The organism is Gordonia oryzae (genome assembly GCF_003797185.1).
GTDB lineage: Bacteria > Actinomycetota > Actinomycetes > Mycobacteriales > Mycobacteriaceae > Gordonia > Gordonia oryzae.
Genome location: NZ_RKMH01000006.1, coordinates 115344 through 172553, shown reverse-complemented (window position 1 = coordinate 172553; position 57210 = coordinate 115344). Strand labels below are relative to the sequence as shown.

52 protein-coding genes and 2 tRNA genes (2 of these 54 running past the window's edge) are annotated in these 57210 nt (G+C 67.2%); 36 read left to right on the top strand and 18 right to left on the bottom strand.

Annotation, left to right across the window (positions count from 1 at the left end; all coding sequences use genetic code 11):
- Positions 1 to 1276, bottom strand: partial view of an outer membrane protein assembly factor BamB family protein gene (locus EF294_RS09550; RefSeq protein WP_123928738.1) — the 5' portion only. It extends 59 nt beyond the left edge of the window; the window shows 1276 of its 1335 coding nt (coding positions 1–1276); it begins with the start codon at positions 1274 to 1276; the stop codon falls past the left edge of the window.
- 115 nt (positions 1277 to 1391) lie between these two features.
- On the opposite strand from EF294_RS09550, the gene EF294_RS09545 reads away from it, so the two are divergent.
- Positions 1392 to 2162 (top strand): acyltransferase, encoded by a 771-nt coding sequence (locus EF294_RS09545; protein ID WP_123928735.1) that lies wholly within the window; start codon positions 1392 to 1394, stop codon positions 2160 to 2162.
- 3 nt (positions 2163 to 2165) lie between these two features.
- On the opposite strand, the gene EF294_RS09540 is transcribed toward EF294_RS09545, so the two are convergent.
- The 3 genes from EF294_RS09540 to EF294_RS09530 are packed head-to-tail and all read right to left on the bottom strand — an operon-like array spanning position 2166 to position 5851.
- Positions 2166 to 3482: a glycosyltransferase family 4 protein gene (locus EF294_RS09540; protein WP_123928731.1), complete on the bottom strand. Its 1317-nt coding sequence runs from the start codon at positions 3480 to 3482 to the stop codon at positions 2166 to 2168.
- Positions 3482 to 5044, bottom strand: coding sequence for a 1,4-alpha-glucan branching protein domain-containing protein (locus tag EF294_RS09535; RefSeq protein WP_123928727.1), 1563 nt, complete (start codon positions 5042 to 5044; stop codon positions 3482 to 3484). Before EF294_RS09535 ends, EF294_RS09540 begins: the two co-directional genes overlap by 1 nt.
- Before the next feature lie 3 nt (positions 5045 to 5047).
- The gene (locus EF294_RS09530; protein ID WP_246007772.1) at positions 5048 to 5851 is read right to left on the bottom strand and encodes a class I SAM-dependent methyltransferase; all 804 of its coding nucleotides are present in this window, start codon (positions 5849 to 5851) and stop codon (positions 5048 to 5050) included.
- Between the two features lie 140 nt (positions 5852 to 5991).
- Between EF294_RS09530 and EF294_RS09525 the strand changes: the two genes are divergently transcribed.
- The 7 genes from EF294_RS09525 (at position 5992) to EF294_RS09495 (ending at position 13576) form a co-directional block, all read left to right on the top strand.
- Positions 5992 to 6777: an electron transfer flavoprotein subunit beta/FixA family protein gene (locus EF294_RS09525; protein ID WP_123928721.1), complete on the top strand. Its 786-nt coding sequence runs from the start codon at positions 5992 to 5994 to the stop codon at positions 6775 to 6777.
- A gap of 100 nt (positions 6778 to 6877) precedes the next feature.
- Positions 6878 to 7834: an electron transfer flavoprotein subunit alpha/FixB family protein gene (locus tag EF294_RS09520; protein ID WP_123928718.1), complete on the top strand. Its 957-nt coding sequence runs from the start codon at positions 6878 to 6880 to the stop codon at positions 7832 to 7834.
- 100 nt (positions 7835 to 7934) lie between these two features.
- A complete protein-coding gene (locus EF294_RS09515; protein ID WP_123928715.1) occupies positions 7935 to 8852 on the top strand; it encodes a GNAT family N-acetyltransferase in 918 nt (305 codons plus the stop codon).
- Positions 8849 to 9922: a lysophospholipid acyltransferase family protein gene (locus EF294_RS09510; protein WP_123928712.1), complete on the top strand. Its 1074-nt coding sequence runs from the start codon at positions 8849 to 8851 to the stop codon at positions 9920 to 9922. The genes EF294_RS09515 and EF294_RS09510 overlap by 4 nt, the downstream gene beginning before the upstream one ends.
- A gap of 285 nt (positions 9923 to 10207) precedes the next feature.
- A complete protein-coding gene (locus EF294_RS09505; protein ID WP_123928709.1) occupies positions 10208 to 11413 on the top strand; it encodes a cysteine desulfurase family protein in 1206 nt (401 codons plus the stop codon).
- Positions 11413 to 12552 carry a tRNA 2-thiouridine(34) synthase MnmA gene (mnmA, locus tag EF294_RS09500; RefSeq protein WP_185091015.1) on the top strand — a complete coding sequence of 380 codons (1140 nt, stop codon included), beginning with the start codon at positions 11413 to 11415 and terminating at the stop codon, positions 12550 to 12552. The genes EF294_RS09505 and mnmA overlap by 1 nt, the downstream gene beginning before the upstream one ends.
- A gap of 4 nt (positions 12553 to 12556) precedes the next feature.
- Entirely contained in the window at positions 12557 to 13576 is a 1020-nt protein-coding gene (locus tag EF294_RS09495; RefSeq protein WP_123928703.1) for a uroporphyrinogen decarboxylase/cobalamine-independent methonine synthase family protein, read from the top strand.
- A 591-nt stretch (positions 13577 to 14167) separates the two neighbouring features.
- Here the strand turns inward: EF294_RS09495 and EF294_RS09485 are convergent.
- Positions 14168 to 14560, bottom strand: coding sequence for an MmcQ/YjbR family DNA-binding protein (locus tag EF294_RS09485; RefSeq protein WP_123928699.1), 393 nt, complete (start codon positions 14558 to 14560; stop codon positions 14168 to 14170).
- Between the two features lie 257 nt (positions 14561 to 14817).
- Between EF294_RS09485 and ligA the strand changes: the two genes are divergently transcribed.
- The gene (gene ligA / locus EF294_RS09480) at positions 14818 to 16899 is read left to right on the top strand and encodes an NAD-dependent DNA ligase LigA (protein ID WP_123928696.1); all 2082 of its coding nucleotides are present in this window, start codon (positions 14818 to 14820) and stop codon (positions 16897 to 16899) included.
- Between the two features lie 352 nt (positions 16900 to 17251).
- Here the strand turns inward: ligA and EF294_RS09475 are convergent, their stop codons facing one another.
- Positions 17252 to 17920 carry an ACT domain-containing protein gene (locus EF294_RS09475; RefSeq protein ID WP_123928694.1) on the bottom strand — a complete coding sequence of 223 codons (669 nt, stop codon included), beginning with the start codon at positions 17918 to 17920 and terminating at the stop codon, positions 17252 to 17254.
- A gap of 339 nt (positions 17921 to 18259) precedes the next feature.
- Between EF294_RS09475 and EF294_RS22020 the strand changes: the two genes are divergently transcribed.
- The 3 genes from EF294_RS22020 to gatA all read left to right on the top strand — a co-directional run bounded on the left by EF294_RS22020 (position 18260) and on the right by gatA (position 20516).
- Positions 18260 to 18559, top strand: a complete 300-nt coding sequence (locus tag EF294_RS22020) for a putative antibiotic biosynthesis monooxygenase (RefSeq protein WP_246007771.1) — start codon at positions 18260 to 18262, stop codon at positions 18557 to 18559.
- Positions 18560 to 18666: 107 nt separating this feature from the next.
- Positions 18667 to 19026, top strand: coding sequence for an Asp-tRNA(Asn)/Glu-tRNA(Gln) amidotransferase subunit GatC (gatC, locus tag EF294_RS09465; protein WP_123928691.1), 360 nt, complete (start codon positions 18667 to 18669; stop codon positions 19024 to 19026).
- Positions 19027 to 19043: 17 nt separating this feature from the next.
- The gene (gatA, locus tag EF294_RS09460; protein ID WP_185091021.1) at positions 19044 to 20516 is read left to right on the top strand and encodes an Asp-tRNA(Asn)/Glu-tRNA(Gln) amidotransferase subunit GatA; all 1473 of its coding nucleotides are present in this window, start codon (positions 19044 to 19046) and stop codon (positions 20514 to 20516) included.
- A 12-nt stretch (positions 20517 to 20528) separates the two neighbouring features.
- On the opposite strand, the gene EF294_RS09455 is transcribed toward gatA, so the two are convergent.
- Both EF294_RS09455 and EF294_RS09450 read right to left on the bottom strand, forming a co-directional pair.
- The gene (locus EF294_RS09455; protein WP_123928685.1) at positions 20529 to 21731 is read right to left on the bottom strand and encodes an alpha/beta-hydrolase family protein; all 1203 of its coding nucleotides are present in this window, start codon (positions 21729 to 21731) and stop codon (positions 20529 to 20531) included.
- Positions 21728 to 22354, bottom strand: coding sequence for a phospholipase (locus EF294_RS09450; RefSeq protein WP_246007770.1), 627 nt, complete (start codon positions 22352 to 22354; stop codon positions 21728 to 21730). Before EF294_RS09450 ends, EF294_RS09455 begins: the two co-directional genes overlap by 4 nt.
- Before the next feature lie 177 nt (positions 22355 to 22531).
- Here EF294_RS09450 and EF294_RS09445 point away from each other — a divergent pair, with 177 nt between their 5' ends.
- The 3 genes from EF294_RS09445 (at position 22532) to EF294_RS09435 (ending at position 25699) form a co-directional block, all read left to right on the top strand.
- Positions 22532 to 23839 carry a sensor histidine kinase gene (locus EF294_RS09445; RefSeq protein WP_123928682.1) on the top strand — a complete coding sequence of 436 codons (1308 nt, stop codon included), beginning with the start codon at positions 22532 to 22534 and terminating at the stop codon, positions 23837 to 23839.
- Positions 23840 to 23849: 10 nt separating this feature from the next.
- Positions 23850 to 24533 (top strand): LuxR C-terminal-related transcriptional regulator, encoded by a 684-nt coding sequence (locus EF294_RS09440; RefSeq protein ID WP_123928679.1) that lies wholly within the window; start codon positions 23850 to 23852, stop codon positions 24531 to 24533.
- Between the two features lie 131 nt (positions 24534 to 24664).
- Positions 24665 to 25699 (top strand): 6-phosphofructokinase, encoded by a 1035-nt coding sequence (locus EF294_RS09435; RefSeq protein WP_123928676.1) that lies wholly within the window; start codon positions 24665 to 24667, stop codon positions 25697 to 25699.
- Positions 25700 to 25712: 13 nt separating this feature from the next.
- Here EF294_RS09435 and EF294_RS09430 read toward each other — a convergent pair whose 3' ends face one another.
- Positions 25713 to 25940 carry a PspC domain-containing protein gene (locus tag EF294_RS09430; protein ID WP_123928673.1) on the bottom strand — a complete coding sequence of 76 codons (228 nt, stop codon included), beginning with the start codon at positions 25938 to 25940 and terminating at the stop codon, positions 25713 to 25715.
- A 128-nt stretch (positions 25941 to 26068) separates the two neighbouring features.
- Here EF294_RS09430 and gatB point away from each other — a divergent pair, with 128 nt between their 5' ends.
- Entirely contained in the window at positions 26069 to 27571 is a 1503-nt protein-coding gene (gene gatB, locus EF294_RS09425; RefSeq protein WP_123928671.1) for an Asp-tRNA(Asn)/Glu-tRNA(Gln) amidotransferase subunit GatB, read from the top strand.
- Between the two features lie 84 nt (positions 27572 to 27655).
- Here the strand turns inward: gatB and EF294_RS09420 are convergent, their stop codons facing one another.
- Positions 27656 to 28768, bottom strand: a complete 1113-nt coding sequence (locus EF294_RS09420) for a PQQ-dependent sugar dehydrogenase (RefSeq protein ID WP_123928668.1) — start codon at positions 28766 to 28768, stop codon at positions 27656 to 27658.
- 168 nt (positions 28769 to 28936) lie between these two features.
- Here EF294_RS09420 and EF294_RS09415 point away from each other — a divergent pair, with 168 nt between their 5' ends.
- Positions 28937 to 30328 carry a DoxX family protein gene (locus EF294_RS09415; RefSeq protein WP_123928665.1) on the top strand — a complete coding sequence of 464 codons (1392 nt, stop codon included), beginning with the start codon at positions 28937 to 28939 and terminating at the stop codon, positions 30326 to 30328.
- 89 nt (positions 30329 to 30417) lie between these two features.
- Here the strand turns inward: EF294_RS09415 and ilvD are convergent, their stop codons facing one another.
- Positions 30418 to 32262: a dihydroxy-acid dehydratase gene (ilvD, locus tag EF294_RS09410; protein WP_123928662.1), complete on the bottom strand. Its 1845-nt coding sequence runs from the start codon at positions 32260 to 32262 to the stop codon at positions 30418 to 30420.
- A gap of 240 nt (positions 32263 to 32502) precedes the next feature.
- Positions 32503 to 32907 (bottom strand): PH domain-containing protein, encoded by a 405-nt coding sequence (locus EF294_RS09405; protein ID WP_246007769.1) that lies wholly within the window; start codon positions 32905 to 32907, stop codon positions 32503 to 32505.
- A 472-nt stretch (positions 32908 to 33379) separates the two neighbouring features.
- Between EF294_RS09405 and EF294_RS09400 the strand changes: the two genes are divergently transcribed.
- From EF294_RS09400 to EF294_RS09370, 7 genes are all read left to right on the top strand, one after another.
- A complete protein-coding gene (locus EF294_RS09400) occupies positions 33380 to 35311 on the top strand; it encodes an acetolactate synthase large subunit (protein WP_123928656.1) in 1932 nt (643 codons plus the stop codon).
- Positions 35308 to 35808: an acetolactate synthase small subunit gene (gene ilvN / locus EF294_RS09395; RefSeq protein ID WP_123928653.1), complete on the top strand. Its 501-nt coding sequence runs from the start codon at positions 35308 to 35310 to the stop codon at positions 35806 to 35808. The genes EF294_RS09400 and ilvN overlap by 4 nt, the downstream gene beginning before the upstream one ends.
- Positions 35809 to 35886: 78 nt before the next feature.
- Positions 35887 to 36900 carry a ketol-acid reductoisomerase gene (gene ilvC / locus EF294_RS09390; RefSeq protein ID WP_123928650.1) on the top strand — a complete coding sequence of 338 codons (1014 nt, stop codon included), beginning with the start codon at positions 35887 to 35889 and terminating at the stop codon, positions 36898 to 36900.
- Between the two features lie 213 nt (positions 36901 to 37113).
- Positions 37114 to 37341 (top strand): hypothetical protein, encoded by a 228-nt coding sequence (locus tag EF294_RS09385; RefSeq protein ID WP_246007768.1) that lies wholly within the window; start codon positions 37114 to 37116, stop codon positions 37339 to 37341.
- Complete coding sequence (locus EF294_RS09380; RefSeq protein WP_123928647.1) at positions 37341 to 38627, top strand: hypothetical protein; 1287 nt, start codon at positions 37341 to 37343, stop codon at positions 38625 to 38627. The genes EF294_RS09385 and EF294_RS09380 overlap by 1 nt, the downstream gene beginning before the upstream one ends.
- On the top strand, positions 38624 to 39463 hold the full coding sequence (locus EF294_RS09375) for a hypothetical protein (protein ID WP_123928644.1): 840 nt from the start codon (positions 38624 to 38626) through the stop codon (positions 39461 to 39463). The genes EF294_RS09380 and EF294_RS09375 overlap by 4 nt, the downstream gene beginning before the upstream one ends.
- Positions 39456 to 39854 (top strand): hypothetical protein, encoded by a 399-nt coding sequence (locus EF294_RS09370; protein ID WP_123928641.1) that lies wholly within the window; start codon positions 39456 to 39458, stop codon positions 39852 to 39854. The genes EF294_RS09375 and EF294_RS09370 overlap by 8 nt, the downstream gene beginning before the upstream one ends.
- Positions 39855 to 39949: 95 nt before the next feature.
- Here the strand turns inward: EF294_RS09370 and EF294_RS09365 are convergent, their stop codons facing one another.
- Positions 39950 to 40615: a chymotrypsin family serine protease gene (locus EF294_RS09365; RefSeq protein WP_123928638.1), complete on the bottom strand. Its 666-nt coding sequence runs from the start codon at positions 40613 to 40615 to the stop codon at positions 39950 to 39952.
- Positions 40616 to 40910: 295 nt separating this feature from the next.
- Between EF294_RS09365 and serA the strand changes: the two genes are divergently transcribed.
- The 4 genes from serA (at position 40911) to EF294_RS09345 (ending at position 45032) form a co-directional block, all read left to right on the top strand.
- Positions 40911 to 42506 carry a phosphoglycerate dehydrogenase gene (serA, locus tag EF294_RS09360; protein ID WP_123928636.1) on the top strand — a complete coding sequence of 532 codons (1596 nt, stop codon included), beginning with the start codon at positions 40911 to 40913 and terminating at the stop codon, positions 42504 to 42506.
- Positions 42503 to 43513 carry a 3-isopropylmalate dehydrogenase gene (locus EF294_RS09355; protein ID WP_123928633.1) on the top strand — a complete coding sequence of 337 codons (1011 nt, stop codon included), beginning with the start codon at positions 42503 to 42505 and terminating at the stop codon, positions 43511 to 43513. Before serA ends, EF294_RS09355 begins: the two co-directional genes overlap by 4 nt.
- A 179-nt stretch (positions 43514 to 43692) precedes the next feature.
- Complete coding sequence (locus EF294_RS09350) at positions 43693 to 44043, top strand: GntR family transcriptional regulator (RefSeq protein WP_123928630.1); 351 nt, start codon at positions 43693 to 43695, stop codon at positions 44041 to 44043.
- Entirely contained in the window at positions 44040 to 45032 is a 993-nt protein-coding gene (locus EF294_RS09345) for a hypothetical protein (protein WP_123928627.1), read from the top strand. Before EF294_RS09350 ends, EF294_RS09345 begins: the two co-directional genes overlap by 4 nt.
- A 7-nt stretch (positions 45033 to 45039) precedes the next feature.
- Here the strand turns inward: EF294_RS09345 and EF294_RS09340 are convergent, their stop codons facing one another.
- Positions 45040 to 46260 carry an MFS transporter gene (locus EF294_RS09340; RefSeq protein WP_123928624.1) on the bottom strand — a complete coding sequence of 407 codons (1221 nt, stop codon included), beginning with the start codon at positions 46258 to 46260 and terminating at the stop codon, positions 45040 to 45042.
- Between the two features lie 141 nt (positions 46261 to 46401).
- Here EF294_RS09340 and EF294_RS09335 point away from each other — a divergent pair, with 141 nt between their 5' ends.
- From EF294_RS09335 to EF294_RS09315, 5 genes are all read left to right on the top strand, one after another.
- The gene (locus tag EF294_RS09335; protein WP_123928621.1) at positions 46402 to 47175 is read left to right on the top strand and encodes a fumarylacetoacetate hydrolase family protein; all 774 of its coding nucleotides are present in this window, start codon (positions 46402 to 46404) and stop codon (positions 47173 to 47175) included.
- The gene (locus tag EF294_RS09330) at positions 47172 to 47996 is read left to right on the top strand and encodes an alpha/beta fold hydrolase (protein WP_123928619.1); all 825 of its coding nucleotides are present in this window, start codon (positions 47172 to 47174) and stop codon (positions 47994 to 47996) included. Before EF294_RS09335 ends, EF294_RS09330 begins: the two co-directional genes overlap by 4 nt.
- 34 nt (positions 47997 to 48030) lie before the next feature.
- The gene (gene gltX, locus EF294_RS09325; protein ID WP_123928616.1) at positions 48031 to 49539 is read left to right on the top strand and encodes a glutamate--tRNA ligase; all 1509 of its coding nucleotides are present in this window, start codon (positions 48031 to 48033) and stop codon (positions 49537 to 49539) included.
- Positions 49540 to 49623: 84 nt separating this feature from the next.
- Positions 49624 to 49695 (top strand) — tRNA-Gln (locus EF294_RS09320).
- 17 nt (positions 49696 to 49712) lie between these two features.
- Positions 49713 to 49785: transfer RNA gene (locus EF294_RS09315), tRNA-Glu, on the top strand.
- An 89-nt stretch (positions 49786 to 49874) separates the two neighbouring features.
- On the opposite strand, the gene EF294_RS09310 is transcribed toward EF294_RS09315, so the two are convergent.
- Both EF294_RS09310 and EF294_RS09305 read right to left on the bottom strand, forming a co-directional pair.
- Positions 49875 to 50372 carry a pyridoxamine 5'-phosphate oxidase family protein gene (locus EF294_RS09310; protein ID WP_123928613.1) on the bottom strand — a complete coding sequence of 166 codons (498 nt, stop codon included), beginning with the start codon at positions 50370 to 50372 and terminating at the stop codon, positions 49875 to 49877.
- A 90-nt stretch (positions 50373 to 50462) separates the two neighbouring features.
- Positions 50463 to 51194 carry an IclR family transcriptional regulator gene (locus tag EF294_RS09305; protein WP_123928610.1) on the bottom strand — a complete coding sequence of 244 codons (732 nt, stop codon included), beginning with the start codon at positions 51192 to 51194 and terminating at the stop codon, positions 50463 to 50465.
- A gap of 107 nt (positions 51195 to 51301) precedes the next feature.
- On the opposite strand from EF294_RS09305, the gene leuC reads away from it, so the two are divergent.
- The 3 genes from leuC (at position 51302) to EF294_RS09290 (ending at position 54234) form a co-directional block, all read left to right on the top strand.
- Positions 51302 to 52771 (top strand): 3-isopropylmalate dehydratase large subunit, encoded by a 1470-nt coding sequence (leuC, locus tag EF294_RS09300; protein WP_123928608.1) that lies wholly within the window; start codon positions 51302 to 51304, stop codon positions 52769 to 52771.
- Positions 52772 to 52851: 80 nt separating this feature from the next.
- Positions 52852 to 53445 (top strand): 3-isopropylmalate dehydratase small subunit, encoded by a 594-nt coding sequence (gene leuD / locus EF294_RS09295; RefSeq protein WP_123928605.1) that lies wholly within the window; start codon positions 52852 to 52854, stop codon positions 53443 to 53445.
- Between the two features lie 189 nt (positions 53446 to 53634).
- A complete protein-coding gene (locus tag EF294_RS09290) occupies positions 53635 to 54234 on the top strand; it encodes an HU family DNA-binding protein (RefSeq protein WP_123928601.1) in 600 nt (199 codons plus the stop codon).
- Between the two features lie 213 nt (positions 54235 to 54447).
- Here EF294_RS09290 and EF294_RS09285 read toward each other — a convergent pair whose 3' ends face one another.
- On the bottom strand, positions 54448 to 55386 hold the full coding sequence (locus tag EF294_RS09285; RefSeq protein WP_123928598.1) for an NUDIX hydrolase: 939 nt from the start codon (positions 55384 to 55386) through the stop codon (positions 54448 to 54450).
- Between the two features lie 344 nt (positions 55387 to 55730).
- A protein-coding gene (locus EF294_RS09280) for an RNA degradosome polyphosphate kinase (protein WP_123928595.1) crosses the window boundary here: on the bottom strand, positions 55731 to 57210 show its 3' portion. It continues 704 nt past the right edge of the window; the window shows 1480 of its 2184 coding nt (coding positions 705–2184); its start codon lies beyond the right edge, outside the window; the stop codon is at positions 55731 to 55733.

The following is a 57210-nucleotide window of genomic DNA, read 5'->3' as shown; positions in this document are numbered from 1 at the left end:
CGGTGGCGATCTGACCCGACGACGACACCGCGATCCCGGTAGCGAACCCACCCGAATCCGGTAGCGGCAACGACCGTTTCGTCTTGCCGTCGGTGGTTGACACCTCGGTCAGCGACAACGTTTGAGCCCCCGCATCACGAACCACGGTCCAGGCGCTACCCGCACTTGTCAGGGCCGAAAGGCTGACGGCGGCCAGATCATCACGCTGCCACACCTTCTCGGCGCGGTTGCCCTCGTCGCGCAGGAGGGTCAGCGGTGCGCCGATGACGCCGGTCGGAATGATCAGTCCATCCGGTGAAACCGTCATGGTGGCAAAACCGTAGCCCCCGTTGTCGTAGGTCCAGCGTGTCCGGCCGGTCGCCGCGTCGAGCGCCACGATCTGGCCGAGCCTGGTGAAGGCGTAGACGGTCGTGCCGTCCGCCGAGACCGTCGTCGGCCCGATGACTCCTCCGGGTACCTGTGCCTTCCACATTTCGGTGACCGTGCGCTTGCCGTCGGTGGCGGCATAGGAGAAGCCGCGGATCTCGCTCGCGATCACGCCGGTCGGCCAGACGTTGAGGAAGAAGCGTTGATGGGCGACGTCGACCGCGGGTGGTGCAGGGACCGGACAGCGCGGACCGTTGGTGACGCAGTCACCGAAGCCGTACAGCGGATCCCCCGGGTCGGCCTCCGGGCGCAGGCGCACCTCCGGGGCCACCGGGTTCGAGGTCTGGGTGTCGAGCAGCAGGATCTGTCCTTGGGTGGTAACCACCAGGACCACCCCGCTGTCGGCGAACTTCGCCGAGAGTGGCACCCCGATCACCGGCATCCGCCAGCGGATCGCTCCACCGGCATTGAAGGCGAGGAACGTGGTCTCCTCGCCGATATAGGGCTGATCGTATTGATCGGTGAGCATCGCGTTGGACGCGACGCCGTCGCGCATGTTCTTGCAGAAGTTCTTGCGGCCGTCACGCTGATCGAGCACCAACAGATCGCACCCCGAGGAGTTCGACGTGACACCCACGTTGCCGGTCGCCGAGATGGTCACCGGTGCGGTGACTGTGCCGCCGGTGGGACGGGTCCAGCTCAGCGCTAGATCGTCGGGGACCGTGGGGTAGACGAAGTTCGAATTGGCGGCGTTGCCGCCGAAACTGGACCACCCCGCGCCGTAGACGGAGCGGATGTCGATGTGTCCGTCCGAACAGGAAGACAGTGCCATCGCGGTCACCAGACCGAGTACCACGGCGACGAGCGCCGGAAACCGGCCTCGGGCACGTGAGCGTCGGGCAACCGCCATCGGAGCTCCTCTTCGCCTGGCCGTCGGAACCTCGCACCGGCGGCGCCAACGGTAGAGCCTATCGTGTGGCCCGCCGACGATGGCCACACTGGGGAGTCGATTAGGGTGGCCATCCATGACGACGATGTGGAATGCCAGCTACCGGTCGAGGTGGCGGGCCGGACGACGTCGGGATCCGGCGCAGGTGCGTTTCGTCAGCCTGGACTCCCTGCGGTGGGTGCTGCGTAATCGGGCATATACCCCGTGGTATCTCGTGCGATACGTGCGGCTGGCGCGATTCCGGCTCGCCAACCCTCACATCGTGTTGCGCGGCATGGTGTTCCTGGGCCGCAACGTGGAAATCCACGCGACCCCCGAGCTGAGCCGGATGGAGATCGGTCGGTGGGTGCACATCGGCGACGGCAACTCCATCCGCGCGCACGAGGGCAGCCTGCGCATCGGCGACAAGACGGTGTTCGGATGCAACAACGTCGTCAACTCCTATCTGGACCTGGAGATAGGTGGTTCGACGCTGATCGCCGACTGGTGCTACATCTGCGATTTCGACCACCGGACAGACGACATCACCTTGCCCATCAAGGATCAGGGAATCGTCAAGGGGCCGGTGCGCATCGGGCCCGACACCTGGATCGCGGCCAAGGTGTCGGTGCTGCGCAACACGATCGTGGGACGCGGGTGCGTGCTCGGTTCGCATACGGTGGTGCGTGGGGAGATCCCCGACTACTCGATCGCGGTCGGTGCGCCCGCCCGGGTCGTCAAGAATCGCAAGGATGCCTGGGATGCCAACGTCGCCCAGCGTGCCGAACTCGAACGCGCACTTGCCGACATCGAGCGCAAGAAGGCCCAGGCCGACATCGAGCGCACGCAGTCACAGTCGGAGAAGTAGGGTTCACTCCGGCTGAGCCGGGTCCCGTTCGGGTAGCGGGCGTCGGTTGATGATCGGTCGCCCTGACGGTTGGCGGACCCGACGTTTGGCCGAAGCGTAGACCGACGCGGTGCGCGCCGCGACCTCCGTCCACGCGAAATCCTCCGACAACCGTGCCCGCGCGCGGCGGGCGCGCTGCGCCGACGAGCCGGGATCGGTCAGGGTGGCCCGCACCGCCGCGGCCAGTCCGGCCACATCGGCGGGCTCGAACGACAGGCCGGTCACCCCGTCGCAGACCGCCTCACCGAGGCCGCCCGCGGTGGAGGTCACCAGGGGAATCCCGGTCGCCGCGGCCTCGAGTGCCACGATCCCGAACGGCTCGTAGCGGCTCGGCAGTACGATCGCGGCGCAGCGATGCATCAACTCCACCAGGCCCCGATGATCGACCGCGCCGAGGAAGGTCACCGCGCGCCCGACCCGATGTCGGCGGGCCTGCTCGGTCAGCCACTCCAGCTGCGTTCCGGTGCCGGCGATGGTCAGCGTTGTGCCCGGGTGGGTACGACGGATACGAGGGAGCGCGGCGATGAGGTCCTGTACGCCCTTCTCGTATTCGAGCCGGCCGGCGAACAACAACTCGGCGGGACCGGTCGGCGTCGAGTGCGGCGCGAACGGCCACGCGCGGATGTCGATGCCGTTATGGATCACCGTGATATCGGCGAGGCAGGGACCCGAGACAGGGCGCTCGGTACCGGAGGGGTTGGGCACCGACGGGCCGAACAGGCGGGTCACCTCGTCGCGCATCGACTCCGAGCAGGTGATCAGGGCGTCGGAGTCGGTCGCCAGCCACCATTCCACCGAGTGGACCTGGCGGTTGATCTGGCCGCTGACCCAGCCGCTGTGGCGTCCGGCCTCGGTTGCGTGGATCGTGGAGATCAGTGGCACGTCGAAGATCTCGGCGAGCGCGATGGCCGGGTGCGCCACGATCCAGTCGTGCGCGTGGACGACCTCCGGAGTCCAGCTCGTCGCTCGTGACCCCCGCTCGCCGGCGAGGATCGTCAGCCCCGCTCGGATGAATCCGTGGCCCATCGCCAGTGTCCAGGCCATCATGTCGGTACCGAAGGAGAACTCCGGCGGGTCCTCGGCCACCGCGATCACCCGCACCCCGTCGACGATGCGATCGGTCGTCGGATGCGACACCGCATCGGTACCCGAGGGATGGCGGGTGAGGACGACGACGTCGTGGCCGAGGACGGCCAACTCGGTGGCCAGATGGTGCACGTGACGACCCAACCCGCCGACGACGACCGGTGGGTACTCCCACGAGATGAGTAGGACCCGCATCACCGGCACCGCCCGGTTGCGGCGCCGGTGATCTCGAGCAGTCGTCGGGCGTCGAGGTCGGCGAACAGATTGTCGGCGTGAGACCAGTTGTGTCGCAACCTCTCCGCCGCGTCGGCGCGGCCACGGAGGGCGGCGTCGACGATTTCGCGGGTCGCGTGGGCGTGGGTATGGGCCCGGCCGATCGCATAGTCGGCCGCGGTGTCCTTGGACACCATGAACGGCCAGTCCGACGAGACCGTCAGCAGCGTTTCACGAACGATCTGATCGGCGACGTGGTTGCGGCCCACCCGCGGGTCGACGAGTTTGTCGATCGCCTCGAGCGCGGTCCGGCTCACCTCGGCGTTGAGCTGCACGAGATGTGACACCTGCGGCCCCTCCCAGACGCGCCAGTCCTTGCCCGATCCCCACGACGAGGCCGGAAGATCTACGGGCGCACCGACATAGCCGTGCGAGGCGGCACCGGCGAGGGTGCCCACCTGCACGCCCGCCTCGGGTAGCCCGCGCAGGACGCGTTCGAGCCAGACCGGTCCCTCGTGCCACCAATGACCGAACAACTCGGTGTCGAAGGCCGCGACCACCAGGGCCGGTCGTCCGATGCGCTGCGATTCGGAGATCAAGCGCTGGCGGACGTGGCCGATGAAGTCGTCGACGTGGCGATCGATCACCGCATCGGCGCGCTGCGGGTCGTAGGGCTTCTTGTCCTGGGCGGCCACGGTTTTCCCGGTCACCCGCGACGGCTTGAGTCCGGTCGCGTGATCGTAGGTGTGGAAATCGCGATACGCGGCGTGCCCCGGGTACCCCGACTTCGGGGACCACACCCGGTAGCTGACGGTCAGGTCACGGCCGAAGGCCAGGACGTCGCCGGTGCCGACGGGTCGTCCGAGTGCGGTGTCCCCGTGCAGCGTCGGGCCGTCGACGATGAAGTGGCCGACGCCCGCGGCGGCGTACTCGGTTTCCATTCCCGGGGCGAAGGCGCACTCGGGAGCCCAGATCCCGTGCGGTCTTGTACCCCAGCGTAATTGGGCATCGACGAGACCTTCGCTCAAGGAGAATTGCCGCAGCCGGGCGTCGAGCAACGGTGCGAACGGATGGGCGAGCGGACCGCCGAGGATCTCGGCGACGCCGCTGTCGGCCACCTGGCGGATCGTCGCCGCGCCACCGTGGCGCCAGTGGCGCTCGAATTCGCCCAATGCCTGTGTCGCGCTGCGGTGTTCACGTAGACCCAGGGCACGGCGGTCGGTGTCGGCGTCGACGGCCGCCTCCATCGCCCGTAACCGCCAGTCGGCCAACCACTCATACATCGACGCCGTGCAGTGCGGGTCGTCGAGCTGTGCGGCGAGCACCGGGGTGATCCCGAGCGAAACCGTGTCAGAGAAACCGTCGGCGGCCAATCGTCGCAGCATCGCGAACACCGGGAGGTACGAGGCGGCCCACGACTGATACAGCCATTCCTCGCCGACGGGCCATCTGCCGTGGTTGGCCAACCACGGCAGATGCGAGTGCAGGACCAGGGTGAACTGGCCCGGGACGGGGGCCGGCGGGGTCCGGTGTGGGGTGGGCATGCGCTAGGGCCGCATCGCGATCGCGAGCAGATCCAGACTGGCGTCGATCCCGGCGTCGTCTGCGTCACGGATGTCGAAGTCCTCCGCGCCGATCCTGGCGACGTCAGCGATCAGGTCCTCGGGCCAGGGTTGGCCGGCGAGGGCACGTTCGATCTGTGCGTCGATGAGCGAACCGCCCCACTTGCGATCGAGACCCGCGAGCCGTTCGCCGTGATGGACGCCGAGCATCGAGGTGAGGGTGAAACCGGCGTCGGCGAGTAATCCGCTCAATTCGGCGGCGTTGAGTTCGCGGGTGTGGAACGGGTTGAGGGGGGTGTCGCGGCCCGGGGAGAAGGTGATCCGGTTGGGAGTGGAGATGAGCAGTTCGCCGCCTGGTCGCAGGACACGCGCGCATTCGGTGAGGAAGGCCGGCTGATCCCACAGGTGTTCGATCACCTGGAAGTTGACCACCACGTCCACCGACCCGTCGGGCAGGGGTAGGTCGATCAGATTTCCCTGCCGGACCTCCACCTGCCGATACCGACGACGCGTGTGGGCGACGGCCGACTCGTCGTAGTCCACGCAGGTGACCCGCGCGCCGGCGTCTGCGAGCATTGCCGCACCGTACCCCTCTCCGGAGCCGGCCTCGAGGACCCGGCGCCCGGCACACCTACCGACGATGTGGGCATAGGCGACCTCGTGACGACGGAACCAGTAGTTCTCCGCGGGAATACCGGGGACCGTGCGCTCCCCGGTGAGGGCTAGCTGTTCGTCCGATGTCAGGGTCCGCGGCGTGCCGGGTGGCACATCCCGGTGTACGTCGGTCATCCGCACGACAATAGTCCCCCGTCCATTTTGTGAGCTAGTCGATGTTCTGCCCGATAATAGGACGGGCTAAAGTGGGGAAGACCGATGGCCTTACCCGCCGGTAAGTTGCCAAACCCGACGCAGGAGGTCGACGAAGACCCATGACAAATATTGTCGTTCTTATCAAGCAGGTCCCTGACACCTGGTCCGAGCGCAAGCTCTCTGACGGCGATTACACCCTCGATCGTGAGGCCGCCGATGCGGTACTCGATGAGATCAATGAGCGTGCGGTCGAAGAAGCGCTGCAGATCAAGGAAGCCAACGGCGGCGAGGTGACGGTGCTGACGGCCGGTCCGGAGCGGGCGACCGAGGCGATCCGCAAGGCGCTGTCGATGGGTGCTGACAAAGCCATACACATCAAAGACGACGCCTTGCACGGCTCGGATGCGGTGCAGACCGCCTACGTGCTCGCCCGTGCGTTGGGCACCGTTGAGGGTGTCGAACTCGTCATCGCCGGCAACGAGGCCACCGATGGTCGCGTAGGCGCGATCCCGGCCATGATCGCCGAGTACCTCGAGCTCCCGCACCTGACGCATCTGCGCAAGCTCACGCTGGAGGGCGAGACCCTGACCGGCGAGCGCGAGACCGACGACGGCATTTATCACATCACCGCTGATCTGCCGGCGATCGTCAGCGTCAACGAGAAGATCAACGAGCCGCGTTTCCCCTCCTTCAAGGGCATTATGGCCGCAAAGAAGAAAGAGGTCCAGGTCGTCGGACTGGCCGAGATCGACGTCGAGGCCGACGAGGTAGGTCGGGCCAACGCGGGCTCAGAGGTCACCAACTCCACCCCGAAGCCGCCGAAGACCGCGGGTGAGCGGGTCGCCGACGAGGGCGACGGTGGCGTGAAGGTGGCCGAGTACCTGGTCGCGCAGAAGATCATCTAGCACCGGCCGCAGACCACCACCCGTGCCCGCGAACTTGCTCACCGGCCTGAACCGGTAGCGAATTTCGCAGGGTCCCACATACATCCAGGAGTAAACGAAAATGGCAGAAGTTCTCGTTCTGGTCGAGCAGGACGCCGAGGGCGCCCTGAAGAAGGTGACCAGCGAACTCATCACCGCCGCCCGCGCATTGGGTGCTCCGTCGGCCGTCGTGGTCGGCGCGCCCGGCAAGGCCGACGGTATCATCGACGGCCTCAAAGAAGCCGGTGCGGAGAAGGTCTACGTCGCCGAGTCCGAGGACGCCGCGACCTACCTGATCAGCCCGCAGGTCGACGTGCTCGCCTCGATCGCCGAGTCGGCGTCGCCGGCCGGCATCCTCGTGGCGGCCACCGCCGACGGCAAGGAAATCGCCGGACGCCTGGCCGTGCGGTTGGGATCGGGCGTGCTCGCCGACGTCATCGACGTCAAGGAGGGCGGTATCGGTATTCACTCGATCTTCGGTGGCGCGTTCACCGTCGAGGCCCAGGCCAAGGGCGATGTGCCGGTGTTCTCGGTCCGTCCGGGTGGTGTCGAGGCGGCTCCGCAGGCCGGTGCCGGCGAGCGCGTCGACGTCGAGGTTCCCGCGCAGGCGGAGAACGCTGTGAAGATCACCAAGGTCGAGGCCAACGTCGGTGGCGATCGTCCGGAACTGACCGAGGCCTCGATCGTGGTCTCCGGTGGCCGCGGTGTCGGCAGTGCCGACAAGTTCTCGGTGGTCGAGGAACTCGCCGACTCGCTCGGTGCTGCTGTGGGTGCCTCGCGTGCCGCCGTCGACTCCGGCTACTACCCGGGTCAGTTCCAGGTCGGTCAGACCGGTAAGACAGTCTCGCCTCAGCTCTACGTTGCCCTGGGTATCTCCGGTGCCATCCAGCATCGTGCGGGCATGCAGACCTCGAAGACCATCGTCGCGGTCAACAAGGACGAAGAGGCCCCGATCTTCGAGATCTCGGACTTCGGCATCGTCGGCGACCTGTTCAACGTCGCCCCGCAGCTGACCGAAGAGGTCAAGAAGCGCAAGTAGTCGCCTCCTGCGTCACCGACAGCGCCCCCGGGATGTCCGATCTCCCGGGGGCGCTGTCGGTGTTTGCGTAGAGTTCACGCTACTGTCGGCCACGCTGGACGTGTTCACCCGACCAGCACCGACACGACGACCAGCCGTCGCACTCACGATGCCCGGTCTGGCTTTCATCTCAGGTATGACATCTGGACCTGTTACCGCTGCGACCTGCACCGACCGTGGCTTGTCCCGCCGTACCCTGGTGCACGCGGGGCCGTTGCGGATCGTGCTCACCGACGACCCGGCCGACATCGCGGCCGCCCAGCGCTTCCGGTTCGAGGTCTTCGCCGCTGAACCGGGATTCTCCGATGACATCGGCGACGCCGAATCCCGCCTCGACGCAGACCACTTCGACGACCACTGTGAACATCTGCTGGCCCGGCACGCCGAACACGGCATCATCGGCTGCGCCCGGTTATTGCCGCCGCCGCGCGCCATTGCCGCCGGCGGCTGGTACAGCTCCACCGAGTTCGACCTGACCGCACTGGACGAGATCGCCTCGATGACCGTTGAGATGGGCCGCGCCTGCGTGGCGACCGGACACCGGGACGGGTCGGTCACCGCGTTGATGTGGGCGTCGATCCTGCGCTACCTGCAGGAGTCGGGCTACCGATATCTGATGGGGTCGGTGTCAATGCCGCTCGGCGGTCCGGACGTCGATGGTGCGGCTCGAGGTAGCGCGCTGCGCGGCGCGAGGGACGAACTCAACCAGCGTTACCGCGCGCGGTGGCGGGTGCTCCCGCACGAGAGTCCACGGGTCGACGGCGTGGCGCTCGACGCTATCCCTGCGCCGGATAGGGTCGTGCTTCCACCGCTGATGCGCGCCTACCTGCGTCTCGGTGCGCGGGTGTGCGGCGACCCGGCGGTCGACCCGGCTTTCGACGTCGGTGATTTCCCGACGGTGCTGGATCTCGACTGTGCCAACCTTCGCTATCTCGACCGGCTCCGCGACACTGTCGTTCGGCTCGGCGGCGCGGCGTGACCGCGGCGGTCGGCGTTCGGGCCACGTTTGAGGACCCGCGGACAGAACCGGGTACCGCGGAGTCCCACCCCGCCGCTTCGCCCGAACTCGACCAGTCCGCCGGACTGGTGAGCACCCCGGCGCATACCGAGGTCGAGGTGAAACACGCGTGGTATCCGACGAGCCCCTGCGGGTCGCACTGTCTTGACGACGCCGGGCCGCGGGTCGGGCGGATCGTGGTGGCCCTGCGGATCGCGCGTCTGGTGGCCACGGCCGTGATGATCGGACTCGTGGGGCTGATGGCCACGGTGACACCCCGGCTGGTGCGCCGCGCCTACCTGCGGTGGGCGGCGCGAGAGCTGCTGCGCGCCATTGGAATACGTGTCACCATCGACGATCGCCGACCGTTTCCATCGCGCGCCCGCGGACTGATCGTTGCCAACCACATCTCGTATCTGGACATCCTGGCGATCGCGGTGGTGCAGCCAGCACACTTCGTCGCCAAGTCCGAGGTCGCCGCGATGCCTGGGATCTCGACGCTCGCGCGGCGTTTGGGCGTCATCTCTATCGACCGCGGTTCGCTGCGGACGCTGCCGACGGTGATCTCCGAGGCCGTCGCCGGGCTCGAACGGGATTCGTCGGTGGCGGTCTTCCCGGAGGGCACCACATGGTGCGGCCGCGCGCAGGGCGGGTTCCGGCCGGCCTTTTTCCAATCGGCCCTCGATGCGGGGGTTCCGATCCTGCCCATCGGTATCGCCTTCAGCGCCGCCGGAATCCCCACGGCCGAACCGGGTTTCATCGGCGACGACGGGCCGGCGGACACCCTTGCCCGGGTGCTGCGGATGCGGGCCGTCGCGGTCGAGGTCAGTCTCTACGAACCTCAGCTGCCCGTGGGCGATCGACGGACGATGGCCGCGCGCTGTGAACAGCTGATCGGATCGGCGTCGCGAAGTGACGAGGCGTCTATCCGGCATCAGGGATCAACCAACACATATGAGGTCTTAACGGCTGTGCGTGGTCTGACACTGCTGTCTCCCGGGCCGGAAGGGGCCGCTGCAGCATCGGCACGCTGTCATCCTCGACGAAGCTGACCAAGAGACTCGGAAAGAACGTGCCGAGGCAATGACACCGAGCGCGATGCTCGCGGCGTCCGCCGATGCTGTGCGCACGGTGTATGACGAGGACACCTTCGCCTGGCTTTACCGCGCTTTCGGCCTGCCACGATCTTCACCATGTTCTCCACATCGGGGAGGTGCTGAGCGTCTCGGGGTATCCGCGCGAGGGGACGCGGCGCGTTGAGAATCTCGGGTCGTCGAGAATATCGGGCCGATGTGGAATTGGTGGGGCCCCCGCGCGCGTCTATCCTTGGCAATGACATGTCCACGCCCACCCGAGCCCCCGTCTACCTCGATCACGCCGCCTCGACCTTGATGCTGCCCGAGGCCATCGAGGCGATGAACGCCGTCTACGCCCAGCCCGGCAACGCCTCGTCGCTGCACGGGGCTGGTCGGTGGGCGCGGCGTCTGCTCGAGGAGGCCAGGGAGACGATCGCGGCCTCGCTCGGTGCGCGGCCGTCGGAGGTGATCTTTACCAGCGGGGGTACCGAGGCAGACAACCTTGCGGTCAAGGGAATCTACTGGGCGCGACGTCAGACCGATGACCGACGCCGTCGGGTCGTCATCTCGTCCATCGAGCACCACGCGATCGTCGACTCGGCGCAATGGCTGGCCACGCAGGGCGCCGAACTGGTCGTCTTGCCAGTCGACGACGCAGGGTTCGTCTCGCCTGCCGCATTGCGCGCCGAACTCGCCGCGCACGCTGACGAGACCGCCCTGGTGTCGATCATGTGGGCCAACAACGAGGTCGGGACGATCGAACCGATCGCCGAGCTGGTCGCGATCGCCACCGAGTTCGGCATCCCCATGCACTCCGACGCGGTGCAGGCCGTCGGGCACATCCCCGTCGACTTCGGGGCGAGTGGGTTGTCGGCTTTGAGTGTGGCCGCCCACAAATTCGGCGGTCCGCAGGGTGTCGGCGCACTACTACTCGGCCGCGACGTGGCGTGTGTGCCGCTGGCCCACGGCGGAGGCCACGAGCGCGATGTCCGCTCGGGCACACAGTCGGTCGCTGCGGCCGTCGGAATGGCAACTGCCCTGCGGATCGCCACCGCCGAGCTACCCGAATCGATGGTCGCGGTCGCCGCACTGCGCGACGAATTGTTCGCCACCATCCTCGACATTCCCGGCACGTTCGCCAACGGACCGCGCGACGAGCGTCGGCTTCCGGGTAACGTCCACGTGTCCTTCGAAGGATGCGAAGGGGATTCGATGCTGATGCTGCTCGACGCCAACGGCGTCGAGTGCTCGACCGGTTCGGCGTGTACGGCGGGCGTCGCGCAGGCCAGCCACGTCCTGTTGGCAATGGGTCTGAACATGGCCGAGGCCCGCGGCTCCCTGCGGTTCTCGTTGGCCCCGAGCACGACCCGTTCGGACATCGAGACCGTCGCCGACATCATCGGCGAGGTGGTCGAGCGTGCCCGCGTTGCCGGACTGGTGTCGGCGCCCGGCGGACGGACACAGTGATGCGAGTCCTGGCAGCCATGAGCGGAGGCGTCGACTCGGCGGTTGCCGCCGCGCGTGCCGTCGACGCCGGTCACGACGTCGTCGGCGTGCATCTTGCGCTGTCGACCGCTCCGGGCGCCCTGCGCACCGGCTCGCGGGGGTGCTGTTCACGTGAAGACGCCGACGATGCCCGCCGCGCCGCCGACGTCCTGGGAATCCCGTTCTACGTGTGGGACTTCGCCGATCGCTTCAAGGACGACGTCATCGACGAGTTCGTCGCCGCCTACGCCGCGGGTCAGACCCCGAATCCGTGCCTGACCTGCAACGAGAAGATCAAATTCGCGGCGCTGGCCGACAAGGCGATGGCCCTGGGCTTCGACGCGCTGGCCACCGGCCACTACGCGCGCCTGTCCGGAGGACAGCTGCGTCGGGCCGTCGATCCGGACAAGGACCAGTCCTACGTCCTGGCTGTGCTCACCCGGGACCAGCTCGACCGTGCGATGTTCCCGGTCGGCGACACGCCCAAACCCGCGATCCGTGCCGAGGCCGCGCGACGGGGATTGTCGGTGGCCGCCAAGCCGGATTCGCATGACATCTGCTTCATCCCCACCGGGGACACCCGTGCTTTTCTCGGCGCACGCATCGGCGTGCGGCCGGGTGCGGTCGTCGACGCCGGGACCGGTGAGCGGTTGGCCGATCACGACGGGGTGCACGGCTTCACGATCGGCCAACGCAAGGGACTCGGTATCGAGGCGCCCGCAGTCGACGGTCGTCCGCGCTATGTCACCGACATCGATCCCGAGACCGGCACGGTCGCCGTGGGCTCCGAGGAGCATCTGCAGGTGCATTCGATACGTACCCGCAACGCGGTGTGGACCTCCGGAGATGCGCCCGAGGGCCCCGTCGAGGTGATCGTTCAGGTGCGCGCGCACGGCGGGCTGGCTCCCGCGGTGGCCACCCCGGTTGAGGGCCCCGACGGTCCCTGCATCGAGATCGCGCTGGGCGAGCCGTTGACCGGTGTCGCGCGTGGGCAGGCCGCGGTGCTGTATCTCCCCGATCCCGACTACGGTGATCTCGTACTCGGTTCGGGCCGAATCGCTTCCACGTCGTCGCGCCCGGGATCTGCGGCCCGACCGGTGTCGGCGTCGCTCGCCGAGTAGACCGATGACCGATCTGCCCACCGGGGTGGGAACGGGTGTCGGTTCGATGCCGGGCACCGATCCGCGCGAGGCGGCGAGGATCATCAACGGCGAACTCGACTTCGCCCATCTCGCCGAGTTGCCGGCTCGCGGAATCGGTGCGGACATGATCGGGCGGATGGCCGCGGTGCTCGTCGACCTCCCGATTGACTCGGCCACCTGGGGTTACCGGCTCGGCGCCCGTGGCTCCTCGGTGGCGCGACGTGCCCGTGGGTTCCTCGCCGCGGATCTCGACGCGATCGAGGAGATCTGGGATGCTGCCGGTTTCATCGGCACCGGACGGCCGGTGAAGGTCGCGGTCGCCGGGCCGTTCACGTTGGCCGCCTCCATCGAACTCGTCAACGGGCACAAAGCCATTCGCGATCGGGGTGCGCTGCGCGATCTCGTCGAGTCCGGTGCCGAGGGGCTCGCCGGGTTGGTCGGCGAGATCCGTCGCCGGCTGGGTGCCTCGGTGATCGTGCAGCTCGACGAGCCGATGGTGGGGACCGTGATCGACGGTCGGGTGCCGCCACTGACCCGGCTCGACGTCATCCCGCCGGTCCCGGTCGCCGACGTCGCCGAGGCCTTGCGCTCGGTGCGTGAGCGCCTCGACGTACCGGTGATCGTGCACAACTGCGGCGCGCCGAGATGGGATCTCGTGCACGCACTCCCGGATGTGGCGTACAGCATCGACGTCACGGGCATCGGATCTGCGGACACCGCGGCACTCGATGGGATCGGCGGCCTGATCGACCGCGGCGATGTTCTCGTCGCCGGGGTCCTGCCGGGCGGCCACGCAGACTCCGCCATCCATGCCGAGACGGTCGCGACCACCCTCGCCGAGTTGGTCGACCGCATCGGCCTGGGCCGAAAAGTGCTGTCGGACAACGTGATCGTCACCCCGACATGTGGGCTGGCCGGAGCGTCCCCGGACTGGGCGCGCACCGCGCTGAGCATCTGCGCACGCGCCGGGGAGTTGCTGTCCGCTGATCCCGACGCGCTGTGAGGTGCTCGCCTCAGTCGACTTCTTTGATGCTGGCCAGCTCACTTGCCGAACTGCACGCTGCTGCATACCGGACCGAACGCGGTCCGCACGATGATCGCGATCAGGACTGGGACGGACGATTCCGGTGGGCGCATGACGGGGGTTGCGTCCGATCGAGGGTGCCGGGCTGGGCGTGTCCTGATGGGAGCTTCGTCCGGGACGCCATCGCAGGCGTTCGGCACCATGGACCGTGACGTAATCAGTGGTGGTCCTCGGCGTCGCTGGTGCATGCTGGTCGTGATGTGGCGCTGGCAGGTTACGAGAGCTCGATGGTGTCGGTGGGGATCGGCCGGTCTCCTCCGGTGTCGGCCTCGATGTCGCCGCGTACCCGCTGCCGGCCCCCGACACGCCGATCGACGCTGTGGTCTTACCGGGGGATCGGCCTCGTCGAGGCCCGGCATTGCGCCGAAACGATGACGTGGGAGTCGCGCCGCGGCACGCCGAGCGCGGTGGGTGGTCACCGTGTGCAGCGGGACCTTGCTGGCCGCTGAGATCGGTCTGCGCGATGGGCATCGCGCGCCGCCTTGGTAGTGGTGATAGTCGCCGGAGCGGTCACATGCATTCTCGGGCATCGAGTTTAGCGAGTGACCGCTTCGGGGCGATCTGGCGGTAGCTCGCGTCGAGTAACTCGGCGACCTCGATCCAGTCGGTGGCGTCGTCGAGAAGTATGCCGAGCCAACCTGCGGGTCCGAAATAGGCGGGGACGAAGAACCGCCGATCCTCGGCGAGTGCGGCACGCTCGGCCGGGTCGGCGAGGAACAACACCGAGCGCTCGTGGCGGATTCTCCCTTTCTCACCGCCGCCGTAGGTGCCGAACATCTTGCCGCACCGGAATGTTGGTCGGCCGTGCGCGACCGCCTCGGTGGAGTCGGGGAATGCGAGAGCCACTTCACGTACACGGATGAGGAAAGGGTCGGCATCGTCGAACATGATCGGATGGGGCATGGGTCGACTCCTCGAAGCGTGGACAACTCCGGTGGCGCTCGAGTCTCGTCGCTCACGCTCCTCGTGACACCTCGACCACCGAAGAGCAGGGACCGCCGGGCCACATGACCATCAGGAGGATGCACATCCCGATAGTCGAGGTGCCCAGGAGCACCAGCGACGAGGCCTCGAGGCCACGTCAGCAGCATCGTACGCTGCGTACCTGTCTGCCAGAACGCTCGAGGAGAACTGTCGGGGTGTTTCGATACTCTCGGTGGGTGGCAGAAGCAGATCAGGTGGCAAACGACGGCCCGTCCGCCGACGTCGGAGAACAGTGGTCGACATTGGCCGAGGAAATCCGCGAACATCAATTCCGGTACTACGTCAAAGACGCACCGATCATCTCCGACGGCGAGTTCGACCGGCTGTTGCGGCAACTGCAGGAACTCGAGGAGGCACATCCGGAGCTTGCCGCCGCCGACTCGCCGACCCAGCTTGTCGGAGGAGGCTTCTCCACCGCGTTCACGCCCGTCGACCATCTCGAGCGAATGTTGTCGCTGGACAACGTCTTCGACGCCGACGAGATGCGAGCGTGGGCCGCTCGGGTGGCCGACGAGGTGGGCACGGGAACCGAGTATCTGTGCGAGCTCAAGATCGACGGCGTCGCGCTGGCGTTGGTGTACCGCGACGGGGTGCTCGATCACGCAACCACGCGCGGTGACGGTCGCACCGGCGAAGACGTCACCCTCAACGCGCGCACCATCACCGATGTCCCGCAACGACTGACCGCCTCCGACGAGTACCCGATACCGCACGTTCTCGAAGTACGCGGTGAGGTCTTCTTCCGAGTGGAGGACTTCGAGACCCTCAACGCCTCGTTGGTGGCCGACGGCAAGCAGCCGTTCGCGAATCCGCGCAATTCCGCAGCGGGGTCGTTGCGACAGAAGAATCCTCAGATCACTGCGCGACGTCGGCTGCGGATGATCTGCCACGGCATCGGCCACACCGAAGGGTGGCGCCCGGGATCACTGCATGACGCTTATCTCGCGCTCGGTGCCTGGGGTCTGCCGGTGTCCTCGCACACCACCAAGCTCGTTGGCGCAGAGGCGATTCTCGACAAGATCGACTACTGGGGTGAGCACCGCCACGACGTCGAGCACGAGATCGACGGCATCGTCGTCAAAGTCGACGACGTCACCCTGCAACGCCGACTCGGTGCCACCTCGCGCGCGCCCCGCTGGGCTATCGCCTACAAGTACCCGCCCGAGGAGGTCACCACCGAACTCCTCGGAATCGAGGTCAACGTCGGACGCACTGGTCGGGTCACCCCGTTCGCAGTGCTCGCGCCGGTGCTCGTCGCCGGATCGACGGTGGCGCGGGCCACCCTGCACAACGGGTCGGAGGTCAAGCGCAAGGGCGTTCTCATCGGCGACACGGTCACCATCCGTAAGGCCGGCGAAGTGATCCCCGAGGTCCTCGGTCCCGTGGTTGACTTGCGTGACGGCAGTGAGTACGCCTTCGAGATGCCCGACACATGCCCTGAGTGCAGTTCGGTGCTGCGGCCGGAGAAGGACAGCGACGCCGACATCCGTTGTCCCAACGCGCGGTCGTGCCCGGCGCAGCTGCGTGAGCGACTGTTTCACCTCGCCGGACGCAGCGCCTTCGACATCGAGGCCCTCGGGTACGAAGCGGCCGGCGCGCTGCTCGGTGCGGGGGTGATCACCGATGAGGGAGACCTGTTCTCGCTCAACGCAGATGATCTTGCCAAGACCGCATTGTTCACCACCAAGAAGGGCACATTGTCGGCGAACGGTACGCGCCTGCTGGCCAATCTCCACAAAGCGAAAGCGGTGCCTCTGTGGCGGGTGCTCGTCGGCCTGTCGATCCGCCACGTCGGCCCGCCCACCGCTCGTGCGCTGGCGACCGAATTCGGCTCCTTGCAGGCGATCGAGGAGGCCGACCCGCAACGACTGGCAGCCGTCGAGGGGGTCGGTCCCACGCTCGCGCAGAGCATTCACGACTGGTTCACCGTCGACTGGCATCGCTTGATCGTCGAGAAGTGGCGTGCAGCAGGCGTTTCCATGGAGGATGAGCGAGACGAGTCGATCCAGCGAACATTGGCGGGCAAGACGATCGTTGTCACCGGGTCGTTGCAGGATTTCTCGCGCGACGGCGCCAAGGAAGCGATCCTGGAACGCGGCGGTAAGGCATCGGGATCGGTGTCGAAGAAGACCGACTTCGTGGTGGTGGGGGATTCGCCCGGCGCCAAGGCCGACAAGGCCGAACAACTCGGGGTACCCATCCTCGACGAGGACGGCTTCAAACACCTCCTCGAGACGGGCGAGCCAGCGCCGCATTGAGATCGCGGTCCGGATATCGGAGACCGTGTGCGGCCCTCACAGTGCCTGGAGGGGAGACACTGCAGGCCCGGTGAACCACCTGGCCGGCACACGGTCGCCATGCGCCGGGCCCGCAGGCGCGGTCACCGACGCGGACGCCACCTGGACGCCACCGTGGTGTCCGCGAGCAGAATCCGATACCCATCGACGACACTTGGGCATTCCGGCTCGTAGCGTGGAGTCGTCGACTTTGAGAGGGGTGGTGCCAGACCCGCCGGGCGTCGAGGTGGCCGGCGGTCGTCGCAGTTACCTGGCCGGTCGGCAATCCGTCGGGTTGGTGCTCAGACGGAATGGTGTTCTCGGACACGGACGCTCAGGACTCCGCGCGCAACACGGTGGACACGATCCCCGCGAGATAACCGAGACGCGCGATCTCCGACGGCCGGAAGTCTGGTCCGCCGATGCGTCCCAACAGGATTGCCTTCGATCCATCACCGAGCGGGGCGGCCGCCAGCCGGGTGTCCATCTCCTGCCAACCTTGGGGTACCCAGTCGGCGTCGGAGTCGAGTCGGACAGCGCTCTGCAGCGGGAGCCAGTCCACGGTTGAAGCATGCGTCTCGGGCGCACCGGAGCTGCCGAACAACTGCAGCACACCGCCCGCGGCCCGGGTCAGCACCGTCGCCCACGACACCCGCAGCACGCGAGGCGCGTTGTCGACCAGTACCTGCAGCCGGTCGTCGAGTGCAGTGGCAACCTGATCGACCAATTCCAGCTCGCGATGGGTGTCGAGCACTCCGGAGTACGGGCGGATCGAGTCCACCCGGACCCCCTTGACCTTCTCTGCGGCGGTGATCAGCGTGTCCGGCAGTGAGCCGGGCGCCACCTCGACCACGAGGTCATCGACGGCATAGCCGTCCGCGCGCTCGACGACCTCGAGGGACAAGATATCGGCGCCGACCGAGCCGAGCTGGACGGCAAGTAGACCGAGACTTCCCGGCCGGTCGTGGAGGTACACCCGAAGCAGGTAGGACACGGCCGCCATTGTCGCACCGGCCCAGCGGGGCTGCCGAGGACGGGCGGCCGGTGCTTGGGTGCGGGCGCACGTGCGGCAGCATGCGAGCCACCTGTTCGTGACGATGATCACGCCAGGAGATCCTACGTCCATCTAATTACTTCCCGATGCGGCGGCGCTGCACGGTGACCGAACCGACGCCGGAATCGCGCCGGCACGAACCTCCCGATTTTCTCCGGGGTGGCTGGTTGCGGTCGCCACAACATCCCGTCGAGTACCCCGTCGTCTATCGGTTCGCCGACCGGCTGGCGCTCGACGACTGGGACCGAACTCCGGTTCGCCGCGCATGGCCGGCGCGAGGTGAGGGGCGTGGCGGTCGAATTCGCCACGCATCGACTCTCGGGTACCGGGGCATGGTTCGAACCGCAATCCCGTCTGACCCATGCGGTCCGCGTGTTCGGTGTGCCGCCGCCGCGCTGGACGCAAGCGATCACCAGCTGGCTGGGATACTTCCCGTTGTCGGTGTCGATCACTCATCTGGTGATTGCCCATCTCGGTGATCTGCCGTTGGTGCTCAAGACGTCGCTCGCCACGCCGAGCAGCACCCCGCTGATGGTGTCCATGCTTTTGCCGTGGATCACTGCCCGCCTGGCGCGATGGCCGCGCTGACCGTGGCCTAGGCTTGGTGGGGTCGCCGGTCGGCAACCGGCCGCAGCGACATCGGGTCCATGACGCATGGGGCCCGGCGAGATCCGGCACGGAAGGACACAATCGACATGGCAGGGGACTCAGAGTCCGCGAGCACGGGGTCTGCGGACTCCGGGTCCGCGTCCACCGGATCTGCGATCACCCGCGACGAGGTTGCGCATCTGGCCCGACTGTCGCGGCTGGCGCTGAGCGAGGACGAACTCGATGTCTATGCGCAGCAACTCGATTCGATTCTCGCCCATGTCGCGCAGGTGTCGGAGGTGGCCGCCGACGACGTGCCGCCGACCGCCCATCCGGCGGCGCTGGCCAATGTGCTGCGTCCCGATCTGGCCGTACCGGGGCTGACCACCGAGCAGGCGCTGTCCGGGGCGCCCGCCGTCGAGCAGGATCGTTTCGCGGTCCCGCAGATCCTGGGGGAGGAACAGTGAGCGCGCCGTCGACCCGTATGTCCACCGAGATCACCGGCCTCACCGCCGCGGAGCTGGGCGCCAAGATCGCCGCCGGCGAGGTCTCCTCGGTTGAGGTGACCTCGGCGCATCTCGATCGCATCGCCGAGATCGACGACCAGCTGGGCGCATTCCTGCATGTCAATGGTCCGCAAGCGCTGGTGGCGGCCAAGGCTGCCGACGAAGCCATCGCCGCGGGCGAGGCCAGCTCGCCACTGGCCGGTGTACCGATCGCCCTCAAGGACGTCTTCACCACCACCGATGCGCCGACCACCTGCGGGTCGAAGATCCTCGAAGGCTGGGTGCCCCCGTACGACGCGACCGTCACCGAACGACTGCGCTCGGCCGGGCTGCCAATCCTCGGCAAGACCAACATGGACGAGTTCGCGATGGGTAGTTCCACCGAGAACTCCGCCTACCAGGTGACGCGAAATCCCTGGGACGTCACCAGGATTCCCGGCGGCTCGGGCGGCGGTAGTGCTGCGGCACTCGCCTCGTTCCAGGCCCCGCTGGCCATCGGCACCGATACCGGTGGATCGATCCGCCAACCCGCTGCGGTCACCGCCACCGTCGGCGTCAAGCCGACCTACGGCACGGTCTCCCGGTACGGGCTCGTCGCGTGCGCCTCGTCGCTCGACCAGGGTGGCCCGTGTGCGCGCACCGTGCTCGACACCGCACTGCTCCACGAGATCATCGCCGGTCACGACCCGCGTGACTCCACGTCGATCGACGCCCCCGTCCCGGATGTGGTCGGCGCGGCGAAGGCCGGTGCGGCCGGCGATCTGAGCGGAGTGCGCGTGGGCGTCGTCCGTGAACTGCAGGGGGAGGGCTACCAGCCCGGGGTACTCGCCTCCTTCGAACAGGCCGTCGTCGAGCTGACCGCGCGCGGGGCGCAGGTCGTCGAGGTGTCGTGCCCGCACTTCACCTATGCGCTCGGTGCGTACTACCTGATCCTGCCCAGCGAGGTGTCGAGCAACCTCGCGCGCTTCGACGCCATGCGCTACGGACTCCGCGTCGGCGACGACGGCCACCACAGTGCCGAAGAGGTCATGGCCCTCACCCGGGAAGCCGGTTTCGGCCCGGAGGTCAAGCGTCGCATCATGATCGGGACCTACGCACTGTCCTCGGGCTACTACGACGCCTATTACGGCCAGGCGCAGAAGGTGCGGACCCTTATCGCCGCCGACTTCGACGCCGCTTTCGACAAGGTCGACGTCCTGGTCTCACCGACCACCCCGACCACCGCGTTCCGGATCGGCGAGAAGGTCGACGATCCGCTCGCGATGTATCTGTTCGACCTGGCGACGCTTCCGGTGAACCTCGCCGGTGTCGCGGCGATGTCGGTGCCGTCGGGTGTCTCGGCCGACGACGGGCTGCCCGTCGGGTTGCAGATTATGGCTCCGGCACTCGCCGACGACCGGCTTTACCGCGTGGGGGCGGCCTACGAAGCCGCCCGTGGACCGATCGCGTAGCTCTGCTCGGTATCACGGCAGCGCGCCCTGTTCGGGCCCGTAGCGGTGCCCGGTCCCGACGGGGCCGTCGAGTGCACCGAGTAGGTCCACCGACGTCTGCACGAACGACACCACCGGCAGCCACGGCGGGCTGTGCATCCGCGCACCGACGATCCTGGTCTGCACTGGGCGTGTCGGTGGGCGCCACACCGCTGCCGTCGACCATCGGGTGACCGGGTCGGACGCGTTGGCGAACACGATGCGCGACGACCCGCCACCCCGCGGATCGACGGTGTCGGCGGGGACCCCGGCCAGCACCGTGCCCGCCACCGCACCGGGATGACTGGCCTGCGCCCACTCCCGCGCACGGTCGGCGCCGAGGGCGCCCAGGCTCTGTCCGTAGAGGTAGACCCGCGGTCGAGGGACGCCCGGTGGCAGTGACTCGCGGGCGTCGAGGACGTGGCGTAGCAGGGCCACGGTCGCCGTCGCGGCCGAGCCTCGGTCGGAGACGAAGACCCGCCAGGACGACGCCGATGCGTACGGCAACGACAAGAACTCCACATCGTCGTGCAGGCGTGCGCGAATCGCCGTCGTCGCCTGCGGGTCGACCCACCCCGATCCGGTGGGTACCGCGATCACCACCGCGCCACGGTGCACACCGCCCTCGCGAACCCACGAATCGGTGAGAAGGGTTGCCGCGCGGTCGATGTCGGCGGCCGTGGCAGTGGCATCGGTCGCGGCGGCTGCCGAGGTCGCGTGCATGGCAAACAGTACGACCGTGGCGAGCGCTGCGGTTGCCGCCATCGCAGCGCGGCGCCCGAACCATGCGACCGCGACGAATCCCGCACACCCGGCCGCGGTCAGCGCCGCAGGGTATGCCGACCCCACGCCTGCGATTCCGACATCACTGCGGAGAATGTTCTGCCACAGGGTGTTTGCGATTGACCCGGCCACCAGGACTGCGACCGCGAGAGCGTAGAGCGCCCATGAGATGATGAGCCGTTCGGGCCGTGCCGACCCGAGCGCACGACCCACCGCGGTCATCACCGCCACGCACACGCCATTCAGGACGGCTGCGGTGACGACATCTCGTGGCAACGAGCCCGGCCACAAGGCGACGAGCGCGCCGATGAGCCCGCCGAGCACGGTGAGCGAACCCGGTGGGGCGAGCCGGCCCAGTGCTCGTCGAACGAGCGCTCGTTGATGCGGTGTGACGGTGACGACGGCGGTGATCATCGCGTCACCCCGCTGTGGCCACCCATCTCGGCGATGACCCGAACGGCGGTCGACGCCGTAATCGTCGTCATCGACTCCGACGGTGCCGGCGGGCCGGAGTACTGCCGCCACGTGTTCAGGGCCAGGCCGGCGCAGCTGAGCTCGGCGGCGGCCGTACAGACGGGATCGTGGCACGCCGCGTGCATCCGCTCGATGAGCATGTGATCGAGGGCCGGTCGGGCCCACGGGCCCAGCGGGTGACCGGCGCGCTGCGCGTAGCGCAGCAGGTCATAGCCGAAATCGTGTGTGCGGCAGGCAGGTTCGAACCGATCGGGCAGGGGGATGGGCGATGAGCAGCCGCCGTCGGGGTTGGCCGGGTAGCCGCTGTCGAGCACTGGGCGATAACCCATGACGGCCGCGAAATCGGTGGGGAGAACACGCTGCACGCTCTCCGGATGGGGGCCGACGAGCGCGCGAACCGTCTGTTCGGCGGCGGTGGCGTCGGTCGGGGAGTAATCGAACACCGCCGATGCCCTTCCGGCAGCCATCACGTGCAACACCATCACGGTCAGGCCGATCAGAATCCACATCACCGGACGCAAGCAACGTCGCCGCAGTGTTCGTCGAGCATCGTCAGAAGTCATGTCGTTGACGCTAGGAACGACGTTCACGCGGGCACATCGCCCGCGCGAGCCGACCGGTGTCGGCTCCGCAGAGGGTGATGGTGGTCCGGTCTGGCTCTCGGGTAGCGTGCGAATTCCGCTCCGCAGTATGAGGACTTCGACCGATACGCCGCCTAGCGTGGAGGTCGAGGTGATCACATGATGGGACGGATGGTCCGAGCGGCACGCACCGCGGCCGTCAATGAACTGCGCGCGTTACCGGTGGTCGCGCACCCGGGTGTACGTGCCTGGGTCCGGTCTCCGGGCAACTGGTTCTTCGCGATCTTCGCGGGGGTGCTGTTCGCCGTTTCATGGCCGACAATGCCTCTGACACTGGATGTTCCGGCGTACGCCTGGCCGATCCTGGCGGCGGTGGTGGCATGGCCGGTAGCGTTGGCGTGGAGTGCGCCGATGCTGGGCTGGGCGATCTCGGTGATCGGGGTGCAGCTCATCGGGCTGTTCATCCCCGCGGCGCCGGGGTGGCCGTGGACGATCCAGGTCACCCACATCATCGCGTTCCTGATCCTGACGTTCATGGCGTACCTACGCTGCCCGTTGCGGTTGCTCGCGCCGGTGTGGATCTGTGCGTCGCTGGTGATGGCGTTCGCGGCACCGTCGGGCGCGCGGGTCGGCTGGGTGGTCGGGCTGACCTTCATGGTCGTCGTCGTGGCACTGTTGCGCGGGCTGCTCACCTCGCGCAGGCAACTCGCCGTGCGCACCGAGGAGACCAAGGTCGCCGAGTCGACCAGTGCGGTGCTGCAGGAACGTGCCCGGATCGCGCGAGACCTGCACGACGTTGTGGCACATCGCATGTCGATGGTCGTCGTGATGGCCCAGACCGCGCGGTACCGGCTGCCCGACGTCGACGACGTCTGCGCGGCCGAGTTCGAGGCGATCGCGCAGGCCGCGCGCACCTCACTCGACGAGGTGCGGCAATTGCTCGGCGTCCTTCGGGTGTCGGGAGCCGGTGACGTTGGGGAGGCGGCGCCCGCCCCGAGCCCCGGCCTCGCCGACATCGACGCGTTGATCAGCCAGACCCGTCGGGCAGGCGCGCGGATCGACTTCACCGACGAACTAGACCACCCGGTGTTCGCCGAGTCGTCGGCGCTGGTGATCTATCGCATCGTCCAGGAATGCCTGGCCAACGCGACGCGGCACGCGCCGGGCGGCGTCATCGAGGTGCGTCTGACCCCGGCCGTCGGCGAGCCGTACGCGGGCCCCGCCGCACAGGTCAGCGTCGTCAACACCGCCCCGACCGAACCTCCCCTGCACCTGTCCGGGGCCGGGGTGGGTATCGCGGGCATGGGCGACCGGGCGCGGGCGGTGGCCGGATCCCTGACCGCCACACCCACATCCGACGGCGGATTCGCGGTGCGCGCCCACATCCCCGCTTCGGCACGGACTCCGGTGATGTCGTCGCTCGCGGAGTCGCGTGGTGCGGTGCCGGGGCTCCCCGCCAACGGGTAGCGTTGCCGCCGTGCCGATCACGCTCGTCGTCGCCGATGACCAGGCGATGGTCCGTCAGGGATTCTCGGCCCTGCTCGCCGCGCAACCCGACCTGTCGGTGCTCGGTGAGGCCGCCGACGGCATTGAGGCCGTGGAGTTGTGTCGGCGGGTTCATCCCGATGTGGTCCTGATGGATGTGCGGATGCCGCGCCGCGACGGGTTGTGGGCGGCCGCACAGATTCTCGGTGCGCGCGGCGCCGACGAGGTGCAACTACCCGCCGACGGCGTCGCAGGCCGCACGAAGGTCCTGATGTTGACCACCTTCGACATCGACGACTATGTCTACGAGGCGTTGCGGATCGGTGCATCGGGTTTCTTGTTGAAGGACGCCCCCGCCGACGAACTCGTCCGGGCGGTTCGGGTGGTCGCCGCGGGCGAGGCGCTGCTGGCGCCGTCGATCACCCGCCGCCTCATCCGTGAGGTCACCGGGCGCCGGACCCGTCCGCGTTCGGATCGGGCGATCGAGGCGTTGACACCTCGAGAGCGTGAGGTGCTCGATCTCGTCGCCGACGGCAAGTCGAACCAGGAGATCGCCACCGACCTGTTCGTCGCCGAACAAACCGTGAAAACCCATGTGAGCAGCGTCCTGACCAAGTTGTCGTTGCGCGATCGCGCCCAGGCGGTCGTCTTCGCCTACGAGAACGGACTCAAGTGAGCACCCCGGGCCTTCCGCGCGGGCACCGACGGCGGGCGCGAGGGCGCTGTCGGCACTAGATTGTGTGCAGACGCGGGGTCGCGCGGAATTCCGGCGATCCCGGCTCCAACGGGCAGGAGGCTCACAGCGGTATGGCCAAGAGATTCGGGATTCTCACATCCGGCGGCGACTGCCCCGGACTGAACGCGGTGATCCGCGGCGCAGTACTCAAGGGTGAGACGGTCTACGGCCACGAGTTCGTCGGCTTCCGCGACGGCTGGTACGGCCTGGTCTACGGCGACATCATGGAACTCGACCGCTCGGTGGTGCGAGGCCTGTCCAACCAGGGCGGCACCATCCTCGGCACCAGCCGGTTCGGCCCGTACTCCGAACCCGACGGTGGCCCCGACGCCATCAAGAAGGTCCTCAAGAACCTCGGGATCGACGGTGTCATCGCTATCGGCGGTGAGGGCACCGCATCGGCGGCCAAACGTCTCTACACCGACGGCATCAACATCGTCGGCGTCCCCAAGACGATCGACAACGACATCAACGCCACCGACTACACGTTCGGTTTCGACACCGCGGTCAACATCGCCACCGAGGCAATCGACCGGCTGCGCACCACGGGCAATTCGCACAAACGCTGCATGGTGCTCGAGGTGATGGGACGCCACGCGGGCTGGATCGCCCTGCATTCGGGAATCGCCGGTGGCGCGCACGCGATCCTGATCCCGGAACAACCCGAGAGCATGAATCAGATCTGCGCATGGGTGACCAGCGTCAAGAATCGCGGTCGTGCGCCGATGGTCGTCGTCGCCGAGGGCTTCAAGCTGCCCGACATGGGAGAAGCCCATTCCACCAAGGGGCTCGACGGGTTCAACCGTCCACGCCTCGGCGGTATCGCCGATGTGTTGGCACCGATGATCGAGGAGCGCACCGGCATCGAGACCCGCGCGACCGTGCTCGGACACATCCAGCGAGGCGGTACGCCCACATCGTTCGACCGGGTGCTGGCCACTCGCATGGGCATGGCCACCGCCGACCTCGTCGCCGACAAGTACTGGGGTCACATGATCGCGCTACGCGGCACCGAGATGCACCGCATCACTTTCGACGAGGCGCTGGCCAACCCCAAGACGGTGCCGCTGGACCAGTATCAGGAGATCCGGGTCATCTTCGGCTGAGGTGCGGCCGGGTTCACGCCGGGTCGCGGGGGATCACGATCCACAGCAGCAGATACAGCAGCACCTGCGGACCGGGCAGCAGGATCGAGGCGACGAACGCCGCACGGACCAGGGACGCATCCCATCGGTAGCATGCGGCGATGCCGCCGCACACTCCGCCGAGCCAGGCGTCGCCGCGCGAGCGGGTGAGCCGCCGAGCGGCGGGAACCCGTGTGGTGTGCGGTGTCTGGGGAATGGTCATCGGGCGTCCTTTCGCCGGGGCATTTGACACCTGAAACGCTAGGAGTCGGCGGCGCCGATGGCATCGGGAACGTCCCTGCTTTCGTCCCCGAGATTTGTCCCGACCCGCGGCCGCATAAACTGGTGGCCATGACTGCCGCAGCTGCCGAATTGATGGACTACGACCAGGTCATCGACGAATTCGATCCGGTGATGGGACTCGAGGTCCACGTCGAACTCGGTACCACGACCAAGATGTTCTGCGGCTGCCCCACAGCGTTCGGGGCCGACCCCAATACCCAGGTGTGCCCGGTGTGCATCGGCCTTCCGGGCTCGCTCCCGGTGGTCAACGCCACCGCCATCGAATACGCGATCCGCATCGGCCTCGCACTGAACTGCTCGATCCGACCCTCGAGCGTGTTCGCCCGCAAGAATTACTTCTATCCCGATCAGCCGAAGAACTACCAGATCAGTCAGTACGACGAGCCGATCGCCTACGAAGGTCACCTCGACGTCGCACTCACCGACGGCACCACCTGGCGCGTGGAGATCGAGCGCGCACACATGGAGGAGGACACCGGCAAGTCGCTGCACATCGGTGGCGCCGGGCGCATCCACGGAGCCGATCACTCCCTGCTCGACTACAACCGGGCCGGGGTGCCACTCGTCGAGATCGTCACCAAACCCATCGTCGGTGCCGGCGCACGCGCGCCGGAGGTGGCCCGCGCCTATGTGACCGCGCTGCGAGATCTGCTGAAGTCGCTCGGGGTCTCCGATGTGCGGATGGATCAGGGGTCGCTGCGTTGCGACGCCAATGTGTCCCTGATGCGCAAGGGCGCAAGCGAATTCGGCACCCGCACCGAAACCAAGAACGTCAACTCGCTCAAGAGCGTCGAGACGGCGGTCACCTTCGAGATGCGCAGGCAGGCCGCGGTGCTCGCCGCCGGCGGACAGATCGTGCAGGAAACCCGCCACTACCACGAGACCGACGGCACCACCTCGTCCGGGCGACGCAAGGAGACCGCCGAGGACTACCGCTACTTCCCCGAGCCCGACCTGCCGCCGGTGCAGCCGTCCGCGGAGTGGATCGAGGAGATCCGCGCGACGCTGCCGGAGCTGCCGTGGGTGCGCCGTGCCCGTATCCAACTGGAGTGGGGCGTGTCCGATGAGGTCATGCGTGATCTGGTCAACGTCGGGGCGGTCGACCTGATCATCGCAACCGTCGACGCCGGCGCCGCACCGGAAGCCGCGCGTGGGTGGTGGGTATCGTTCTTGGCGCAGCAGGCCAACAGTCGTGGTGGTGACCTCGCCGATCTGCCGATCACTCCCGAGCAGGTCGCCGAGATCATCGGACTCGTCGACGAGGGCAAGCTGACCACCAAACTCGCCCAGCAGGTCGCCGTCGGGGTACTCGACGGCGAAGGCGAACCCGCACAGATCATCGCCGATCGCGGACTCGAGGTGGTGCGCGACGACTCGGCATTGCAGACGGCCATCGACGACGCACTGGCCGCCAACCCCGACATCGTCGAGAAAATCCGTGGGGGCAAGGTGAAAGCGGCTGGCAAGATCGTCGGCGATGTCATGAAAGCGACGCGCGGACAAGCAGATCCGGCGCGTGTGCAGGAACTCGTGCTGGCCGCCTGCCAGTAGGACGTTGTACGGCCATGCTGTGACGATGTCGCCGAACCGCGATTGGACGACTGACTGGCTACTGGCGTCAGAGGTAGTTCCAGCTCATTGAAGTCCTTCTCCAGGTATCGGAGCGAAGAAGATGACGCGCTCGTCGGTGGATACGGGTCGCCCAGCAGTGCGGTTGACTGTCGCGACCTGCAGCCGACCGTTGTCAGGCGTGACCGCGGTGATCCGGCCCAGCGCTCCGTAGCGTTTCTCCAGTACGACGGTCGGTGGAGTCAGGGTTGGGCGCTGCCGGGTGGGTTCGTTGATCGCTTCGATGCGTTGGGTTCGCGTCTCGGTGACGAAGATCTGCCCGCGGGTCGCGGCGCAGCCGGCGATCTGCGGTTTGTCGGGCCAGGACCACAGTACCGTCGTCGCCCCCGATTCCTCGACCGATTGCAGGCGGTCTTCGGTCGGACCCTGATCCGTCATATACAGACCACCGGAGCCGCTCGGGCACAACGCGACATTCGCACCGAGTCCCGAGGCCAGGACCTTCGGGCGGTCGGTCGACCCGGAGGACAGGTTGGTGACCGTAAGGAGTTTGCCGGCGAGCGATCCGGGATCGGCGGCGGCCGCTGGGTTGCCGGCGTTTCCGGTCGCCACCAGCAGCTCCGAGGGCGAGGCGAACAGCAGCGCGCCCATGTTTCCGGTGGCCCCCTTGGGGATTCCGGTCAAGATCGGTTTGGCGACGTCACCGGGGGCGAGGCGTACGACCCGATTGTCGGAGGGCGTGGTGATCAACGCGTAGATCAGCTGATCCTGCTGATACGTCGGGGAGAAGGCGAAGTCGATCAACCCTCCGTCGCCCGAACTGTCGACGTCGAAGGACGCCACGACTCGTTGTGGCCCATACCTTTTGGTGGTGATGATCTTGCCGGTCGTGCGTTCGGCGACGACGGTGACCGCGCCCTCGTCGTCGCCCGCACGCACCCCGCCGGTGGAGGCGAGGCACGTCGCGATGACGGCAGGGTCGGGATCGACGCAGGGTCCCGGCGGGGGAGGACTCTCCTGTCCGGGGTTCTCCGGTACCGACTGCGGAGGCTGGGTCGACTGCACTCCGAACGGCTCGTTATTCGGGCTGAACGGACCAGCAGCCTGATCACGATCCTGCTGCGAGAAATCCGCACAGGCGGCGATGGTCAGCAGCACTGCGAGGACACCGATCAGCACGGTCGTCAGGTGGCGACAGGCGGCGAGCGTCCGACGACGCCGGCCGGGCCCGGCCCCTCGTCGCTGCCTTCTCCGCCCCTCGTGCATGCCCACCACACTAGGCGATTGCCATCGGCCGACCGCGCGGCGATCGGCCGCCCCAGGGTCGGAAACCTCTAGCATCGGGCTGTGACCGATCGCGAACTTCCCGACGCGCCGGACAAGACGTTCCAGCCGCCGAGCCCCTACGACGAACCGACGGGAGCGTTTCGCCGACCCGAGAGCGCCACACCCGAGAGCGCCAGCCCGCTGATCAGCGACGCCGACCGCGACGCCTTCTATGCGCGCCACCATCGTCGACCGGGACGGTTGTCACGGGTGGATTCGTTCGACGACCTCGATCCAGGTGAGGTGGAGACCCGCCCGATCGGCATACCGCAGCAGCCTCCGCCGCGCCGCAATCCCGTGCCGATACCGCCCGAGATGGCTGCGAGTCCGGGAACCGTGGCGGACGCGGAGACGGCCGCCATCGAAAAATCGGTCACCGAAAAATCGGTCACCGAAAAATCGGTCACCAAAAAGTCGGCCAGCGAGAAGCCGGCCGGCGCGAGATCCACCACGCCGGAGGCCACCGAGAAGCTACCCGCCACGCCGATCCGGTCGGTGGAGGAGACATTCCCGGACCTGTCGCGCACACGTGCGCAGCAGGCGGAGACGCCCACGCGCGCACTCCTGCACGGTGAGGAGCCGTTGCCGACCACTCGGGCGCTCGGTGAGTATGAGAAGGCCGGGGACGGTCTCGACCGCGATGTCGCGACCGACGGCGAGAAACGGGCCGGTACCGACCGCGTCGAACAGCCCGAGACCGGCCATCGGCGGCGGGGTGCGTTCGGCCGGCGCGTCGCCCACGACCTCGATCCCGCCGACCTCGATCCCCACGACCTCGATCCCGCCGACCTCGATCCCGCCGACGATGCATCTACCGTCGAAGCGGCCCGTGCCGAACCGATCACCGTGACCGCCCCGCGCGGCACCCTCGATCTCGGCTTGCTCCTGCTGCGGTTGGCGGTCGGCATCGTCGCCGTCGCGCACGGTCTGTCCAAGCTGTTCGGGATCTGGGGTGGTCCAGGGTTGTCGGGATATCAGCAGATGCTCGCCAACAATCCCAACCCGACTATCGGGTTCCACGCCGACGTCACCCGGCCGCTGGCGATCGTCGGTACGTTTGCCGAGACGATCGGCGGCGCGATGGTCGTCCTGGGCCTGTTCACCCCGATCGGAGCGTGTGCGATCGTCTCGGTGATGCTCCTGGCCGCGGCCTACAAGACGACGCTGGCCGGAGGATTGGCGTTCTTCGCCGCAGCCGGTGGCATCGAATACGAGCTCGTCCTCGCGGTGGCGGCCGCCGCCCTCGTGCTGACCGGTCCGGGGCTCTACGCCTTCGACGCCGCCCGTGGCTGGGCGCGTCGGCCGTTCCTCGGGTCCGTCGCCTGGCTGATCGTGGGTATCGTCGCCGCGGTCGCGGTGTGGATGCTGTTCAACGGGACCAACCCGCTCAACTCGCCCGGCAATCCGCAGTAGCCGGCGCGCGACATCTTCGTCCCCGAGCATTCGGTTCTTCCTCGGGAGATCTCCCGAGGAAGAACCAATTGCTTTGGGAGGAAACGGAGTCAGTCGACCTGACGGACCGCACCCTTGTCGGCCGAGGTGGCCAGCTTGGCGTAAGCGCGCAACGCCGTGGTCACCGTGCGCTGCCGGTCCTTGGGCTGCCACGGCCGTTCGGAGGCCTCCATTTTGGCGCGGCGCTCCGCGAGCACCTCGTCGTCGACGAGAAGGGCGAGCTGCCGTGTCTTGACGTCGATCACGATCGGGTCGCCGTCCTCGACGAGACCGATGACGCCGCCGGCGGCGGCCTCGGGGGAGATGTGACCGACCGACAGCCCCGACGAGCCGCCGGAGAACCTGCCGTCGGTGATCAGGCCGCACTTCTTGCCCATCCCGGTGCCCTTCATGAAGGCCGTCGGGTGCAGCATCTCCTGCATGCCCGGCCCGCCGGACGGGCCTTCGTAGCGGACTACGAGCACCTCACCGGCCTGCAGCGTCTTGGACAAGATGACCTGCACGGCCTCCTCCTGGGATTCCACGACGCGCGCCGGGCCCTCGAAGTGCCACAGATCCTCGTCGATCCCGGCGGTCTTGAGGACGGCGCCGTCCTGCGCGAGGTTGCCGCGCAGCACGCAGAGCCCACCCTCGACCGTGTAGGCGTGATCCTTGTCGCGGATGCAGCCGCCCTGGGCATCGGTGTCGAGTTCGTCCCACCGGTTTGCGGTGGAGAACGGGGTGGTGGTGCGCACGCCGCCCGGCGCGGCGTGGAACAGTTCGATGGCCTCGTCGGTCGCCCTGCCGCCGCGAATGTCCCAGTCGTCGAGGAACGCTGCGATACTCGGGGAGTGCACGGTCGGCGCCGAGTCGTCGATCAGCCCGGCACGACGCAGTTCCCCGAGGATGGCCGGGATTCCACCGGCCCGGTGCACGTCTTCCATGTGATAGTCCGAATTGGGCGCGACCTTCGACAGGCACGGCACTCCGCGGCTGATTTCGTCGATGACAGACAGATCGAAATCGGCGACCTCGCCCTCCTGCGCGGCGGCGAGGATGTGCAGCACAGTATTCGTCGACCCGCCCATGGCGACGTCGAGGGCCATGGCATTGCGGAAGGCGGTCGGGCCCGCGATATTGCGGGGCAGCACCGAGGAATCGTCGTTGCGGTACCACTTCTGGGCGGCCTCGACGACGACGCGCCCGGCTCGGGAGAACAACGCCCGACGGGCCTCGTGGGTGGCCAGGGTCGAACCGTTGCCCGGCAGCGCAAGACCCAGCGCCTCGGTGAGACAGTTCATCGAGTTTGCGGTGAACATCCCCGAGCACGACCCGCAGGTCGGGCACGCCGAGCGCTCGACCTCGCCGAGCCCGGCCTCGTCGACGCCGCTGTTGGCCGACGCCGAGATGGCGGTGATCAGGTCGGTGGGCGCGTGTGCGACGCCGTCGACGACGACGGCCTTGCCTGCCTCCATCGGTCCGCCGGAGACGAACACCGTCGGGATGTTCAGGCGCATCGCGGCGTTGAGCATGCCTGGGGTGATCTTGTCGCAGTTGGAGATACAGACCAGGGCGTCGGCGGTGTGGGCGTTGACCATGTATTCGACGCTGTCGGCGATGATCTCGCGGCTCGGCAGCGAGTAGAGCATGCCACCGTGGCCCATCGCGATCCCGTCGTCTACGGCGATCGTGTGAAACTCACGGGGCACCCCGCCGGCAGCGCGGACGGACTCGGCCACGATTTCTCCCACGTCCTTGAGATGAACGTGCCCGGGGACGAACTGGGTGTAGGAGTTGGCGATCGCGACGATCGGCTTGCCGAAGTCGTCATCGGTCATTCCGGTGGCGCGCCACAGGGAGCGGGCGCCGGCGGCTTCGCGTCCGACGGTGGTGGTTCGGGACCGCAAGGGTGGCATGAGGTTTCCTCAATCGGGTTCGTACGGGCGCCCGCAATGCGGACGCGCACGGCACTGACGTGGGGTCAGCGCGCGAACCGCTCGGAGGTGTTCGCGAGCGGGTCCGACTCAGGAGGTGGGGGTGGGTGTGATTCCTCGCCGCCGGCGCTGACCGCGACCGTCGACACAATGGCGTGGACGATCAGCCGCGTCCACGGTACTCCTGGCTGACATGCGCGAACAACACAGTTCCCGCTCGCCTCAGCGTGCGTCGCGGGCGGCGGCGAAGGGGTCGGGAATCCGGCCGGCGCTGGCAGCCGAGAGTCGCGGCATATCGCCGAAGGTGATAGCGGGCAGGCGGACGCGATCGCCGTCGGTGAGCACCGCCCGCGCCGGGCCCCACCGGCTGAACTGTAGGCCGTCGATGTCGGGCCACTCGACGTCCCTGGAACCGAACGTGCCGACCGCGCGCAGTCCGTCCTCGGTCACCACGGTCTTGATGCGCCGGATCCACACTGCGAGCAGGACCGGGACCGCGAAGGTCCAGCCGAACCACGCGAGGTTGGTGCCGGCCAGGATCAGCACCACCAGCAGCGTTGCAGGCACGGTGAAATAGGCGAGCTTGCTGAGCGTGAACTCCTGTGGCAGCTCGGCTTTATCCGACATCGCCTCCGATGGTGATGCTGTGGTCGATTCCGCCGGGGCCGACCGTGCCGAGTCGGACGAGGACTGGGTGGACGACCGGGCGCCGGAGGTAGAACGAGTCACGATCTCATTGTGGCATCCGGGCGTCGGTGCTCGTGACGCGCGGGGGGTGCCGAGGACCAGTGACTTCCCAAAATCTGGGACGCGGAGAAGGCGAGTTTGACTCTGCACTATCGGCAGTCCTACCGTGTTTGTCGTGATGCACAACGAGATTCTCGTAGTACTCGGCCGGCGCGTCGTCGCCTGACCGGTCACTACATCGACCTCCCAACATCGACGCGCCACCCTCGAACAGCAACCGCTGTCGGGGGTTTTTTGTTGCCCACCCCCCATTGACCCCGAATCCCCGGTTGAGCGGTAGTACAGACCAGTGCGGCAGTGCACCTGCGACTGAGAACGACGACCGTCGACCACGAACACGAAGGACCGTGCAGTGAGCGCACCAACAGCACGTACGGACACGACCCCTCCGGGCGCCGGGCCGCGTCAGGAATCGCCGGCGGCGGGCAGCCTCCGTGCGGTCCGGCAGAACACCGTCGCCCCCGAGCGTGTCAGCGGCGCGCAGTCGGTGGTCCGTTCGCTGGAAGAACTCGGTGTCGAGGTGGTCTTCGGTATTCCCGGCGGTGCGGTGCTCCCGGTGTACGACCCGCTTCTCGATTCGCGCAAGGTCCGCCACGTGCTCGTCCGACACGAGCAGGGGGCGGGTCACGCGGCTACTGGTTACGCGCAGGTCACCGGACGCGCCGGGGTGATGATGGCGACGTCGGGTCCCGGCGCCACCAACCTCGTCACCCCGCTCGCCGACGCGCAAATGGACTCGGTGCCCGTCGTCGCGATCACCGGCCAGGTCGGTCGCGCGCTCATCGGTACCGACGCCTTCCAGGAGGCCGACATCTCCGGTATCACCATGCCGGTCACCAAGCACAACTTCCTGGTGTCCAACGCGATCGACATCCCGCGCGTCATCGCCGAGGCCTTCCACATCGCCGAGAGCGGTCGTCCCGGCGCTGTGCTGGTCGACATCCCCAAGGACATCCTGCAGGCCCAGACGACCTTCTCCTGGCCGCCGCAGATCGACCTGCCCGGCTACCGGCCGGTGACCAAGCCGCACGGCAAGCAGGTCCGGGAGGCGGCGCGAATGATCAACGCCGCCAAGAACCCGGTGCTCTACGTCGGTGGCGGGATCATCAAGGCCAACGCCTCGGCGGAGTTGCTCGAACTCGCCGAACTCACCGGCATCCCCGTCGTCACCACGCTGATGGCGCGCGGCGCGTTCCCCGACTCGCATCCGCAGCATCTGGGGATGCCGGGGATGCACGGCACCGTCGCGGCCGTCGCCGCGTTGCAGCGCAGCGACCTGCTGATCACACTCGGCGCCCGCTTCGACGACCGGGTGACCGGCCAGCTCTCGTCATTTGCCCAGGGCGCCAGGGTTATTCACGCCGACATCGACCCGGCGGAGATCGGCAAGAATCGCCACGCGGACGTGCCGATCGTCGGCGACTGCAAAGCGGTCATCCTCGATCTGCTCGACACGCTGCGTGCCGAGCGGGCCACCACCGGTACCACGCCGGAGCTCGGGGAGTGGTGGGACTACCTCGACGGCATCCGTCGTACCTATCCGCTGAGTTATGACCGTCCCGCCGACGGTTCGATGTCGCCGGAGTTCGTGATCTCCCAGATCGGCAAGCTCGCCGGCCCCGATGCCGTCTACTGTGCAGGCGTCGGTCAGCACCAGATGTGGGCGGCGCAGTTCATCTCCTACGAGAAGCCGCGGACCTGGCTCAACTCCGGCGGACTCGGCACCATGGGGTATGCGGTGCCCGCCGCGATGGGTGCCAAGATGGCCGCCCCCGACACCGAGGTGTGGGCCATCGACGGCGACGGCTGCTTCCAGATGACCAATCAGGAACTGGCCACCTGTGCGATCGAGGGCATTCCGATCAAGGTTGCCCTGATCAACAACGGCAACCTGGGCATGGTGCGGCAGTGGCAGACCCTCTTCTATGAGGAGCGCTACTCCAACACTGACCTGGCGACCCACTCGATGCGCATCCCCGACTTCGTCAAACTTGCCGAGGCGCTGGGTTGTGCGGCCTTCCGGGTGGAGAACGAGGCAGAGGTTGACGAGGTGATCGCGAAGGCGCGCGAGATCAATGACCGTCCGGTCGTCATCGACTTCATCGTCGGTGCCGACGCGCAGGTGTGGCCGATGGTCGCCGCCGGAACCGGCAACGACGAGATCATGGCGGCCCGCGACATCCGGCCGCTGTTCGACGACGATGCGTCGGCCTCCGCTCCCGCCGACATCCACGAAGCGGTCAATCAGAGCACCAACCTCGGCCAGGAGGGCGAGCAGAAGTGAGTACCCATACCCTCAGCGTCCTCGTCGAGGACCGTCCGGGCGTCCTGGCCCGCGTCTCGGGATTGTTCTCCCGGCGCGGGTTCAACATCGAGTCCCTCGCCGTGGGGCCGACGGAACTCAAGGGTGTCTCGCGGATGACGATCATGGTCTCCGTCGAGGACTTCCCGCTTGAGCAGGTCACCAAGCAGCTCAACAAGCTGATCAACGTGATCAAGATCGTCGAGCAAGACCCGTCGAGCTCGGTCTCACGTGAGCTGATGATGGTCAAGGTACGCGCCGACTCCTCAGTGCGCTCGGAGGTCATCGAGGTCGTGAATCTGTTCCGCGCCAAGGTGATCGACGTCTCCCCGGAGTCGGTGACAGTGGAGGCGACCGGCACCGCCGAGAAGCTCGAGGCGCTGCTGCGGATGCTCGATCCGTACGGCATCCGGGAGATCGCGCAATCCGGCGCGGTCACCCTGGGGCGCGGCCCGAAGAGCATGTCGGCCAACCGCTGACGCACGCAAGTCACATCGCGCCCCACGCGGGATAACCGATCCATTTGGGGCACAACATAAATCGAAGGGAAGTCAACTGTGGCGATCGAATTGTTCTATGACGACGACGCCGACTTGTCGCTCATCCAGGGCCGCAAGGTCGCGGTGATCGGCTACGGCAGCCAGGGACATGCGCATTCGCTGTCGCTGCGTGATTCGGGTGTCGACGTCGCGATCGGCCTGCGCGAGGGCAGCAAGTCGCGGGAGAAGGCTGCCGAGCAGGGCCTGAAGGTCATGACCGCCGCCGAGGCCGCCGCCTGGGCCGACGTGATCATGGTGCTGGCGCCCGATACCAGCCAGGCGCAGATCTTCACCGAGGACATCGAGCCCAACCTCAAGGACGGCGACGCGCTGTTCTTCGGCCACGGTCTCAACATTCACTTCGGTCTGATCAAGCCCCCGGCCAACGTCACCGTCGGCATGGTCGCCCCGAAGGGCCCGGGTCACCTGGTGCGCCGGCAGTTCGTCGATGGCAAGGGTGTGCCCTGCCTGATCGCGATCGACCAGGATCCGAAGGGTGAAGGTCAGGCGCTGGCGCTCAGCTACGCGAGTGCGATCGGTGGCGGCCGTGCCGGTGTCATCAAGACCACCTTCAAGGAGGAGACCGAGACCGATCTCTTCGGTGAGCAGGCCGTGCTGTGCGGTGGCACCGAGGAACTGATCAAGACCGGCTTCGAGGTGATGGTCGAGGCGGGTTACGCCCCGGAGATGGCCTACTTCGAGGTGCTGCACGAGCTCAAGCTCATCGTCGATCTGATCTACGAGGGTGGCATCGCCCGCATGAACTACTCGGTCAGCGACACCGCCGAGTTCGGTGGTTACCTGTCGGGGCCGCGGGTCATCGACGCCGACACCAAGGACCGGATGCGCGCCATCCTCTCCGACATCCAGGACGGTAGCTTCGTCAAGCGTCTCGTCGCCAATGTCGAGGGCGGCAACAAGGAGCTCGAGGACCTGCGCAAGAAGAATGCCGAGCACCCGATCGAGGTCACCGGCAAGAAGCTGCGCGACCTGATGAGCTGGGTGGATCGGCCGATCACCGAAACCGCCTGAACACAAGCGTGATTCGTGGCCCCGTTCCCGATGGGAACGGGGCCACGGTCGTCTGCGGCGGCCGACAGGGGAGGCTGTGGATGAATTCTCGGCCCGTCGACGCATCTGCTCTACGCTTGGCCCATCGGTGTCGATGTGATGGGGGAGAGTCATGGATGTCAATCCGGAAGCGTTGCGGCAGTTCGCCACTCGGGTCGACGAGGTGGGCGCACAGTGCTCCGCGTCGCCCATGCCGCACCACTTCGACGCGCTTGCAGCGTTGATGCCTGGCTCCACCACGGCGTACGCCGCACAGACCGCCGCCTCGGCGATGCGGCCGCTGTTGGCCACTACTTCGGGCAGGTGTCGGCGGCCGTGTACACCGCTGCCGGCGACTACGAGACCTCCGATGCCGCGCTGGCCGACCGGTTCGGTCGCGTCCCTGCTCCCGGGAGGGCGTGATGATTCCCAGCCGCACGGTGTTCGACACGTGGCGGACCGAATCGGTGGGGGCTGCCGGCCGCACGCTGTGGGACAGCGGCGAAGCACTCGACGACGAGGTCTCGGGCGCCCGGTACGCCATCTCGCGTCTGGCGCAAGACGGTCTGTGGTCCGGCGTGGCCGCGCAGTCCGGTGAGACTGCGATCGACGTCGGCTGCCTGCGGGCCACCTCGGTGAGCGCCATCGCGCGCAACTCGGCGATCGGTATCGCCCGGTCCGTTCCGGACCTCACCGCAGCGGCGTCGAAGATCCGAAACCTGTTGACGGTCATAGAATCCAGCGATCTGTTCGTCACCGACGACTGGTTGGTGCTGCCGCGCGTCAAGAACTACCCGGCGACGTTGGCCGCCACGCTGGCGACCGTCGCCGACACCTTTCAGGTGCAACTCAATCCCGCCCTGGTCGACCTGAGCCAAGCCGATCACGACATCGGCGCATTTGTGCGCCGAACACTGATGGGCGACGGTCTCGGCCTGGCCCTTCCCGAGATCGGCGCGGATCCCCACGCGCCCAGGGACTTCACCGAAGCCCCGCACGGTGACAACACCGGCGGCACCAATCCCGAGTTCGGCCGCGGCCTGCAACGCGCGCGCCTCCTCGAGCATATGACCGGTACGGTCGTCGAGACCGAGACCACCACCGCCGGTGACACCACGACGACGATGGTGAGGATGCTCGACGGCTCCAGGCAGACCTACACCAGCGGTCCCGGAGTGAACCGGACCGAATTCCGCAGTCCCGAAGGTGTTCTGACCGCCACGCGCACCGTCGCGGGCGATGGCACGGCAACCGTGTCGTTGACTCGTCCGGGCAAGTCGCCCGCAGTCGTGACCGAGCGCCCCGACGGTACGACCGAGGCGGTCGTCGACGGGATCACCTTCCCCATCCCGTCCTCTCGTGACTATGCGATCGCCCTGGCCGCGGGTGTCATGTCCGCGACCGAATCCGGTGTGGCACGCGGGCTTCCATACCTCAACCAGGCTCAGGTCGCGCGCCTGGAGATCGGTGCGAAAGCGGCCGGGCCGGGTCTGACGCTGCTCGGTACGGCGATGGGGGTCGCCACGGCGGAGAACGGCTACGAACGGTGTGTGGCAGGCGTGGCCGGCGGTGTCGGGTTGGGCGCCGATCTGGCACTGCTGGCATTGGCCCCGGAGATGAGTCCGCTGCGAGCCTTCTGGACCGGCGCAAGCGTGAGTCTTGGGGGTTCCATGGTGGGCAACATCGTGGGTCAGGTGCTGTGTCGATGAGGAATCTCGAGGTGGTCGGCAAGCGGCCTGCATACCATCGATGCCCACGTGCCTGGCAGGGAGCACGGTGGCGTCTGTGGGCGGGCAGGGTCTTCTGGGCTGTTGTCTGCTCGATCTTCGTGGGGGCGTCGGTGATGTCGGCTCTCGGCGGCAGCGTCATCGTGGCGGTGGCGGCCGCGTCCGGCGCCGCGGGGGTCGCCCTGCTGCTGTTGTCCGAAGAACTCCGGTGGATGCGCACGGGCGCGACCCGACCGGACCTCTGTGGCGTGCGAATCGCGGGGGCGGCATTGGTGATTCGTGCCGATGACCGCGAACGTGCGGTGGACATTGCGTTGCCGGCGGCGTTCGCCCTCGGCGGTGCCGGGGCGTTCTACGCCGTGTGCTCCGGAGAACTCGATCTCTCCTTCGTGCAACACTCGCCGCGGCCGGTCTCGCCGTTCACCTTTCTGGCCGTCGCTGTCACCGGTGCGGTCGGTCTCGTCTGGGAAATGGTTCGGCGCCGGCCCGACCCTCTGGTGCTGACCCCGCACGCGCTGATCGTCGGCAAGAGACTCGGTCCACGGGGCGCGATTGCCTGGACCGACCTCGACCGCACCGAGCCGATGCCCACCGATGTGGGCAGACGTCGCAGGGGTGCCGACGCATGGCTGGCCATCGGCGCGGACGAGGAACCACGGCTGCGGTGCAACGTCGCGCGGCTCGGAGCGCCGACGACGTTCTGGCTTCTGGACTTCTATCGGCGGCATCCGGAACTGCGTGATGAGCTCGGTGACGCCCGGGTGTTGCGGCGACTGCGTGACGGATCACTCGTCGACGACGGTCGAGCCGATGTCTGATCGGGCCCACTCACCGTTGCCTCCGGAATACGTTGCGGTGCTGCGAGATCTGGCGCGCGAGCCCGAACGCACCGAGGAGATCCGGAGCATGCTCGCCGGACTCGACGGTGTCACAGGGGTCGAAGCGGGCCTGATCGACGCTGTCCTTCCGTTGCCGAGCACCTGGCGCCCCGATGACCACGCACTGTTCTGTCGTGACCGGCGAGTCCGTGACGCGGAGCTGCGCCGCCGCATCGACGCCGCTCTCGACGGGTGGATCGAGAGCGGTGGATGGTCGTGGAGATCAGGGGGAGTCGACGCCGAGGATCATCGGCGCATCGCCGAGCTGACGCGGCGCGAATTCGAGGCCGAGATGGCCGATCATCGCCGAGGACACGGTACCGGCGGATGAATCGGCGAGGTCTGCCCGAACGCCCGGCCCCACACAGACGGGAGCGCCCCCTCCCGAGATGGGGAGGGGGCGCACCCGATGGAGCGAGTTCAGGGTCAGTAGACCGAGAAGCCCTTGTACTTGGTGTGGTTCACGTAGTTGAGGATCGGCCCGATATTGGTGCCGGTCTCGGGGCCGAGGCAGCCGAGGAAGTAGTACGCGTTGACCATGCCCACGAGTTTGTCGCCGACGACCACCGGGCTACCGGAGTCGCCCTCGATGACGCATATCTGGGAGAAGTGCACGTCACCGTCGGAGAACCAGGCGACACCGCAGGTGCTGCCGGTGGTGCGGCCTTCCTTGCACGCCACAGTCGGGAAGCCGATCGGGCGGGTGTCGATCCCGCGGATCGTCACCGACCGCACGGTGCGCAGCGGTACGACGCGTGTGGGGTCGAACTCGATGATCGCGACGTCGTCCTTCGGGTCGGAGTAGGTCACCACACCGGCTTGACCGCGATCCTGGAACGTCTCGGAGAGGACCTGCTGTCCGGGTTGGCCGCAGTGTCCTGCGGTGATGCCGATCAGTTGACCGGTCTTCGCGTGACCGATCGTGGTCAGGGTGCACGCCTTGGCGGAGTTACCGCCCTGTGGGATCAGGATTCCGGATCCACCGCCAAGGAAGATCTTCGCCGGAGCCGCCTGCGCGGCGCCGGGAGCCCCCCAGCCGGCGAGTACCGTCGCCGCCAGGACAGCCAACAGTACTGTCAGCTTCTTCTTCATCCACTCTCCACTCTGCTACCCGATCGGCGAGGCTTCTCGACCGCCTGATCGATTGTTGACACATCTCCCCAAGCGCCACCGTACCGGCGGACTCGACGGGTGCCGCCGTCCGGCGACACTCTGCCGCCGCATCGCAACACTTCCGTAATGCCGCTCACAATGTACACGTCCATCCTGTGCCTTCCGGTCGCGTTGACGCCCGGCTGTTCGTCGCATCAGGAGAGGTCTCTAAGCTGACTTGCGGATGCCGATACGGCATCGCGCCCGATCTCGCCACCGATTCTGGAGAAAAACTGTGACCTCAGCTGGCCTGCCGGTCGTTCTCATCGCCGACAAACTGGCCCCCTCGACCGTGGAAGCACTCGGCGACGGGGTCGAGGTGCGCTGGGTGGACGGACCCGATCGCCCGAAACTGCTCGAAGCCGTCGTCGATGCCGATGCGATCCTGGTGCGTTCGGCGACCACCGTTGACGCCGAGGTCCTCGAAGCGGGCAAGAAACTGAAGATCATCGCGCGCGCAGGCGTCGGCCTCGACAATGTCGACGTGCCGGCTGCCACCGAGCGCGGCGTGATGGTGGTCAATGCGCCCACCTCCAACATCCACACCGCCGCCGAGCACGCCATCTCGCTGATGCTCTCGGCGGCTCGGCAGATCCCGGCCGCCGATGCGACCCTGCGCGAACACACCTGGAAGCGTTCGTCGTTCAACGGCGTGGAGATCTTCGACAAGACCGTCGGCGTGGTCGGACTCGGCCGGATCGGCCAGCTCGTCGCCGCTCGACTGGCCGCCTTCGAGACCCACGTGATCGCCTATGACCCTTACGTGTCGCCGGCGCGAGCGGCCCAGCTCGGCATCGAATTGGTTTCGCTCGACGAGCTTCTCGAGCGCGCCGACTTCATCACGGTGCATCTACCCAAGACGCCCGAGACGCTCGGCCTCATCGGCGCCGACCAGCTGGCCCGCACCAAGAAGGGCGTGATCATCGTCAACGCCGCCCGCGGTGGTCTCATCGACGAGCAGGCGCTGGCCGACGCGATTGTGTCCGGACAGGTCCGCGCCGCTGGCCTCGACGTCTTCGCCACCGAACCATGCACTGACTCGCCGCTGTTCGAACTGCCGCAGGTCGTGGTGACCCCGCACCTGGGTGCCTCGACCAGCGAGGCCCAGGACCGCGCGGGTATCGATGTCGCCAAGAGCGTGCGGTTGGCCCTGGCCGGCCACTTCGTCCCGGACGCGGTGAACATCGTCGGCGGCACCGTCGACGAAGAGGTCGCCCCGTGGCTGGAGATGGCGCGCAAGCTCGGTGTGCTGGTCGGGGCGATCAGCTCCGAACTTCCGACGTCACTGGTTATCGATGTCCGCGGCGAACTCGCCTCGAGCAACGTCGACGTGCTGGGTTTGTCGGCGCTGCGCGGCCTGTTCGAGGCCGCCCTGACCGAGCCGATCACCTTCGTCAACGCCCCAAAGGTGGCGCAGGACCGCGGTGTTGCCAGCGAGGTGACGACCGCCTCCGAGAGTCCCAACCACCGCAGCGTGGTCGACGTCAAGGCGGTCTTCGCCGACGGCTCGGTCCACAACGTGGCCGGGTCGTTGTCAGAGCCGCGGCAAGTGGAGAAGATCGTCAACATCAACGGACGCAACTTCGACATGCGCGCCGAGGGCCTCAACCTCCTGGTGAGCTACACCGATCAGCCGGGCTCGCTGGGCAAGATCGGTACGCTGCTCGGTGACGCGGGCATCGACATCCTCGCCGCGGCGCTCTCCCAGGACGCCGCGGGTGCCGGTGCCACGATGATCTTGCGGGTCAGCCGCGAGGTCGACGACTCGGTGGTCGAGGCCATCGAGTCCGCAGTCGGCGCAACTCTGATCGAACAGGTGGATCTGTCATGAAGCTCGCCGTCATCGCCGGGGACGGAATCGGCCCCGAGGTCATCGCCGAGGCACTCGAGGTGTTGCGGGTGGTGACCCCCGACGTCGAGACCACCGAGTACGACCTCGGTGCCCGTCGCTATCACCGCAACGGTGAATTGCTGACCGAGGCCGATCTGGATTCGTTGCGTGAGCACGACGCGATCCTGCTCGGCGCGATCGGTGACCCGTCGGTGCCGTCGGGGGTTCTCGAACGCGGACTGCTGCTCTCCATGCGTTTCGCACTCGATCACCATGTGAACCTGCGGCCCTCGCGCCGGCTGCCCGGAGTGAGCTCGCCGCTCGCCGGCGACCCCGACATCGATTTCGTCGTCGTCCGTGAGGGCACCGAGGGCCCCTACACCGGCAACGGTGGCTCGATCCGCGCGGGGACCCCGCACGAGGTCGCCACCGAGGTCAGCGTCAACACCCGCTTCGGCGTCGAGCGCGTCGTCCGGGATGCCTTCGAGCGGGCGAGCCGCAGGCGCAATCACCTGACGTTGGTCCACAAGACCAACGTGCTGACCTTCGCCGGATCGTTGTGGAGTCGGGCGGTCGCCGAGATCGGTGCCGAGTACCCCGATGTCACCACCGACTACTGCCACGTCGACGCCGCGACCATCTACCTGGTCACCGACCCCGGACGGTTTGACGTGATCGTCACCGACAACCTGTTCGGCGACATCATCACCGACATCGCGGCGGCTGTCTCCGGTGGGATCGGGCTTGCCGCGTCGGGCAACATCGATGCCACGCGGACCAATCCGTCGATGTTCGAACCGGTACACGGTAGCGCCCCCGACATTGCCGGTCAGGGCAAGGCGGACCCCACGGCCGCGATCCTGTCGGTGGCACTGCTTCTCGATCACCTCGGTGACGCCGAGGGCGCTCGACGCGTTGAACAAGCCGTCGCCGACGATCTGCTCGACCGCGACGGCCAGGAGTTGTCGACCTCGGAGATCGGCAAGCGCATTCGAGAGCGGCTGTAGCGCAACGCATTCTGCACTGTCCGGTGGCCCGGCTCGGTGGTGTGTGGTCGAGGAGACCCCACCCCGGTACCGGGCCACCGTCATCTGTGGCCGACGCGAGAGTGTCTCGGCGGGGGATCGCGTGTGCCCCTCGCCGGCGGCCACTTGTTCTAGTTTCAATAGAACTATACAATCAGGTTGTGTTCATTCGAGTCGATCCCACCGATCGCTCGCCGATCTTCGCCCAGATCGCGGCGTCGGTCCGCGGTGCCATCGTCCGCGGTGACATCGGCGCCGGCGAACGGCTGCCTGCCGCGCGTGAACTCGCCGCCTCGTTGGACGTGAACGTCCACACGGTGTTGCGGGGATATCAGATCCTGCGGGATGACGGGCTCGTCGAACTGCGTCGCGGGCGGGGTGCGGTGGTGTCCGACCGCGCGCCGGAACAGGCCGAGATCGGTGAGGCCCTCGATCGGCTCGTCGGGGTGGCGCAGCGGTGGGGGCTGGGGCCCACGGAATTGTCGGCAGAGATCACCAGGAGGATGTCATGAGTGCGACGATGTCGAAACCCACTCGGGGACAACGGTTTCGTTGTGTGCTGGTGGGTGTGGTCCCGCCGGTCGTGATGCTGGGCGTCGCGGTGTCGTTGCTGGCGGCGTGGCGCGGCGAGCTTCCTGATCCGATGGCATCGCATTGGGGTACCGGGGGAGTCGACGGCACGAGCAGCGTCGCCGGGGCGATCGTGACGGTGGTGGTCGTGTGTGTACTCGCCGGCGTGGTGAGCACCGTGGCGTCCCTCGCGATGTCGCATCCCCGGCAGGTGCGGGCGAGTGTGGTGCTGATCAACTTTCTCGTGGTGGTGATCGCCGGGTTGATACCGGCCGTGGCGGCCGGGCAGCGGGGAGTGGCCGACGTGCACGACGTTGCCACGCCGGTGGTGCCGATCCTGATGACCCTCGGCATCGCGGCGGTGGTCGCGGCGGGCAGTTGGGTTCTCGTCCCGCAGTGGGCCACCGCGGTCGGCGGGCCGGTGGGTGCGGTGCCCGCCGAAGACCTCGCCTCCGGGGAACGCTTCTATTGGCAACGCGCGGTCGGGAACTCGGTGGTCGCCGACGCCTTCTACGCCGCCACCGCGGTGGCGCTGGTCGTCATCACCGCGCTGACCGGGTTGTGGTGGCTGCTGGTGGTTCCCGCGGTGATCATCGTCGGCGCCGTCCTGATGGGGACCGTGCGGGTGCGGATCGATCGCACCGCGCTGACGGTGCGCGGTGCGCTGCCGTGGCCTCGCCAGGAGATCGCCATGGCCGATATCGTCCGCGCCGAGGTCATCACGGTGCACGCCCTACGCGACACCGGTGGTTACGGCCGCCGTCTGGCCGTCCGCGGAGAGGCCAAGGGCGCGTGGGGATTCGTGGTGCGCTCGGGTGAGGCGGTGCTGGTGACACGCGTCGACGGCCGTCGCGACTTCGTCGTCGTCGACGATGCCGCGACGGCTGCCGGCCTGATCAATGCGGTGCTCGCCCAACGTCTGCCGGGCTGACTCGCGCTCATTCCGGTGTCTCGACCGACACCGGTTCCGGTTGCGGGAGCCGGTCGCGCGGAACCAATGGCGCCGCGATCATCGGTGCTACCGCACTCGCGGCGAAGGCCAGTGGGAAGCCGACCGCGGTGATGAGCGCGCCGAACAGTGGGGTGGTGGCGGCGGTGGCCAGATACTGTGCGGTGTTCTGGATGCCGAGACCGCGTCCGCTCCAGCGCGGCCCGGCGAATTCGGCGATCGCGGTGAAGGCCAGGCCGTTGTCGGTGACGGAGACGATCGAGGCCACCATCATGACGACCACACACACCGGACTGTCGGCCCAATCGGTCAGTGCCAGAACGCCCATCGCGACGCCGGCGACCACGGCGATCAGCCGGATCGGCCGCATCCGGGACAACCAGGCGTCCGACCATCGCCCGGCCGCGATGCGCCCCAGCGCGCCGAGGGTCTGGGTGATCGTCACGAGAACACCGGCCGTGGCCGGGGACCAGTGGCGGGCCACGATGAGCCAGGTCGGCACGAAGGTCCACAGCATCGACTGCGGGATCACCAACAGCACGCTGACCGCGTGCACCCGTGCCAGGAACCAGCTGTCGCGGTATGGGTTTCGTGCTGGTGCGGCAGCGGTCGTGGGAGCCGACGGCGGATCGACGATGCCCAGCACACACGCGAGCAGGCCGAGTGCGGTCACCACGACCGGGACCACCAGCGCTGCGGCGATGCCGAGGTGTTGGGCGATCGCGGGCATGCTCAACGCGCACACCGCGATTCCCAGGGGTTGGGCCATCTGCCGGACGCCCATGGCCGTGCCGCGCTGGGCCGCGGGGAACCAGCCGACCACGATCCGGCCGCTGGCGCCGTTGGCGGCACCGGAACTCAGACCGCCGAGGAACAGCAGCGCCGCCAACACGGTGAATGGGGCCGATTGCCATGCCGCCACTGCCGTCGCGATCGCCGCCACCAAGGTCAGTGACAGCGAGATCGTCAGGATCACGCGTTCGCCGTGCCGATCGAGCAGGCTGCCCCAACCGATGATGGCGAGCATCAATCCGACCGTGGGGACCGCGGCGAGCACCGACGCCCGCGACACGCTCATGCCCTCGGCGTGCAGGGCGGGGATCAGATAGGCGACGCCGGACACCACGCAGGTCGTGGTCATCGCGGCGATCAGCGAGCACGCGAGCATCGTCCACCTGCGGGTGGTGCCGATGGTGTCTGGGGAATTCATGTCGCCTCCTCGAAGCTCTCACATGCCGCTCCGGCTGTCTCATTATTTGGGAAGTGGCTCCCATATTCTAGAACCCACGATCGGCACGAGGCCAATCGACGTCCCGAAGTGTGGACAACGGCGGTGCGATACCCTCGGGCCATGCGTCTTGGTCGAATCGCCAGTCCCGATGGTGTCGCCTTTGTCTCGCTCGAGGATTCCGGTGACGGTGTCGTCGCCAAGGAGATCGCCGAGCATCCCTTCGGCACCCCGACCTTCACCGGCCGGAGTTGGCCGCTGGCCGATGTGCGACTGCTCGCGCCGATCCTGGCGACGAAGGTCATCTGCATCGGCAAGAACTACGCCGCGCATGCGGCCGAGATGGGCGGCTCGGCTCCCGAGAATCCGGTGATCTTCCTCAAACCGAACACCTCGATCATCGGGCCGGAGGTCCCCATCGTGCGGCCGCCGTCCTCGGACCGTGTCGATTTCGAAGGTGAACTCGCCGCGGTGATCGGTCGTCCCTGCAAGGACGTCAAGGCCTCCGAGGCGGCCGGGGTCATCCTGGGGTACACCGTCGCCAACGACGTGACCGCCCGCGATCAGCAACAGGCCGACGGGCAGTGGACACGCGGCAAGGGCTATGACACCTTCTGCCCGCTGGGACCGTGGATCGACACCGCCTTCGATCCCTCGGATGCCGAGATCCGCACCGAACTCGACGGAGAGGTGCGCCAGCGCAGCCGAACCTCGTTGATGCTGCACGACATCGGCGCCATCGTCGAGTGGATCTCCCGGGTGATGACGCTGCTGCCCGGTGACGTGATCCTCACCGGAACCCCGGAGGGGGTGGGTCCGATGGTTGCCGGGCAACGGGTTTCGGTGTCCGTCGAAGGTCTGGGCACGCTGAGCAATCCGGTGGTGGACAAGCCGTGACGGCACCGGTGAGCACCGCTCGGATCAACGGGATAGACCTGTCCTACGAGGTGGCCGGCGACGGGCCCCTCGTCGTGATGGTGATGGGCACCGGCAGTCCGGGCCGGGTGTGGAAGGCCAATCAGGAACCGGCCCTGCGCAAGGCCGGCTATCGTGTCGCCCTGTTCGACAACCGTGGCATCGCCCCGTCCTCGGAGTGCGCCGCCGGGTTCACGCTCGAGGACATGGTGGCCGACACCGCCGGACTCATCGAGCATCTCGGCGGACCGGCTTTCGTCGTGGGCACCTCGCTGGGTGCCCGCATCACCCAGGAACTCACCCTGGCGCGGCCCGACCTCGTCCGCGGCGCGGTGATGTTGGCCACCTACGGCCGCAGCACGCCGCTGCAGGAGGCGATCTCGGCCGGCGAGCGCGCGCTTTACGACCAGAAGATCACCTTGCCCCCGGAGTACGAGGCCGCCATCACCGCACACCTCAACCTGTCGCCGCACACCCTCGACGACGATCGGGCCGCGCAAGATTGGCTCGACATCATCGGGTTCTCGCCGCAGTCGGTAACCCCTGGGGTGCGTGCTCAGCTCGGACTGCACCACCGGGCTGCCAATCGTCTCGACGCATACCGGCGGATCACTCGACCCACACTCGTCGTCGGATTCGCCGACGATCGTACGTTGCCGGTCAAGCTCGCACGTGAGGTGGCCGACGCGATCCCGGGAGCCGAGTACGCCGAGGTGGCAAAGGCCGGGCACTTCGGTTATCTCGAACAGCCGTCCGAGGTGAACCGGCTCATCGTCGACTTCTGCGACCGCCACCGGGACTGACTGCTCGGGTGGTCGGTTCGATACGCTGAGCCGCATGGCCAGTACCGATTCCGCCCGCCCCGCTCCCGCAGGCACCGACGCCGTGCGTGTCCGATTCTGTCCGTCCCCGACCGGTACCCCGCACGTCGGGATGGTGCGCACCGCGCTGTTCAACTTCGCGCAGGCCCGACACGACAAGGGCACCTTCGTCTTCCGCATCGAGGACACCGACGCTGCCCGCGACAGCCAGGAGTCCTACGATGCGATCCTGGAATCGTTGCGATGGCTCGGACTCGACTGGGATGAGGGCCCCGAGGTCGGTGGATCGTACGGTCCGTACCGGCAATCGGAGCGTCGTGGAATCCACCTCGACGTGGTGAAGCGTTTGTTGGCGGCGGGTGAGGCCTACGAGGCGTTCTCGACTCCGCAGGAGGTCGAGGAACGGCATCGCGCAGCGGGCCGTGACCCGAAGCTCGGTTACGACAACTTCGACCGCGACCTCACCGACGATCAGCGTGCGGCCTATCGCGCCGAGGGCCGCAATCCCGTTGTCCGCCTTCGTATGCCCGACCGTGACATCTCCTGGGACGATCTCGTCCGCGGCGCCACGACGATCAAGTCGAGTACTGTTCCCGACTTCGCGCTGACCCGTGCGAACGGCGATCCGCTCTACACCCTCGTCAATCCCGTCGACGACGCGATGATGCGGATCACCCATGTGTTGCGCGGGGAGGACCTGTTCTCCTCCACACCACGCCAGATCGCGTTGTACGAGGCGCTGATCCGGATCGGCGTGGCTGAGGCGGTGCCCGTGTTCGGGCATCTGCCGTTCGTCATGGGGGAGGGCAACAAGAAACTCTCCAAACGCGATCCGCAGTCCAATCTGTTCCATCACCGGGACCGCGGATTCCTGCCGGAGGGTCTGCTCAACTACCTCGCGCTGCTCGGTTGGGGATACTCGCACGAGACCGACGTGTTCACCCTGGAGCAGATGATCGACAAGTTCGACGTCCGTGACGTGAACTCCAATCCCGCACGCTTCGATCAGAAGAAGGCCGACGCGATCAACGCCGAGCACATCCGGATGCTCGAACTCGTCGACTTCGCCGCGCGGCTCAAGGCCTACCTCGTCGACCGCGGTCACCTGTCGGAGCCGATCGACGACGCCACCTTCACCGCCCTCGCCGAACTCGTGCAGACCCGGATTCAGGTGCTCGGCGATGCGTGGGCGTTGATGTCGTTCTGCTACGTCTCCGACGCGGAGTTCACCATCGACGAGAAGGCGGCCGCCAAGAACCTCGGGCCCGATGCGGTGCCTGTCCTCGACGCCACCATCGCCGCCGTCGAGGCGCTGTCGTCGTGGCAGACGTCGGCGCTGCACGACGCCCTCAACGCCGCGCTGGTGGACGATCTGGGCCTCAAACCACGCAAGGCGTTCGGTCCGGTGCGGGTTGCGGTGACCGGGTCACAGGTCTCGCCTCCGCTGTTCGAGTCGATGGAACTCCTGGGCCGTGACGTGAGCCTCGCGCGTCTGCGCGCGGCGCGGGAGTTGGCCGCAAAGTAGCCTCTGACCAGACGATTTGTGGTCCAGGGGTAGTGCTCTGCTAATCTATCGCAGGTTCTTTTCCGAGAGGAAAAGAAAAGACCTTGGGGTATGGTGTAATTGGCAACACAGCGGTTTCTGGTACCGCCATTCTAGGTTCGAGTCCTGGTACCCCAGCGACCACCAAGGTCTATGGCCCCGTCGTCTAGCGGCCTAGGACGCCGCCCTCTCAAGGCGGTAGCGCGGGTTCGAATCCCGTCGGGGCTACAGAGAAAGGCGCCCTTCCCGGTAATGCCGGGGAGGGCGCCTTTCGCATGTGCTGCCGGGGATGTTATCGACGCCGGAGGCAGTGGTGCCTACAGATACTGGGCCGTCGATCCGGACACCGGCGTCTGTGGCAGACCGAGCTTGCGGTGATCCCAGGAGCGAGTCCGGCTTCCGGTGATGCGTACCGCGACGCGCTTGTTCATCATCTGCTCGACGAAGGGTTTGGATTCCTCGGTGTACGGGGCGGTGTAGCGTTCCCACACCGAGATACCCACCTGCAGGCAGGAATCGGCGTCGTCGAGGATCTCCGCGGTGCCCTCGATGCAGACGCCGCGCAAGGTGTCGTAGGTGTCGCCGTCCTCGATGAGAACCGAACACCGATTATTGCGCCGGAGATTGACGGCCTTCTGCGATTTGGCCTTTGTCTCGAACCAGATCTCGCCGTCGATAATCCCGTACCACATGGCAACGAGATGGATGTTGCCATCGGGTCCAGTCGTGGCAAGTGTGGCGGTTCGGCTGCGGGCGATGAATTCCTCGACCTCGTCGGGACTCATCACGATCTGGGTGCGCTGGTTTGTGCCCATTGCCCGGTTACTTCCTCCTCGTCGCCCGCGGTGGGGAATCCGGTCCGCGGAAGGTCTGTGTGCTTCGAAACCGACGCTAACCCAGTGGTCCTATTGAGTCGATACCAGCCTCTTGTGGATGGCGTCGGCGGCGGCGAGGAGATCCGCGGCCCAGCGGGCCCCGGGGCGGCGTCCCATCCGGTCGATCGGTCCCGAAACCGAGATCGCGGCAACGACTTCGCCGGCGCCATCGCGTACCGGGGCTGAGACACTGGCGACGCCCGCCGCACGCTCACCTGCGCTCTGCGCCCACCCGCGTCGTCGGATGTCATGTAGCGAGCGGTCACTGAAGGCACTGTCGGCCAACAGGTGTCGCTGGGTGCTCGGGTCGGCCCACGCCGCGAGCACCTTCGCGGCCGACCCGGCGGTCATTGGGAACCGGGTGCCCACCGGGACGGTGTCCCGCAGTCCGGTCGGTGGTTCCATCGCCGCGATACACACCCGCTCGGACCCTTCGCGGCGATACACCTGGACCGATTCGCCGGTAATCTCCCGTAGTCGCGGCAGCACCATGAGTGCCGCCTCGCGCACCGGATCATGTGCCGAGGAGGCGAGTTCGCCCAAGGCCGGCCCGGGATACCACCGGCCGGCGGAGTTGCGTGCGAGCAGGCGGTGCGTCTCGAGGCCCACCGCCAGTCGATGCGCGGTGGCCCGGGGCAGGCTGGTGCGTTCGCACAATTCCGTGAGATTGCACGGGGTCTCGGCGATGGCGCGCAAGACAGTGACCGACTTGTCGAGGACGCCGATTCCGCTGTGGGGCTCCGATGCGCTATCCTTTCCCATAGGACGATACTAGCTGTCCAAATACTGAGATGCACGTCGGTCGGTGATCGCCCAGCCCATTACGGTCGCCGGCAGCGACATTGCCAGAGACGGATGCGAGTGCAGCCATGACGAACAACTCAACCGGATCGAACAGCCCTGCGGGTGCGACGAACAGTCGTGCGGACTCTGCTGCGGGGCCACGTACCCTCGCCGAGAAGGTCTGGGACGACCACGTCGTCGTCCGCGGGGACGGGGCGTCGACACCCGACCTGATCTACATTGACCTTCATCTGGTCCACGAGGTCACCAGTCCACAGGCCTTCGACGGTCTGCGGCTCGCCGGCCGTCCCGTGCGCCGGCCCGACCTGACGATCGCCACCGAGGATCACAACGTCCCGACGGTCGCGACCGACCTTATCGCCGACCCGGTGTCGCGCACTCAGGTCGAGACGCTGCGCCGCAATTGTGAGGAATTCGGTATCCGGCTACACCCCATGGGAGATGCCGAGCAGGGCATCGTGCACGTCGTCGGTCCGCAACTGGGACTGACTCAGCCGGGTATGACGGTGGTCTGCGGCGACTCGCACACCGCGACCCACGGCGCATTCGGTGCGCTGGCAATGGGAATCGGCACCTCCGAGGTCGAGCATGTCCTCGCGACCCAGACGCTGTCTCTGCGGCCCTTCAAGACCATGGCCATCACCGTCGACGGTGATCTGCCCTCCGGCGTCACGAGCAAGGACCTCATCCTCGCCGTCATCGCCGAGATCGGTACCGGCGGTGGGCAGGGCTACGTCCTGGAGTACCGCGGCTCGGCTATCGATCAACTGTCGATGGAGGCGCGGATGACCATCTGCAACATGTCGATCGAGGCCGGCGCCCGCGCCGGGATGATCGCGCCCGACGCCGTCACCTACGAGTACCTGCAGGGCCGTCCGCATGCCCCCACCGGCGCCGACTGGGATGCGGCCGTGGCCTATTGGGATTCGCTGCGCACCGATCCCGGCGCGGAGTTCGACGCCGAGGTTCGCATCGACGCCGCCACACTCTCCCCGTTCGTGACCTGGGGAACCAATCCAGGGCAGGGCGCACCACTGTCGGCGAAGGTTCCCGATCCGGCCGACATGGGCGACGAAACCGCCTCCGTCGCAGCGGCCAAGGCGCTGGAATATATGGACCTCGCACCGGGCACCCCGCTGCGCGAAGTTGCCGTCGACACCGTGTTCGTGGGCTCCTGTACCAACGGACGGATCGAGGATCTGCGTGCCGTTGCCGAAATCCTCAAGGGCCGCACAGTGGCAGACGGGCTACGCATGCTGGTGGTGCCCGGGTCGATGCGCGTGCGTGCGCAGGCCGAGGAGGAGGGTCTCGGCGAGATCTTCACTGCCGCAGGCGCCGAGTGGCGTCAGGCCGGTTGCTCGATGTGCCTCGGGATGAATCCTGACCAACTCGCCCCGGGCCAGCGTTGCGCCTCGACCTCCAACCGCAATTTCGAGGGCCGGCAGGGCAAGGGTGGGCGAACACACCTTGTCTCACCGGCCGTGGCCGCCGCCACCGCAGTGCGCGGCACGTTGTCCTCGCCCGCAGACCTGTAGCGCCCCAGAAGTCTTGGCCTTCGGCGGGAACTCCCGGACAGTCCCTGCCACACCTCCCATTCGCAGACCGGAGTCACATCATGGAACCCTTCATCGAGCACACCGGGATCGGCGTACCGTTGCGCCGCAGCAACGTCGACACCGACCAGATCATCCCTGCCGTCTACCTCAAACGGGTCACCCGAACCGGATTCGAGGACGGACTCTTCGCCAGCTGGCGCTCGGATCCGGACTTCATCCTCAATGCCGAACCCTGGAATCGTGGGTCGGTCCTGGTCGCCGGACCGGACTTCGGGACGGGGTCGTCGCGCGAACACGCCGTCTGGGCGCTGTCGGACTTCGGTTTTCGGGTGGTCATCTCCTCCCGATTCGCCGACATCTTCCGGGGCAACGCGGGCAAAGCAGGCCTGGTGGCCGCCCAAGTCGAGCAGTCCGATGTCGAACTGCTGTGGAAGCGACTCGACGAGCAGCCCGGCCTCGAAGTGACTGTGAGCCTTTCCGAGCGGACGGTGACTGCAGCAGACCTCGTGGTGCCGTTGACAATTGATGACTACACGCGGTGGCGTCTGATGGAGGGCCTCGATGACATCGGCCTGACATTACGGCAGGTAGACGCGATTTCCGAGTACGAGAACGGGCGGCCCTCCTTCACGCCGGTGACTCTGCCGTTCTGAAGTCCCCTCCCGGGTTCGGCCCACAGACAAGCCCCGAACGCCATCGACGGAACGTGTTAGCGGCCTGAAATTTTCGCAACACGTCCCGTCGATTGGCGTGGAAGATGGACGTTTTCGCCTTGGACGTTTACCGTGTGGGGTTAGCTGGCCATATCAGACACGGCCAGAACAGCTTGCGGAGGTATATCAATGAACAAGGCAGAGCTCATCGATGAGCTGACCAAGAAGCTCGACGCTGATCGCAAGACCGCGACCGAAGCGGTTGAGCTGATCGTCGACACCATCGTCCGCGCGGTGAACCGCGGCGAGAGTGTCACCATCACCGGCTTCGGTGTCTTTGAGAAGCGTCGTCGCGCACCGCGCGTCGCACGCAACCCGCGTACCGGCGAGACCGTGAAGGTGCGCGCCACCTCGGTTCCGGCGTTCCGTCCTGGAGCACAGTTCAAGGCTGTCGTCGCCGGCAAGCAGAAGCTCTCGGCGACCGGTCCGGCAGTCAAGCGCGGGAGCGGTGCGGGTACCACCACCGCCGCCAAGAAGACCGCGGCAAAGAAGGCTCCCGCCAAGAAGACCGCGGCAAAGAAGGCTCCCGCCAAGAAGACCGCGGCAAAGAAGGCCCCGGTCAAGACCACTGCCACCAAGACCGCAGCAAAGAAGGCCCCGGCCAAGACCACTGCCGCGAAGAAGACCGCCGCCAAGAAGGCTCCGGCCAAGAAGACCGCGGCAAAGAAGGCTCCGGCCAAGAAGACCGCCGCCAAGAAGGCTCCCGCCAAGAAGACCACCCGGCGCTGAGCCCGCAACCGGGTCATGCCCCGGGCGACCACCATCGCACTCACCCCTGACGAACTTCCCTCGTCAGGGGTGAGTTGCTGTCTGGGCCCCGCCATTGACTTGGTGTCTTCGGCTCGGTGGTGACTTGTCGCCTTCGGCTCGGTGGTGACTTGTCGCCTTCGGCTCGGTGGTGACTTGTCGCCTTCGGCTCAGTGGTGACTTGTCGCCTTCGGCTCAGTGGTCGAGACGTGGCAGCGGAGAATCGATGTGGTCGGCCGCCACCAGTGCGCCCGCGAGTGTCGAGAGCACCCACACACTTCCCTTGCGGTTGCGCGCCTCGGGCAGCAAAAGACCGTCGTGCTGGGCCCACCACTGCATCAGCGGTGGAATCACCTTGCCCTGACTGCACACCGCACGTACCCGCCCGTCTCCGGCCTTGGCGAGGTCCCTGATCCGCGCATGTGCCGGTGCCGGGTCGTCGGCGTAGGCCGTCTCCGACAACGCGGCTTCCGCGACAATGGTGCCCCCGAGATGATCTCGGGTCGGGGTGAGAGTCTCGACACAACGCACCGGATTCGCACTGTGCAGTTCGCTCACCCCGAACGCCGTCAGCAAGGGCACCAGCGCCTGCGCCTGCTCCCGGCCCGTCGCGTCGAGAGGGCGCGTCCGGTCCTCACCTCGATACCGAGAACGGCTGCCCGCACGCGCATGCCGCACCAGCAGCAGCGTCGTGAGCCCGACGGGCAACCGTGTGAACTCCTTCAGCACGGAACGATCCAACCGATAGCTCAGGCGATCTGCCGCCTGCTCCGTCGACAACCAATCCAGCTCGTCTACCTCATGATTGGCCTCAAAGTGCCCACCCACCGACTCGGCTGACCAGTACCGGACATGCTTGCGGCCGTGCGGCAGATCGTAGGACACCGTCGTCAGCAGCCGACCCAAACGCACCACATGCCCGGTTTCCTCGTCGATCTCCCGGACAGCGGTATCGATCAGGGTCTCACCGGCGTCGAGCTTGCCCTTGGGCAGGGTCCAATCGTCATACCGCGGGCGGTGCACCACCCCGATCTGCACCGCCCCCTTCGATCGGCGCCACAACACCCCACCGGCTGCCCACATGGCCCTGGCGGGAGCGCTTTCCCGCGAATCCGACTTGACCGACTTGGACATCGCCTCGTCTACACCTCTGCTCTTGTCGACACCCGTGAACCCTGGAACGCGGGCGATCGTAGCCGACCACGGTTACCGGGCGATGTCGACCCGCCTCGCCGGGATCATGCGCCCGAGTCCCGGCGGGATCATGCGCCCGAGGCCCGGCGGTGTCATGCGCCCGAGGCCCGGCGGTGTCATGCGCCCGAGGCCCGGCGGTGTCATGCGCCCGAGTCCCGGCGGTGTCATGCGCCCGAGTCCCGGCGGTGTCATGCGCCCGAGTCCCGGCGGTGTCATGCGCCCGAGTCCCGGCGGTGTCATGCGCCCGAGTCCCGGCGGTGTCATGCGCCCGAGTCCCGGCGGTGTCATGCGCCCGAGTCCCGGCGGCGATTCCGGCGCATCATCTGTCGCTGATGATCGCGCACCTCTTCACCCACCGCGGGGGAAGCCACCCAGCTACCGTCGGAATGCAGCACCCAGCACCGGGTTCGCGGATCGAGAGCGGAGGAGAAGATGTCGTCGAGTTCACCGGTAAGGCGCTCGTCGCGCACCTGCACCATCACCTCGATCCGACGATCGAGGTTGCGGTGCATCATGTCCGCGCTGCCAATCCAGTACTCGTCCTGCGCCCCGAAATGCATGATGCGCGAATGCTCCAGGAACTGTCCGAGGATCGAGCGCACCGCGATGTTCTCACTCACACCCGGCATCCCTGGCCGCAATGCACAGATCCCGCGCACCACGATCTCCACCGGAACCCCGCTCTGCGAAGCCCGATACAGGGCGTCGATGACCTGCTCGTCGACGAGCGCGTTGGCTTTCAAACGAATCCGCGCACGCGCGTCGCCCTCGTGATGAGCGAGGCTCTCCCGGTCGATCCGTTCGATGATCCCCGAACGGATGCCGTTCGGGGCAACCAAGATGTTGCGGTACTCGGTCTTGCGGGAGTAGCCGGTCAGCGTGTTGAACAGATCGGTCAGGTCGGCGCCGATATCCGGTGCGGCGGTGAGCAACCCGACGTCCTCGTACAGGCGGGCGGTTTTCGGGTTGTAGTTGCCCGTCCCGATGTGGCAGTAGCGCTTGATCGTCGAACCCTCGCGTCGCACCACCAGGCATGTCTTGCAGTGCGTCTTCAGGCCGACCAGACCATAGACGACGTGGACACCGGCCTGCTCGAGTTGACGTGCCCACTTGATGTTGGCCTGTTCGTCGAAGCGCGCCTTGATCTCCACCAGCGCCACGACCTGCTTGCCCGCCTCGGCGGCGTCGATGAGCGCGTTGACGATCGGCGAATCCCCGGACGTGCGGTACAGCGTCTGCTTGATCGCCAATACGTGCGGATCGGCAGCAGCCTGTTCTATGAACCGCTGAACGCTGGTGGAGAACGAGTCGTAGGGATGATGGACGAGCACGTCACCTTCGCGCAGGGTGGAGAAGACGCTCTTGGGTGTCTCGCGTTCCCCGAACGCCGGATGCGTTGCGGGAACGAACGGACGATCCTTCAAATGCGGACGATCCAGACCGTAGATCTCGAACAGTGAGGACAGATCGAGCAATCCGGGTACCTGGATGACGTCGGCCGGATTGACGTCGAGTTCCCGCAGCAGCAATTCGAGCATGTGCTCGCTCATGTCGTCGGCGACCTCGAGACGCACCGGTGAACCGAAACGTCGACGGGCGAGTTCGCGTTCGAGAGCCTGCAGCAGGTCCTCGTCGCGATCCTCCTCGACCTCGAAATCTGCGTTACGAGTGATCCGGAAGACGTGATGCTCGACGATCTGCATCTGCGGGAACAGGTGTTCCAGATTCGCGGCGATGAGGTTTTCCATCGGCAACAGCACGGCC

Coding starts and splice junctions, on each gene's coding strand:
- mnmA (WP_185091015.1), top strand. CDS start 11,413: ATGCGAGTCCTGGCAGCCATGAGCGGAGGCGTCGACTCGGCGGTTGCC.
- EF294_RS09520 (WP_123928718.1), top strand. CDS start 6,878: ATGGCAGAAGTTCTCGTTCTGGTCGAGCAGGACGCCGAGGGCGCCCTG.
- EF294_RS09535 (WP_123928727.1), bottom strand. CDS start 5,044: ATGCCCACCCCACACCGGACCCCGCCGGCCCCCGTCCCGGGCCAGTTC.
- EF294_RS09380 (WP_123928647.1), top strand. CDS start 37,341: ATGATTCCCAGCCGCACGGTGTTCGACACGTGGCGGACCGAATCGGTG.
- EF294_RS09405 (WP_246007769.1), bottom strand. CDS start 32,907: ATGTCGGATAAAGCCGAGCTGCCACAGGAGTTCACGCTCAGCAAGCTC.
- EF294_RS09455 (WP_123928685.1), bottom strand. CDS start 21,731: ATGATCACCGCCGTCGTCACCGTCACACCGCATCAACGAGCGCTCGTT.
- EF294_RS09530 (WP_246007772.1), bottom strand. CDS start 5,851: ATGACCGACGTACACCGGGATGTGCCACCCGGCACGCCGCGGACCCTG.
- EF294_RS09285 (WP_123928598.1), bottom strand. CDS start 55,386: ATGTCCAAGTCGGTCAAGTCGGATTCGCGGGAAAGCGCTCCCGCCAGG.
- gltX (WP_123928616.1), top strand. CDS start 48,031: ATGGCCAGTACCGATTCCGCCCGCCCCGCTCCCGCAGGCACCGACGCC.
- leuD (WP_123928605.1), top strand. CDS start 52,852: ATGGAACCCTTCATCGAGCACACCGGGATCGGCGTACCGTTGCGCCGC.
- EF294_RS09290 (WP_123928601.1), top strand. CDS start 53,635: ATGAACAAGGCAGAGCTCATCGATGAGCTGACCAAGAAGCTCGACGCT.
- gatA (WP_185091021.1), top strand. CDS start 19,044: ATGTCCACCGAGATCACCGGCCTCACCGCCGCGGAGCTGGGCGCCAAG.
- EF294_RS09365 (WP_123928638.1), bottom strand. CDS start 40,615: ATGAAGAAGAAGCTGACAGTACTGTTGGCTGTCCTGGCGGCGACGGTA.
- EF294_RS09335 (WP_123928621.1), top strand. CDS start 46,402: ATGCGTCTTGGTCGAATCGCCAGTCCCGATGGTGTCGCCTTTGTCTCG.
- EF294_RS09370 (WP_123928641.1), top strand. CDS start 39,456: ATGTCTGATCGGGCCCACTCACCGTTGCCTCCGGAATACGTTGCGGTG.
- EF294_RS09310 (WP_123928613.1), bottom strand. CDS start 50,372: ATGGGCACAAACCAGCGCACCCAGATCGTGATGAGTCCCGACGAGGTC.
- EF294_RS09445 (WP_123928682.1), top strand. CDS start 22,532: ATGATGGGACGGATGGTCCGAGCGGCACGCACCGCGGCCGTCAATGAA.
- EF294_RS09345 (WP_123928627.1), top strand. CDS start 44,040: ATGAGTGCGACGATGTCGAAACCCACTCGGGGACAACGGTTTCGTTGT.
- EF294_RS09305 (WP_123928610.1), bottom strand. CDS start 51,194: ATGGGAAAGGATAGCGCATCGGAGCCCCACAGCGGAATCGGCGTCCTC.
- ilvD (WP_123928662.1), bottom strand. CDS start 32,262: ATGCCACCCTTGCGGTCCCGAACCACCACCGTCGGACGCGAAGCCGCC.
- gatC (WP_123928691.1), top strand. CDS start 18,667: ATGGCAGGGGACTCAGAGTCCGCGAGCACGGGGTCTGCGGACTCCGGG.
- leuC (WP_123928608.1), top strand. CDS start 51,302: ATGACGAACAACTCAACCGGATCGAACAGCCCTGCGGGTGCGACGAAC.
- EF294_RS09495 (WP_123928703.1), top strand. CDS start 12,557: ATGACCGATCTGCCCACCGGGGTGGGAACGGGTGTCGGTTCGATGCCG.
- EF294_RS09355 (WP_123928633.1), top strand. CDS start 42,503: ATGAAGCTCGCCGTCATCGCCGGGGACGGAATCGGCCCCGAGGTCATC.
- EF294_RS09485 (WP_123928699.1), bottom strand. CDS start 14,560: ATGCCCCATCCGATCATGTTCGACGATGCCGACCCTTTCCTCATCCGT.
- EF294_RS09505 (WP_123928709.1), top strand. CDS start 10,208: ATGTCCACGCCCACCCGAGCCCCCGTCTACCTCGATCACGCCGCCTCG.
- EF294_RS09340 (WP_123928624.1), bottom strand. CDS start 46,260: ATGAATTCCCCAGACACCATCGGCACCACCCGCAGGTGGACGATGCTC.
- EF294_RS09525 (WP_123928721.1), top strand. CDS start 5,992: ATGACAAATATTGTCGTTCTTATCAAGCAGGTCCCTGACACCTGGTCC.
- gatB (WP_123928671.1), top strand. CDS start 26,069: ATGACTGCCGCAGCTGCCGAATTGATGGACTACGACCAGGTCATCGAC.
- EF294_RS09435 (WP_123928676.1), top strand. CDS start 24,665: ATGGCCAAGAGATTCGGGATTCTCACATCCGGCGGCGACTGCCCCGGA.
- EF294_RS09540 (WP_123928731.1), bottom strand. CDS start 3,482: ATGCGGGTCCTACTCATCTCGTGGGAGTACCCACCGGTCGTCGTCGGC.
- EF294_RS09450 (WP_246007770.1), bottom strand. CDS start 22,354: ATGACTTCTGACGATGCTCGACGAACACTGCGGCGACGTTGCTTGCGT.
- EF294_RS09545 (WP_123928735.1), top strand. CDS start 1,392: ATGACGACGATGTGGAATGCCAGCTACCGGTCGAGGTGGCGGGCCGGA.
- EF294_RS09475 (WP_123928694.1), bottom strand. CDS start 17,920: ATGGCGGCCGTGTCCTACCTGCTTCGGGTGTACCTCCACGACCGGCCG.
- EF294_RS09375 (WP_123928644.1), top strand. CDS start 38,624: ATGAGGAATCTCGAGGTGGTCGGCAAGCGGCCTGCATACCATCGATGC.
- EF294_RS09430 (WP_123928673.1), bottom strand. CDS start 25,940: ATGACCATTCCCCAGACACCGCACACCACACGGGTTCCCGCCGCTCGG.